Below are 49,509 nucleotides of genomic sequence, written 5' to 3' on the forward strand. Positions count from 1 at the left end.
GACCACCAGGACGGCGGAATCGGCCAGGATCACCGCCGTCCCGGCCGAACCCGTGAAGCCGGTGAGCCAGGCCAAGCGCTCCGCGTCGGCGGGCACGTATTCCGACTGGTGCTCGTCGGCCCGCGGTACGACGAAACCGTCGATACCTGTCTCGCGCAGGGCGGCCCGCAGGGCCTCGATCCGCTCGGGCCCCTTGCGATGGCTCGGATCATCGAAGGTCTGGAAACGGTGGCGCGGGCGGGACGGGGGCAGTTCGATCATGCGGGAAGCGTAGAGCGCCCCCCGCCGCCCTGGCAACCGACGTGGCGCTCAGCGGGGGCCGGGGCGGGACTCGGGGTGCCCGTGCAAGGTGTCGGACGGCGACCGTTATGCAGCGCGCGGTTCAGCAATCGACCCAGGGCATACCTTATTCAACATGAAAAAATCGCGAACAATCTTATCAAGCCCCCGGTTTTGGCCTATCAGAGCGCAATGGCACGCCGCGTTTACTACCGGATCAGCGACAGACCGGATGGCTGCTTCGATGCTGTCGTCACGATCGAACCCGATACCGTGGTCCGGCGCGAGGGGTTTGCCTCGCTGGCGGAGGCGGAGGATTGGATCGAGGGTCTGCGCGTGCTGATGGCTGCGCTCGGCGCGCCGGTCGCACAGGCGGATGCCGCCGCCGCGCCGGCGGATGTCGAGACCGGCCCGGACAGATCGTATTGGCTGCGTGATCTGCGCGCGGCGCGATCGTAACCCCGGGCGCTTTGCGGATCAGCCGTTCGAGAGCGGCGGATTGGGGGCGTGGTCGGCCGGCACACCGTCATAACCTTCCAACCACGCGATGCGGGAGGCGGAGTTCGCCGGGTACGGACAGGCATCCTTCGGCCGACCGTGGGCGCGAGCTCGGGCTCCTTCGCGGATCGGGTCTTGCGGCGTATCGTGGAGCGACGTCGGGCTCATGCCGGACCAACGCGCCCGCCTCCGCGCGGTTCAGCGCACGGGTCGTCGCAGCGGTGCTCTCAAGGGTCGTTCGGCCGCGCCGCCGCGCATGAGCACGAGGGCGACCCAACCCTCGATCAGACCCCGGCGCACCAGGGCGAAGCCCTGATGGCGGTAGGCGGAGAGCACGCCGGGCACATCACGCTCGATCAGGCCGGACAGGACCAGCACGCCGCCGGGCGCGACCACCCGAGTCAGGGAAGGCGCGAGGAGCCGCAGCGGCCGCGCCAGGATGTTGGCGAAGACCAGATCGAAATGGCGTGACCGGGCCGCGAGCCGGTGCCGCACCCCGGGGCCGTGATAGAGCTTGAGATAGGGAGCGAGGCCGTTCGCCCGGGCGTTTTCCCGGGCCGTGTATACCGCCTCCGCGTCGAGGTCGCCCGCCACGACGGGTTGCCGCAGCGCCTTGGCGGCCGCGAAGGCCAGGATCCCGGTACCCGTTCCGACATCGAGGACATGGGCCGGGCGGCGCCGCTTCAGCACCTGGACCAACGCCCGCAGGCAGCCCAATGTCGTGCCGTGGTGACCGGTCCCGAAGGCGAGCGCCGCCTCGATCTCGATCGGTAGGTCGTTGGGGCGTACCGCGTCCCGGTCGTGCGAGCCGTGCACGAGGAAGCGTCCGGCGCGAACGGGCTTCAGCCCCTCGAGCGAGGCGCGCACCCAGTCCTTCTGGTCGATCGTGTGGAACTCGGCCGCATCGGCCGCGTCGCCAATCACCGGCCGGATCAGGGCGCGGACGTAGTCCTCGTCCGGCGCATCCGCGAAATAGGCTTCGAGCCGCCACGTGCGCCCATCCTCATCCTCGAAGGCCGCCACGGCGGTCTCGGTGGGATCGAACATCTCGCCCAGCAAATCGGTCATGGCCCGTGCCGAGCGCTCGTCGGTCAGCAGGCGCAGGACGTGGGACGGGCGGTGGGGCGGCAGACCTTCCAGCATGGGGTCCGGCTGTAGCGCCGGCGCGCCCGACATCACAGGGGGCAGCAGGTTGCCGGCGCGAAAAAATCGGCGCCGCGCGGGGGAACCACCGCCGCGCGCCGACGGTGCCGTCGCGTTTGTTGCCCGGGAGACACAAGCGGCAATACTAATGTCGCGACCAACCTAAATTGGTTTCCCGGATCGATAGACATGCTTAGACAGTCTCGGCTTCCCAAGCTGAACCCTCAACTCGGGCGCGCCATCCACTTGTGGGTCGGCGCGCCAGTTTTGGCAGGCGTGCATCATCGATGGCTACACCCCTCATCATCAGCGCCGCCCTCGCCTGTGCCACGGCCGGTGCGGCGTGGCTGTGGGGGCTTCTGGTTGCAACCGGCATGACTCAATTGCCGGAGGCGGGATCGACGGACCGGCGCGACCTCCGCACGTGGTGACCCACCGTTCGCGAATCGCAGATGCGGCCGCCCGGCAATGCGGCATCGTGCACGCGCGTTAACCACAGGCATCGGCAACACGGCGGGAACCCGCTCCGGAGAGCGACGTTTTTGGCCGGCCTTCGACGTGAATCGTGTTTCAGCAGGGTGCGTACCGCGTGACCAAGTCCAGACGTGCCGGCCCCCGCGGGCCCGTAGTCGTCCCTGTGGTCGTCAACGAGACGGCGCCGTCGGCACGACCGCGTGAGCGCCTCTTCGGCGGCCCGACGCCGGATGGGCCGCTGCCGGGTCACCTCCTTGTCCTCCTCAGTCGCCTGCATCGCGCAGAGAACACGCCGAAGGAGCCACGCGACATCGCCCATAGCTGACGGCAGAGGCCGCAGCGCGCGGTCGAATCCCGGAGGCCGGCGCGCCGGATCTTGGCCGGCCACGCGCCGGCCTCTATGCTCCCCGTCATACCCGACCGGATATAACGGTCCGCAACAAAGGGGATCCTCAGCCATGCGCCTGACCCGACGCATCCTCGGCGTGCTCGCGCTCGGTGTGCTGGCGCTCTGTCCAGCCTCGCCCCCGGCACGGGCGGGGGAGGCCGTCGTGATATTCGCCGCGGCCAGCCTCAAGAACGCGCTGGATGACGCGACGGCGGCCTGGATGAAGGAGACCGGCAAGACCACTCGGATCTCCTATGCGGGCTCGAACACCCTCGCCAAGCAGATCGAGGCGGGCGCACCAACCGACCTGTTCCTCTCGGCGGACCAGAGCTGGATGGACTACGTCGAGCGGGCCGGCTTGGTGAAACCGGGCTCGCGGATCGACCTGTTGCGCAACGCCCTGGTCCTGATCGCACCGGGGCCGAAGACCTCCGGCTCCGATCCGCAAATCGCCCTGGCACCCGATTTTGGAACGACGCTGACCAAGCTCCTCGGCGGCGGCAAGCTCGCCATGGCGACGATCGATGCCGTTCCCGCCGGCAAGTACGGGAAAGCGGCGCTCGAGAAGCTCGGGGCCTGGGAGACCGTGAAGGGGCAGGTCGCCCAGGCCGACAATGTGCGCGCAGCCCTGCTGCTCGTCGCCCGCGGCGAGGCGCCCCTCGGCATCGTCTACGCCACCGACGCGGCCGCGGATCCCAGCGTCCACGTGCTGGCGACCTTCCCGGCCGACAGCCATCCGCCGATCGTCTATCCGGCCGCGATCGTCAAAGACTCGCGCAATTCCGATGCGGCTGCTTTGCTGAGCTACCTGCGCGGTTCGGCGGCGCGGAGCGCCTTCGAGCAGCAGGGCTTCGGGGTGATCGACGCCTCAGCCGCCGGTCGATAGCGGCGCGGCCGCCCTCGTGCTCGACCTGACCCCAGCGGAGTGGACCGCCGTCGCCCTCAGCCTCAGGGTAGCCCTGGTGGCGACTCTGGCCAGCCTCGGTCCGGGCCTCGCGATCGCGTGGATCCTGGCGCGGCGGCGCTTCCCCGGGCGGGCGCTCCTCGATGGGCTGGTCCATCTGCCGCTGATCCTGCCCCCGGTGGTGACCGGCTACCTCCTGCTCCTGGCCTTCGGCCGGCGGGGCCCGCTCGGGAGCCTCCTGTCCGAGGCCGGGATCGTCCTGGCGTTCCGCTGGACCGGGGCGGCGCTCGCCTGCGCGGTGATGGGCTTTCCCCTGATGGTGCGAGCGATGCGGCTGTCGATCGAGGCGGTGGACCTCCGTCTGGAGCAGGCCGCCGGGACGTTGGGCGCGAGTCCGCTGGCGGTGTTCCTCACCGTGACGTTGCCGTTGAGCCTGCCAGGCTGCATCGCGGGGGCCGTCCTGGCCTTCGCCAAGGCGATGGGCGAGTTCGGCGCCACCATCACCTTCGTGTCGAACATCCCGGGCGAGACGCAGACGCTGCCCTCGGCGATCTACACGCTCACCCAGGTTCCGGGCGGGGAGGGCCCCGCCCTGCGCCTCACCCTCGTGTCGATCGCCATCTCGGTGACGGCACTGCTCGCCTCCGAGTTCCTGGCCCACCGCGTCGGCCGGCGGCTGGGCGCGGGCTGAATGCGTGCTCCGGTCACGCCCCGCGTCCCGTCGACGATGTGGCGGGTCTCACGCGGCCGGCGATCCACCGGCATAGGCGTAGGGGCCGCCCGCAGCCAGTGCCCGCCGATAGGCCGGGCGCGCGTGGATGCGCTCCAACCACGCGCGCACCTGCGGACCCGCCCCGGTGCCGCGGGCGGCGAAGGCCTCGAGCGGGAAGCTCATCATGATGTCGGCGGCGGTGAAATCCGCGCCGCAGAAATAGGGGCGTTCGGCGAGTTCCGTCTCCCAGTATGCCGCGTGCCGGCGCAGGTCCGGATCGACGAAGCCGCGCAGCACCGTGTCGGCGATTCGGCGGATCAGGGGACGCAGGAGCCATGGGCTGCCCGGAGCCAGGCGGGAGAAGATCAGCTTGATCAGGAGCGGCGGCATCGCCGAGCCCTCCGCGTAATGCATCCAATAGATGTAGCGCATGTGCGCCTGCGTGGCCGAGGGCGGCACCAGCGCGCCGCCGGCCTTGGCGGTGAGGTAGGCGATGATCGCCCCGGTCTCCGCCACCACGATCCCGTCGTCGGTGATCACCGGCGACTTGCCGAGCGGATGGACGGCGACCAGTTCCGGGGGCGCCCGCATCGTCCGGGGATCGCGTGCGTAGCGCTTCACCGTGTAGGCCAGCCCGAGCTCCTCCAGCAGCCAGAGCACGCGCTGCGACCGGCTGTTCTCGAGATGGTGGACCGTGATCATCGCGGCTGCGTCCCTGCCGGCGCCGGACCGCGCCGCGCCACTTGGTATCCGAGGCCCCCCGCGTGAGCATCCAGGTCGACGTCTCCCTGCGCCGCGGCGCATTCACCCTCGACGCGGCCTTCGAGGCCGGAGCGGGGCTCACCGCCCTGTTCGGACGCTCGGGCTCGGGCAAGACGACGCTGATCGACCTGATCGCCGGGCTCGCCCGGCCGGACCGGGGCCGGATCGTGGTCGGCGACGTCGCGCTGGTCGATACTGCCGCCCGCCTCTTTCAGCCGCCCCACAGGCGGCGCGTCGGCGTGGTGTTCCAGGATGCGCGGTTGTTCCCGCATCTCAGCGTGCGGACCAACCTCGCCTATGGCCGCGTCTTCGCCCGGTACCGGGCCGATCCAGCCCAGTTCGATGCGGTGATCGGCATGCTCGGCATCGGCCACCTGCTCGATCGCCGCCCCGCCGGCCTGTCGGGGGGCGAGCGCCAGCGGGTCGCCATCGGCCGGGCACTGCTCGCGCGCCCGCGCCTGCTGCTGATGGACGAGCCCCTGGCGGCGCTGGACGAGGCCCGCAAGGCCGAGATCCTCCCCTATATCGAGCGCCTGCGTGACGAGGCCGGCCTGCCGATCGTCTATGTCAGCCACGCGGTCTCGGAGGTGGCGCGGCTCGCCACCTCCGTGGTGGTGCTCGAGGCCGGACGCGTGGCCGCCGCCGGCCCCGCCGAGGCGATCCTGCGCCGGGCCGATCTCGCCGCGGTCCACGACGCCGAGGCCGGGGCGCTGCTCGACATGGTGGTGGAGGCGGTCGATCCGGAAAGCGGCCTGATGCATCTGACCGGCGCTGCCGGCCGGCTGCTGGTGCCGGGGCAGGGGCGTCCGGTTGGCGCGCGCCTGCGGGTGCGGATCCCAGCCCGCGACGTATTGGTGGCGACCACACGGCCCCAGGGCCTCAGCGCGCGCAACGTCCTGCCCGGCCGGATCTGCGGACTCGCGCCGTCGGGCACCGAGGTGGGCGTGGAGATGACGTGCAACGGCGTGCATCTCGTCGCGCGGGTGACCCGGGCGGCGGCTGCCGACCTCGGCCTCGCGCCCGGTCAACCGGTCTTTGCCATCGTGAAGAGCGTCGCTTTCGATCCGGCGGGGATCGGCCTCCTGCGAAACTCTGTCGCGATTTGAAACGGCCGAAAACGCCGCTTAACCAAATCCATATTATGAATACACAACCCTTGGTTAGGAATCAGACGCCACGCTAGATTGAGAGGATAAGAAAGCACAACCTTCAGAGGCAAATCGATGGGCATCCGACGCCTGCTCCATCACCCCTTCTTCGGCGGACCGGCCTGTCGCAGCGGCAGTTCCGCGGTGGAGTTCGCCCTGGTGACGCCGGTGCTGCTGCTGTTCTTCGCCGGGATCGCGATGTTCGGGATCTGCCTCGGCGCGGCCCACAACCTGCGCCAGATCGCGGCGGAGGCGGCCCGCGCCTCGGTGGCGGGCGTGACCGATACGGAACGCGCAACCCTGGTGCAGAACACCGTGAACCGCAGCCTGAGCACGGGTGCGATGTTCCGGCCGGGCAGCGTCGCCGTGCAAGTCGGGCCCGATCCGAACGACACCACCATCTACACGGTCACGCTCACCGCCGACACAGCGTCGCTCGGCGTCAACGTGTTCGCGCGCCTGCTCCCGATGCTGCCCACCGTGGTCCGCAGCACGGTCAGCGTCCGCAAGGGGGGCCTGTGATCCGCCGGATCGCGGACCGGCGGCATCGCTTCGGCGCGGCGCAGGGCGGCAACGTGGCGATCCTGGTGGCGCTCGGCAGCACGCTCCTGTTGGGGGCGGCCGCCGTCGGGATCGATCTCGGCCTCGTGGTCCAGGCGCGGCGCAAGGCGCAGGGAGCGGCCGACATCGCCGCCATGATGGCGGCAATCGACCCGACCCAGGCCGACACGATGGCGCGCCGCTCGCTCGGCGATAACGGCTACGGCAGCGCCACCGCCACGGTGGATGTCGGCACCTACGATGCGAGCCAACCAGGGGTTGCACCCTCCAGCCGGTTCCGTCCAGGGGCCAGCCCGGCGAACGCCGCCCGCGTCGGCCTGTCGACCTCGGTCCCGGTCACGTTCGGGCGGGCGCTCGGGCTCGCCGGCGCGGTTCCGCTCCGGGTGACCGGAACGGCTGCTAGCGCGCGGTTCGCAGCTTTCAGCGTGGGGTCGGGCACCCTGCAGGTCAACAACGCGATCGCCAACGCCCTACTCGGCAGCCTGCTCGGCGCGCAGCTGTCGCTGAGCGTGGGCGACTACAATGCCCTTCTGGGCGCCCGGGTCGACGGCCTGCGGGTCCTTGACGCCCTCGCGCCGAGTCTGAACCTCCAGGCTGCGAGCTACACGAGCATCGTCCAGGCCAGCGCCAGCGTCGGGCAGGTTCTGATGGCGCTCCGGGTGGCCGCGCAGGGCAACGCCGCCGCCGTCAATGCCCTGTCGGGCATCTTGAACGCGCTGCCGAATGCCGGAAACACGGTCCCGATCGGACAGATCGCTCCCCTCGGCGATGCCGCCGCGCTGGCCCCTCCGCGGGGCTTCGGTGGCCCGACCGTCGGCCTGATGAGCATCCTGGGGGCAACCGCTTCGCTGGCGAACGGCCAGAACCAAGTCTCGGTCGATCTGGGGGCCTCCATCCCGGGCCTCCTGTCGACGCGCCTGACCCTGGCGATCGGCGAGCGCCGCCGCAGTTCGGGCTGGGTCCGCCCGGGCGGGCCGAACGCCACCGTCCAGACGGCGCAGACGCGGCTGCTGATCGAGGCCACCGCCTCGGCCCCCCTGGGACTGGGAACGCTCTCGCTCTCCATCTACGCCGAGGTCGCGCCCGCTCAAGCGACGCTGCGGGCGCTGGGCTGCGCCGGCGGCGCGCGCCAAGCCACCATCGACGCCCAGACCGGCCTCGCGACGCTCGCGGTGGCAGCGGTCCCACGGGGCGCCGTCATCGGCGGCGGCACCGGTCCGGACCTGTCGCAACCCGCCGCCCTGATCGCGCTCCCCCTCGTCAACGTATCGGGGCGCGCCCTGACCACGATCGGATCGACGACGCAGACCCTCGTCTTCAACGAGGCCGACATCGCCAACCATACGGTGCGGACGGTGTCGTCGACCGGTCTGACCCAATCCCTGACCGGCAGCCTGCTTGGCAACCTGTCCCTGGCCATCAACGGCATCGGCGTGAGCCCGCTGCTCCAGACCTCGCTCGGCGCGACCTTCGCCGCCATAGCGCCAGGCCTCGACCTCGTGCTGGACACCACGTTACGGACGATCGGGCTGCGCCTCGGCTACGCGGATGTCGACGTGGACGGCGTGCTCTGCAGCCAGGCCGTGCTGGTGCAGTAAGGCCGCCGGGCGCCCGCGAGACCCCGCAGGCGAGCCGCGCCTACCCGATCTGCGTCAGGAGCGTGAACGCGCCGAAGATCAGCACGGCGCCGACCGCTGCGGCCAGCAGGATGAGCGCGGCGCGCGATTCCCGTATTTCCGGCGACATGGGCCTGTCCGATCCGATAGCCTCGTGGCTCGCGCTTCCGCGAGAGGCCGAGACTCGCACCGAAGCCGCCGCCTGTCGACTTCCATCGGGGCCGCGCACCCGACAGCTTGGCGGATCTGACGCCGCATTTGACCGAACCCGGCGCGCGTTCCGGACGATCCGCGTGCAGGATGCGTCCGGATCATCACGGAGCGACCGATGCGGACCGATATCGCCTTTGTCTCGGAGGGCCGGACCCTGCGCGGCTGGCTCTACCGCCCCGATGCAACCGCCGGCCCGGTCCCCACGATCGTGATGGCGCACGGCTTCTCGGCGGTGAAAGAGCAGTATCTCGACCGCTATGCCGAGGTCTTCCAGGCCGCGGGCTTCGGCGTGCTGGTCTACGACCACGCCAATCTCGGGGCGAGCGACGGCCTGCCCCGGCAGGAGGTGGATCCGGTACTCCAGAAGCGGGGATACCGGGACGCGATCAGCTTCGCGCAGACCGTCTCGTGGATCGACCCGGACCGGATCGGCATCTGGGGCACCAGCTACAGCGGCGGCCATGTGATCGAGGTGGCGGCCATCGACCGGCGGGTCCGGTGCGTCGTCGCGCAGGTCCCGTTCATAAGCGGCTCGGCCTCGGCGCAGCGTCGGACCCGAACGGATCTCGTGCCGGCCCAGCTGCGCCGCTTCGAGGCGGATCGCGCCGCCCGGTTTCGCGGCGAGGACCACGTCCTGCTGCCGGCGGTCTCCGCCGATCCGCAGCAGGCCTGCGCCATGCCGGGGGCTGACGGCTACGCGTTCTTCACCGGGACGGAAGCTTTCGCGCCCGCATGGCGCAACGCCGTGACCCTGCGCAGCGCCGAGCTGTCCCGGGAGAACGAGCCCGGCATCCACATCGCCCGGATCAGTCCGACCCCGCTCCTGATGATCGTCGCCGAGCACGACGCACTGACCGCCACCGATCTGTGCCTGGAGGCGTATCAGCGGGCGCTGCCGCCCAAGCACCTCGTGATGGTGCCGGGCGGCCATTTCGACCCCTATGTCCGGCACTTCGACCGGACCAGCACGGCGGCGCGCGACTGGTTCGCGGGCCATCTCAGCGATGCAGCTCGCACCTGACCGGCACCCCGACATCGTTTGCGCGCGCCGGGACTACCCGGATGGCTTCGTCGTCGGTCCGCACTGTCATGCGCAGGCGCAGCTGATCTACGCCACGGCCGGCGTGATGGAGATCCGCGCGGCGGGAAGCCTATGGCTGGTTCCGCCGCAGCGCGCGCTCTGGGTGGATGTCGGGGTGGCCCACGCGCTCCGCGCCCGCGGGACGGTCTCGCTGCGGACCCTCTACCTCGCCCGCGCTGCCGTGCCGCCCGGCCTGCCGGAGGATCCCGCGAGCCTCGTGGTCTCCCCGCTGCTGCGCGCATTGATCCTGCGCGCCATCGAATCCGCCGGCGCATCCGATCCCGGCGGGCGGCACGGCCGGCTGCTCGGCGTGCTGATCGACGAGATCGCGACCCTGCCGCGCTGCCCGCTTCAGCTCGCGCTTCCAACCGAGCCGCGGCTGCGCCGGGCTTGCGAAGCCATCCTGGCGGACCCCGGCGGACGGCTTGACATGGCGGCGCTCGCCGTCCTGGCCGGCACCTCCGAACGGACGCTCGCCCGCTTGGCCGAGCGGGACTTGGGTCTGCCCTTCTCGCTCTGGCGGCAGCAGGCCCGGATCCTGGCAGCCCTGCCCATCCTGGCCGGCGGCGGCTCGGTCACCGACGCGGCCCTGAGCCTGGGCTATGCCAGCCCGAGCGCCTTCGCGGGCATGTTCCGTAGGCTCGTCGGCGCGCCCCCTTCGGCCTTCCGGGCGGACCGCTCGCCGGACTGACCGGCCGCACAAACCATTTGACAGGCGCAGGGCAGGGCTCCAAGTTTGTACCGATCGGTACAAACTTGGAGCCCTGCATCGTGTCGGACCGTCCGCCCCTTCCCCCCTTCACCGCCGAGACCGCCGCCAAGAAGGCCCGCATGGCCGAGGATGCCTGGAACGGGCGCGACCCCGAGCGCGTCTCGCTCGCCTACACGCCGGACAGCGTCTGGCGGAACCGCAGCGAATTCCTGACGGGCCGCGAAGCCATCGTGGCGTTCCTCCAGCGCAAATGGGCCCAGGAGCTCGAGTACCGGCTGATCAAGGAGGTCTGGACCTTCGGCGGCGACCGGATCGCGGTGCGCTTCGCCTACGAGTGGCACGATGCTGAGGGGCGGTGGTTCCGCTCCTACGGCAACGAGAACTGGGAATTCGATGCCCATGGCCTGATGCGCCGCCGGATCGCCAGCATCAACGATCTGGCGATCCCCGAAGCCGACCGGAAGTTTCACTGGCCGCTCGGTCGGCGCCCTGATGATCACCCGGGCCTCACCGATCTCGGTCTCTGAGGGCGGTGACCGGCCGGGCCGAAGCGCTGCCGGCGCTCGCGGAGGTGTTCCGCGCGCACGGCTACGAAGGCGCCAGCCTCGCGCTGATCAGCCGGGCAACCGGCTTGGGCAAAGGGAGCCTGTACAACCTCTTTCCCGGCGGGAAGGCCGAGATGGCGTCCTGTGTGCTGGAGGAGATCGACAATTGGTTTGAACACAACCTCTACGCACCGCTCCGCCAGGCGGAGCGGCCCGCAGAGGCGGTGTCGGCCATGTTCGACGCGGTCGAGGCGTATTTCCGGTCCGGGCGGCGGGTCTGCCTGGTGGGTATCGTGGCGCTCAGCTCAGAGCGCGACCGGTTCGGCGAGGCAGTGCGGAGCTACTTCGCGCGCTGGGTCGCGGCGCTCACCGAAGCCCTGCAGCGGTCGGGCCGGGACGCAGCGGCGAGCGCCGCCCTGGCGGAGGAGATCGTGATCCAAATCCAGGGAGCCATCGTCCTGGCCCGGGCGCTGGACGATCCCACCGTCTACACCCGCGCCATGACGGCACTGAAAGCCAGGACCGCCGCGGGTTGAGCGCCGCGACGGCCCCACGCCTCACGCGGCCGTGCGGCGCTCGACCATCCGGGCCAGGAACGCGCTGCCGACCGGGATGATCGAATCGTCGAAGTTGTAGCCGGCATTGTGCAACCCGGGCCCGGGATTGGCACCGAGCCAGACATAGGCGCCGGGCACCGCCATGGTCATGTCGGCGAAATCCTCGCTGCCCATCTTCGGCGTGACGTTCGTCTCGACCATGTCGGCCCCGAGCAGTTCGGTTGCGACCTCCGTGGCGGCCGCGGCCTGCTCAGGGGCGTTCTCCAGCACGGAGAACACGTCCTGCAGGTCGACCGTGACCTCAGCGCCGTAGGCCGTGGCAAAACCCGCCGCCAACTCGCGCATGCGGGTGCCGGCGAGCGCCCGGATCTCCGGGTCGAAGGTCCGGATCGTGCCGGCGAGATGCGCCGTCTCCGGAATCACGTTGTAGGCCGAGCCCGCCTCAATCCGGGTGATCGACAGCACGATCGACTTCAGCGGGTCGGCGTTGCGCGAGACGATCGATTGCAGTGCCTGGGCGAGCCCGGTGGCGATGATGATCGGATCGGTGCCCCGATGCGGCTGGGCCGCGTGGATACCCTTGCCGCGGATGTGGATGTCGAAGAAGTCGGCCGCCGCCATGATCGGGCCGGGCCGCAGCTTGATCGTGCCGGCGCCGCCACCCGGCTGGTTGTGCAGGCCATAGATCTCGTCGCAGGGAAATTTCTCGAACAGTCCGTCCTTCAGCATGGCCCGGGCGCCGCCGCGGCCCTCTTCGGCCGGCTGGAACACGAAGACCGCCGTACCGTCGAAATTGCGCGTCTCCGCGAGGTAGCGGGCCGCGCCGAGCAGCATCGTGGTGTGGCCGTCATGCCCGCAGGCGTGCATCTTACCGGCATAGGTCGAGCGGTAGGGGAGGTTGGTCTCCTCCTCGATCGGCAGGGCGTCCATGTCGGCGCGCAGGCCGATCCGCTTCCCGTTGTCGGTGCGGCCCTTGAGCAGACCCACCACGCCGGTGCCGCCGATCCCGCGATGCACCTCGCAGCCGAGCTTCTCCAGCATGTCGGCGACGATGCCGGATGTGCGGACCTCCTCGAAGCCGAGCTCCGGATGGGCATGGAGGTCGCGACGGAGCGCGGTCAGCTCGTCGGCATAGGCCTTGATGTGGTCGATCGGACTCATGGTTCGGAACTCTCGGACGGGGATGTCATGGAGGGCGCTACGCCGTCGCAGGCGTCGCCCGCGTCCTTACGCCGAAATGGCGTCAGGGTGTCGAGGACGTCCACCGCCTCGGCGACGTGGGCGCGCTCCCGCTGCAAGTAATCGGCCACCGCGCGGCGGAGCGCCGGATCGGCGATGTCGTGGGCCGAGTGCATCAGCACCGGCCGGTAGCCGCGGGCGAGCTTGTGCTCCCCCTGCGCGCCGGCCTCGACCCGCTTCAGGCCGCGCGCAATCGCGAAATCGATCGCCTGATAGTAGCAGACTTCGAAATGAAGGAACGGGTGGTCCTCGATGCAACCCCAGTTGCGGCCGTAGAGGGCCGTGTCTCCGATCAGGTTGATGGCGCCTGCGATGTAATCCCCCGCGCGCTTGGCCATCACCAGCAATACGCGGTCGGCCATACGCTCGGACAGCAGCGAGAAGAACTTTCGGTTGAGATAGGGACGGCCCCACTTCCGGGAGCCGGTGTCCATGTAGAAGCCGTAGAACGCGTCCCAATGGGCCTCGGTGATATCCGCACCGGTCAGATGCTCGACGGTGATGCCGGGTTCGAGCGCGTCGCGGCGCTCCTTGCGGATGTTTTTCCGCTTGCGCGAGGCGAGGGCGGCGAGGAAGTCGTCGAATGTGGCGTAGCCGTCGTTCTCCCAGTGGAACTGCTGGTCGGTGCGCTGCAGGAAGCCCGCGGCGCCAGCCCGCTCCCACTCGGCCTCGCGCATGAAGGTCACGTGGATCGAGGAGGCCTTGGTCTCAGCCCGCAGCGCCCGCAGGCCCGCGACGAGCCCGGCCGTGGCCTCATCCGGATCGGCGCCGGGGGCGATCAGGAAGCGCGGTCCGGTGACCGGCGTGAACGGGATGCTGACCTGAAGCTTCGGATAATAGGAGCCGCCGGCCCGCTCATAGGCGTCGGCCCAGCCGTGGTCGAAGACGTATTCGCCCTGGCTGTGGGATTTCAGATAGCAGGGCACCACGCCGAGCCGCGCGCCGTCGCGCTCGACGGAGACATGCAGCGGCAGCCAGCCGGTCCGGCGCGAGACGCAGCCGGAATCCTCCAGAGCCGACAGGAAGGCGTGGGAGACGAAGGGGTTGTGGGTCTCGTCACCCGCCGCCAGGGTTTCGGGGGAGAAGGCGCAGGCATCCCATTCCGCCGCGCCGATTTCCTTGAGTCCGGGAAGCGCCCGCACGGTGAGGGTGGGGGTTTCCGGCGTCGGCCCGGGTGCTTGCTTCATGCCGTGAGTCTAATCCCTGCCGGGATGGGGGCAAGCGGGCGGATGCGCGCGGCCGGGCGGGCGGCGTTGTCACTTCGCCATCGTCGTCACACCATGCGGCCGCCGAATCCCGGGAACGAACCGCATCGCCATGACCCGGCACGCGCCGGCTCTCGATAGCAGCAGGCCCCCCACCGACATCCGCCGGACGATTTCATCGACGACGTCCTGTGCGAGATGAGCAATCTCGACCCGCAGGATACGAACAGGCCGGGCACGATCCTCATCGCGCCGGCGCTTGGCGCGTACGGGCCGCGGGTGAACTAATATCCCGGCCGAGCTGGACGGCTTGCCCGGTTTGGCCGTCTCCGTTGAAACCAATCCCAAGATGCGGGACATTCCATCCAGACGCCCGCCACCCGGGCAGCCGCGCCGCTGGGGATCGCCTGGATGCGCCTGAACTGTGCCGCGTTGCTCGACTTCTGGACCCACGGCGCATCTTGGAACCGCCGGGAGGCCGCGACCTTCCTCGACGGGCAGCACAAGCTTCCTCGGCGACGCCCCAACGATGAGTAGGATTACTCCTCGAACCGGCCGACGCAGGTGACGTCCCCTTCCTCGCAGGTGAGATAGCCGGTCAGTATTTTGGTCCGAGCGGCCGTCACACGGGCGAGGCAATCGGCGTGGACCTGCGGCTGAATCGAACCGCCCTCGACACCCATGGCCTCGAGGGCACAGCTGGCGTCCCGGAACGGCAGCCACGCCTTCTGGGCGGCGCGCAGGCTGTCCTTCGCCTTCGGGCCGATCCGCTTCATCAGCTTGCCGTAGGCCGCGTTCATCGCCGCATCCGCGCGCTCGTAGGCGGCCCCGGCGCAGGCGTTGAGATCCATCTGGGTCGTTGCGGCGCAGGGATCGGCCGAGCGAGCCGGCGCCGCCGCACAGATGAGGACGGCAAGGCCGGCGGCGGCTCGCCTCACGGCACGAAGCCCTCGAACACCATCTGGTCCGCGTATGCCCCGGCGCGGGTACGCTGCTCCTCGGTTCGCACCGTCCAGGCCATGACCGGGATTCGCCCGAGCAGCCGACACAGATAGGTCGGCGCGCAGGGCAGGTCGTCCACCCGCCACGACAGGAAGTCAGGCCGGGTCTCGGCGAAGTGCAGGATATTGGAGAGGGCCAGCCGCATGCTCGGCGGCAGCGCCGCGTAGGCTGGGTCGTCCTGGGTCGTCTCCGCTACGATCCCGCGCGGGATCGTCGGGCAGAGGTCGCGCAGGGCCTTGACCACCTGCGGATCGAAGGATTTCAGCGCCACCGGCCCAGCATAGCCCACGGCCACTTCGGCGGCGCGGGTCGCAAGGCGCAGGTCGCCGTCATACCGGGACTTCACCTCGATCACGACTGGCACCGCCCCGGCCACCGCCGCCAGGAAGGCCGGCAGGGTCGGGATTGTCTCAGCAGTCCCACCGATCCTGAGCGTCCCGAGATCGGCGGCCGATCGCTGCGTCACCGCCTCGCTCGCCTCGGTGAGCCGGCCGAGGGCGGCGTCGTGGAACACCATCGCCTCGCCGTCCTGGCTGAGCTGCACGTCGCACTCGATGGCGTAGCCGCCGGCGACCGCCGCCAGGGCCGCGGCCAGCGTGTTCTCCGGACGGCCCGCCGCCCGGTCGTGCAGCCCGCGATGGGCGATCGGCCGCGCGGTCAGCCAGTCCGGCGCCGCCATCGTCAGCGGACCTCGAACATCGCTTCGACCTCGACGGCGGCGTCGAGGGGCAGCTCCGCCACACCGACCGTCGAGCGGGCGTGCCGGCCCCGGTCGCCCAAAAGCTCGACCATCAGGTCGGAGGCGCCGTTCATCACCCCGGCCACCGCCGAGAAGCCCGGCGCCGCGTTGATGAAGCCGCCGAGCCGGACGCACTGGACCACGGCGCGGTCGAGATCCCCCACCGCGGCCTCGAGCTGTGCGAGGATGTTCAGGGCGCAGAGCCGGGCGGCCGCCTTGCCGGCCTCTGCCGAAACGGTGCCGCCGACCTTGCCCTTGTGCTCGGCCGCGATGGCGCCGTCGGCGCCGAAGCAGACCTGGCCGGAGATCACCACGAGGTTGCCGGTGCGCACGAACGGCACATAATTGGCCACCGGCGCCGCCGCCTTCGGCAGGGTGAGTCCGAGCGCCTGCAGGCGTTCCTTGATCGTGCTCATCGGAGGCTCCCTCGCTGATCGAAACCGCCGGGAGCTGGAGCATGGCCGCCCCCCGGCACGCAAGGGGCGCAACCCTTGCAACGGGTAGAAATCCGGTGTTCCAAAGCATCGCGCAGAGCTGCCGCGCGGCTGCGGCGAACATTGAATCGTTGACAGGGGCACGCACTTTCATAGTAATCGCGCGCGTGCCGCCCCTGACTGAGGCGGCACTTTCATTTGGAGCCGGCTAACGCTTGCTCCGGGATCGATTGAAGAACGGAGATGGGACCCGTGACGTCAGCCCTTCTGCCGACCTATGTCCGCGCGCCGCTCGCCTTCGAGCGCGGCGAAGGCGCTTGGCTCGTGACGGAGGGCGGGGAGCGATACCTCGATTTCGGCGCCGGCATCGCGGTGAACGCGCTGGGCCACGCCCATCCCCACCTCGTCGGCGCGCTGACCGAGCAGGCAAATCGCATCTGGCACACCTCGAACCTGTTCGAGATCCCCGGTGGCGAGCGGCTGGGCCAGCGCTTCGCCGACGCGACCTTCGCCGACGTGGTGTTCTTCTGCAACTCGGGGGCCGAGGCCAACGAGGCGGCGATCAAGATCGCCCGCAAGTATCACGCGGCCGACGGCCATCCGGAGCGCTTCCGGATCGTCACCTTCGCGGGTGCCTTCCACGGGCGGACGCTGGCGACGCTGGCGGCCGGCGGGCAGCAGAAGTACCTGGAGGGCTTCGGGCCCAAGGCGGAAGGATTCGATCAGGTCCCGGCCGGCGACTGGGCCGCGCTGGACGCCGTGATCGGGCCGGAGACGGCGGCGCTGATGATCGAGCCGATCCAGGGCGAGGGCGGCGTGCGGGTGATTCCCCACGCGGATCTCCGCCGCCTGCGCGAGATCTGCGATGCCAACGGCCTCCTCCTGATCATGGACGAGGTCCAGACCGGCATCGGCCGCACCGGCAAGCTGTTCGCGCATGAATGGTCGGGGATCACCCCGGACATCATGAGCGCCGCCAAGGGCATCGGCGGCGGTTTCCCGATGGGCGCCTGCCTCGCCACCCGCGAGGCCGCCCGGGGCATGACCGCCGGCACGCACGGCACCACCTTTGGCGGCAATCCGCTCGCCATGGCGGTGGGCAACGCCGTGCTGGACGTGGTGCTGGGCGAGGGCTTCCTCGAGCGCGTCGCCCGCTCCGGCCTGCTCCTGAAGCAGAAGCTCGCGGCGCTGCGCGACCGTCATCCCCACGTCTTCGAGGAGATCCGCGGCGAGGGGCTGATGCTCGGCCTCAAGCTCGGCGTGCCGAACACCGACTTCGCGGCCGCCGCGCGCGACGCGCATCTGCTGGTCATCCCGGCGGGCGACAACATCGTCCGTCTGCTGCCGCCGCTGACCATCAGCGAGGCCGAGATCGACGAGGCGGTCCGGCGGCTCGACACGGCCGCATCCGGATTCGAGGCCGTGCGCGGCGCAGCCGAGTAGCGCGCTTCCCGAGCGACTGCCGAACACCGCCCGCCGCACCGCGGCGGGCGGCCCGAAGCGTTTCCGGACACGGTCGATTCCGCCGTGCCTGACGGAAAGGCCCTATCAGGAGGTAGAGTACGGTTCATGATCAGGTGATCGTTGAGCAGACTCTAGTTATTGTGACGTGATGAAAGCCCAGATGAATGGCCGGGCGAAGACCCCGGCCCCGCACCTGAACGGTGCCGGCCCCCGTCATTTCCTCGATCTCAAGGATTTCACCGGGGCGGAGCTGCGCCGGGTCCTGGATGCCAGCGCCGCCATCAAGGCGGCGCGGCGCAAGGGCGAGCGGGCCACCGACCGGCCGCTGACGGGCAAGACCCTGGCGATGGTGTTCGACCGGCCCTCGACCCGCACCCGCGTCTCCTTCGACGTGGCCATGCGCGAACTCGGCGGCGAGACACTGATGCTCACCGGCTCGGAGATGCAGCTCGGCCGAGGCGAAACCATCGGCGATACCGCGCAGGTGCTGTCCCGCTTCGTCGACGCGATCATGATCCGCATCCTCGATCACGGGCAGATGCTGGAACTCGCCGAGTACGCCACCGTGCCGGTGATCAATGCGCTCACCAAGGTCTCGCACCCGTGCCAGATCATGGCGGACGTGCTGACCTTCGAGGAGCATCGCGGGCCGATCAAGGGTCGGACCGTGGCGTGGTCGGGGGATGCCAACAACGTGTTGGAGAGCTGGGTCCACGCGGCCGCGCGGTTCGACTTCACCCTCAACGTGGCGAGCCCGCCCGAGCTGGCGCCGCCGCCCGCGCTGATCGCCTGGGCCACGCAGGAGGGCGCCAAGCTCAACGTCACCACGGATGCCTTCGCGGCCGTCGAGGGTGCCGATGCGGTGGTGACGGATTGCTGGGTCTCGATGGGCGACGACGACGAGGCCCACCGGCACAACCTGCTGAGCCCGTATCAGGTCAACGCCAAGCTGATGGCGGCGGCCAACCCGGACGCGATCTTCATGCACTGCCTGCCGGCCCATCGCGGCGAGGAGGTGACCGCCGAGGTGATGGACGGCCCGCGCTCGGTGGTGTTCGACGAGGCCGAGAACCGCCTGCACGCGCAGAAGGGCATCCTGGCCTGGTGCCTGCGCGCGGCTGGGCTCTGAGGCCGGGCTCGCGCCCGCGGCTTCGGCACACCATATAGGGGACGCGGGCGGCCTGCGCGGCCCGTATCCCCATCACGGCTGCCGACAGGCGGCATCCCGGCAACGGATGTGGCGCGACGCGCCCGTCCTCCCACGGGGCGCGGACGGGGTGAGGGATCGCTCCGCTCGGGCTCGCCCCTCACGCCCCTCGGCGCAACAGGCGTATCGATCGGAGAGGGCATGAGTTCAGGAACCCCATCGCACTCGGACACCCCGCAGGCCGGCAACGGCAACGTGGGCGGCGACGACGCCGTGCTGCCCTTCGCCGTGGAGGCGCTGGACGTGCGCGGGCGCGTCGTCCGGCTCGGCCCCGCCGTGGACACGATCCTGCGCCGGCACGGTTATCCGGACCCGGTCGCACGGCTGCTCGGCGAGGCGGCGGCCCTCACGGTGCTGCTCGGCTCCTCGCTGAAGTTCGAGGGCCGGTTTCAGCTTCAGACCAAGACCGATGGCCCGGTGGCGATGATCGTGGTTGATTTCGAGGCGCCGGATCGCCTGCGCGCCACCGCGCGGTTCGAGGCCGAGCGCGTCACGGCCCTCGGCTCCGGCCCGCTCAAGGATGCCGACCTGATCGGCACCGGGCACCTCGCCATGACGATCGACCAGGGCACGACGGCCAGCCGCTACCAGGGCGTCGTCGCCCTCGAAGGCCAGAGCCTGGAGCAGGCCGCACATCAGTATTTCCGCCAGTCCGAGCAGATTCCGACGGAGGTCCGTCTCGCCGTGGCCGAAGCCGTCGAGGAGGGGGCCGGGCATTGGCGGGCCGGCGGCCTCTTGGTGCAGTTCCTGCCGCAGTCGATCGACCGGGCCCGGCTCGCCGACCTGCCGCCCGGCGACATCCCGCAGGGGCACACGCATCTCTCGGGCGAGGCCCCGGAGGACGATGCCTGGGTCGAGGCGCGCTCGCTCGTCGCCACCATCGAGGATCACGAGCTCGTCGACCCCAATGTGTCGAGCGAGCGCCTGCTTTACCGGCTGTTCCACGAGCGCGGCGTGCGCGTCTTCGATCGCCAGCCCGTGCAGGAGACCTGCCGCTGCTCGCAGGAGCGCGTAATGGGCATGATCCGCTCGTTCTCGCCACAGGAGCGGCGCGACATGGTGGCGGATGACGGGCGCATCGTCATCACCTGCGAGTTCTGCTCCCGACGCTACGACCTCGACCCGCAGATGGTCGAGGCTGAGATCGCGGATCAGCCCAAGCAGTAGAAACCGACGTCCCGGCCGGGCGAGCAGGCTTTCATCGCGGCCTTACGGCCAAGCTGCGCTCGCGAAACGCAGGAATATCGGTATTCGTTGCGCGAATTTTTCAGGTTCCTGACCAGAACCGTTTCCGGACCTTCGACGTTGCGTGGCAGAATCAACATTGGAGGAACGCCATGCGGAGATTGTCGATCGGTTTGGCCGCGCTGCTGATGAGCACCTCGGCCTACGCGCAGCAAGGCGGCGCCGAACGCGGGCCCGGGATGGGCAGCCGCGGGGGACAGGGCGAAGCAGGGTCGAGCCTGAAGTCCGGCGCCGAGGGTGGCCGGATGGGCGGAGCCGCGCGTGGTGGTGACCGCGGCGCCATGCAGGGTGGCCAGCAGGGCAGTCAGGCGGGCACCGAGCGGGGCCGCGGCGAGGGCCGGATGGCGCAGGATCGCGACCAGGGCAGCCGCGGCGACCGGGCCGGCGCCGAGCGAGGCGATCGCGACAACGGCCGCACCGCCGACCGCAACGGCCGCGGGGACCGCGACGGCGCCCGTGCCGAGCGCGGCGACCGCCGGGGCGATCATGTCGATGTCCGCGGCCGTACCGATGTCAGCAGCCGGACCGACGTGCGGACCGATCGGATCGAGGGCGGCTTCCGCCGCGAGGGCCGTTTCGTCGTCATCGGCGGGCGCCGGGTCGTGTACGGTTCCCCCGAGTACCGCCGTCTGATCGTCACCGAGAATCGCGGTCCGCGCGCGCGCTATGTGGTCATCCGCGGTCAGCGCGTCCTGTACGGCTCGCCCGAGTATCGCCGACTCGTCAGCGTCCACGAGACCGGTCCCCGCGCGCGCTATGTGGTCATCCGCGGCCAGCGCGTCCTGTACGGCTCGCCCGAGTACCGTCGCCTCGTGACGGTGCAGGAGGATCGCTTCGTGACGATCCGCGGCCAGCGCGTCCGTTACGGCTCCGCGGAGTACCGTCGTCTCGGCGGCGGCGGTACCGTCAGCGCGAGCTTCCGCTCGGAGCAGCGCGCCGGCGCCCGGTTCGACAAAAGCGGCGCGCGGGACCGGGACGGGATCCGCAACGCGTCGCGCACCGAGGACCGCGATAACGGCCGCAACGCCGGCCGGACGGAGCGCGGCCATGACCGCGGAATGGACCGCAACGCCGAGCGCAACGGCCGGAACGACGGCATGCGCAACAGCGATCTGCGCGGCAACCAGCAGGACGGCATCCGCAACGCCTCCGACCGCGGCAACCAGCAGGGGGGCATGAAGTCCGGCGCTGAAGGCGGTCGAACCGGTGGCGAGCGTGGCGGCCTGCAGGGCAACGCCAATGGCGGCAGCAGCATAAGCGGCGGCCGGACCGGCGGCGGTCAGCCGGGTGCCGGGCGCAACTGAACGGGTCCGATCTTTCGGGGGGAGGGGCTTTCGAGCCCCTCCCTCAGACCTTCAGAACGGGCTCCGCGATGTCGCCGCCGCCGCGGGCCTTGAGATAATCCGGCTGGAACAGGCACATCCGCACCGCGTCGCGGTAGCGGCCATTCACGAAGAACTCGTCCTTCAGCACCCCCTCCGGGCGGAAACCGCAGCGCTCGTAAATACGCACGGCCCGGGCATTGTCCCGATCGACGTGCAGGTAGAGCTTGTGGATGTTCAGCACGCTGAACGCGTAATCCATGGCGATCCGGGTCGCCTGCCACGCGTAGCCTCGGCCCTGAAAGCCCGGGTGGATCGCGATCTGGAATTCGCAGCGCCGGTGCAGATGGTTGATCTCGACGAGCTCGATCAGCCCGGCCGGCTCGCCGCTCGGATCGGCCACGATGAAGCGGCGCTCGCCCTGGTTGTGGATGTTGCGCTCGTAGAGCTGCTGCAGCTCGGCGAAGGACTCGTAGGCCTCCTCGAACCAGTAGCGCATGATGCTGTCGTTGTTGTTGAGCTGGTGGACGAAGCGCAGATCCTCCCGCTCCAGCGGCCGCAGCTTGATGGTGATGTCGGTGAGCGCCTTCATGACGCGGAGGCCTCGATCAGATCACGCAGGAACCGTTCGCCCTGGGCGAGCGCGTCCAGGGTGATGAATTCGTCGGGCTGGTGCGCCTGCGCGATGTCGCCCGGCCCGCAGACCACGGTCGGCAGGCCCGCCGCCTGGAACCGGCCGGCCTCGGTGGCGTAGGGCACCGCCACGGTGCGGTTGCGCCCGGCGAGCCGTAGGCACAGCCGCTCCGCGGCCGAGCCCGGATCGGGCGCGAGGCCCGGGATGTCGACCTCCTCCAGCGTCTCGATCCGCCCGAACTCGCCGTAGCGGTTGAGCCGCTCCCGGGTCACCCGCGCCACCTCCTCGGAGAACAGCCGCGGGATCTCGGCCGGGTCGAAATCGGGCAGGCCGCGGTATTCCCAGTGGAAACGGCATTCCTTCGCGATGATGTTCCGGGCGGTGCCGCCCTGGATGGTTCCGACATGGACCGTGGTGGCGGCCGGATCGAACCGGCCGGTGGCATCGCCGCGCTCGATCATCAGATCGGCGATCCGGTTCAAGCCCGCCACCAACTCGCAGGCGGCCGCCACGGCGTTCGCCCCGAGGGCCGGCCGGGCCGAATGGGCCTCGCGGCCATGAACGGTGGTGAGGCAGGTCACGATGCTCTTGTGCGCGTCCGCCACCTCCATGCCGGTCGGCTCGCCGACGATCACGGCGCCCGGTCGCGGCAGGTCGGCGCCGAAGCGTGCGATCCCGTCCATCGAGCCGAGGCAAGTCGTCTCCTCGTCGTAGGAGAGCAGGATGTGGATTGGCCGCTTCAGGTCAGCCGCCAGCATGTCGGGCACCAGGGCGAGCGCGAGGGCATCGAAGCCCTTCATGTCGACCGCGCCCCGTCCATAGGCCCGCCCATCGGCGACGCGCAGGGTGAACGGGTCGGTGCTCCAGGCCTGTCCCGCCACCGGCACCACGTCGGTGTGGCCGGAGAGTACCACGCCGCCCTCGGTCATCGGGCCGATCGTGGCGAGCACGGCGGCCTTGTCGCCGGCCGCGTTCGGCAGCCGCAGGTACGGGACGCCCCATCCGTCGAGATAGGCGCAGACCGAGTCGATCAGGGCGAGATTGGACTTGTCGCTCTCCGTGTCGAAGGACACGAGGCGGGCCAGCATGTCGAGCGGGCTCAGCCGCTCGCCGGTCGCAGGCATGGGTTCCTCCGGGGCGAGGCCCCAGGCCGGGACCTCAGTGCAGGCTGCGGCGGACGTGCGGGCTGTCGAGGGAGAAGGCGGGGATCTCCGCCTCGAAGCTCTCACCGGCCACCGTCGCCATGGTGTAGCTGCCGGCCATCAACCCGTCGGGCGTGTTGAGCGGGCAACCGCTGGTGTAGCAGAAGGACTCGCCGGGCTCCAGCACCGGCTGCTTGCCGACCACGCCGGTGCCGCGCACCTCCTGGCAGGCCCCGTGCCCGTCGATGATGCGCCAGTGGCGGGAGCGGAGCTGTACCTGCTCGCTGCCGTTATTCACGATCTCGACGGTATAAGCGAAGAAATAGCGGCTCTCGTTCGGCGAAGATTCCTCCTCGACGAAGCGAGACTGGACGGTCACACTAATTCCCCGCGTTTCAGCCTTGTACATCGCCCTATTTGGCCCTTCTGTCGGACGATACGATTCGCTGAAGCAGAACGAAACGCGCTTCCTGCGCGGTGGTAGTTGCCTATAGAATCCCCGTCAATTGCGGCGGACTACCTCGCGCGGTCCCAGGCGCAGCGCCATGCCGATTCGGGCACGGGTCGGGGAGGGGGCTTCCCAGGGGCAGCTGGCCGAACGGCTTAAGGCGGCGTTAGCCGGTCCCGGAGGAAAACGGAGCCGGACGCGGACCGGTCGGGGCGCGCGAGAGAGGTACGGGCGCGATGACAGCGGGCGCAGCCACGGGGAGCGCCGGTTCCGACACCGGGAGCCGCAGCGGCATCCTGCCGGCCCAGGCCATCGCGGCTTTGGCGCAGGCGGGCAAGATCCACACGGAAAGCCCGTTCGCGGTCGACCAGATCCAGCCGGCCAGCATCGACCTGCGCCTCGGCGCCACCGCCTACCGGGTCCGCACGAGCTTCCTGCCGGGGGCGGGGCGCACGGTTCAGGCCTGCGTCGATCGGCTGGCGCTGCACAAGATCGACCTCCGCCCCGGCGCGGTCCTGGAGACGGGCTGCGTCTATATCGCCGAGTTGCAGGAACGTCTGGCGCTGCCCGCCAACCTCGCCGCGGCGGCCAATCCGAAAAGCTCCACCGGACGCATCGATGTGTTCACCCGGGTGATCACCGACCGGGGCGAGGCGTTCGACCAGGTCGAGCCCGGCTATGACGGGCCGCTCTACGCGGAGATCTCCCCCCGCACGTTTCCGGTGCTGGTCCGTACGGGCTCGCGCCTGTCCCAGATCCGCTTCCGCCGCGGGGCGCCGCGGCTGAACGAGGCCGAACTCGGGCTGCTCCACGCGCGCTCGGCCCTGGTCGATGCGGGCAACCCGTCGTTTCAGGGGGGCGTGGCAGTCTCCGTCGACCTCGCCGGCTTCGACGGGCTGATCGGCTACCGGGCGAAGCGCCATACCGGCCTCGTGGATGTCGATGCCCCCGGGCGCCACAAGGCTTCGGAGTTCTGGGAGCCGCTGGCGGCCGACGGATCGGGCAGCCTGATCCTCGATCCCGGCCAGTTCTACATCCTGGCCTCGAAGGAGGCCGTGCAGGTTCCGCCGGACCACGCCGCCGAGATGGTGCCGTTCGATCCCCTGGTCGGCGAATTCCGGGTTCATTACGCCGGCTTCTTCGATCCGGGCTTCGGCTATGCGGGAGCGGGCGGTGCAGGCGCCCGCGCCGTGCTGGAGGTGCGCTCGCGCGACGTACCGTTCCTGCTCGAGGACGGCCAGATCGTCGGTCGCCTCGTCTACGAGCGCATGCTCGACGTGCCGGAGACACTCTACGGCGCGGGCGCCGGCTCGAACTATCAGGCGCAGGGGCTCAAGCTCTCGAAGCACTTCGTCCTGTAGCGCCCGAAGGAAGCATCGATCGCATGGACGCGGTGGACCGGAAGATCCTCGACCTCCTCCAGCAGGACGCGACGCTGCCCGTGGCCGAACTCGCCGAGCGGGTCGGCGTCAGTGCGGCGCCGTGCTGGCGGCGCGTGAAGAAGCTCGAAGCCTCCGGGGTGATCCGGGGCCGGGTCGCCCTGGTGGACCGCCGCAAGGTCAACGTGCCGACGACGGTGTTCGTGGCCGTGAAGGCCCCGCGCCACGCCGCCGACTGGTCGGACGCATTCCGACGGCTCGTCGCCGACTTTCCGGAGATCGTCGAGGCGTGGCGCCTCACCGGCGAGATCGACTACCTGCTGCGCATCGTCGTGCCCGATATCGAGGCCTATGATGCCGTGTATCAGCGGCTCATTGCCAAGCTCGAGTTCTCGAACCTGTCCTCCTCCATTGCCATGGAGGAGATGAAGTACACGACCGCCGTCCCGACCCTTTACGTGGCCTGAGCGTGAAGGGGCGGCTCAGCCCGCCGCGATCGCGTAGGTCCGGTGGATCGAGGACTCCTGCGCCCGGTGATCGTAGCCGTAGACGTGGATCGAGACCGCCGCCTCCGACCCGTCATTGGCGATCCGGTGCAGGTTCGGACCCGACGGCATCATGCAGGCCACGAAGCCGGGCTGGCGCAGCACGTCCAGGGTCGCAACCGCGTGCGTCTCGCTGATCGGGCGATACCACGTCTCGCGCAAGGTGCCGCGCAGCAGCCCGAAACAGCACGAGCAGTGGTGATCGTGAACCGGCGTCACCGCACCGGGGGCCCACACCATGGCCCAGACGCTGATCGCCTCGGTGCCGAACAGCAGGTTCCGGCTCAGGCCCTCGCCCTGGCCGACGAGGCGCGCCGGGTCGAGCAGGTCCGGCCGGGACAGGATGCGCGACAGCGTCGCGCGCGCGGCGGCGAGGTAGGCCTCCGGGGCGCGGTGGGCCGAGAGGGCGAGATCCGCCATCATCGCCTCGACCTCGGCGGATGCGACCGAATGGGCCATCGCGGATCTCCTGCGCTACGATTTCCGAACACCCCGGTATCGTATCGCGCGCCGGCCTCGATGCGGTTGCGTTGTTCACTCTCATTGCGGACGAGGGCGCACGCGCATTGCGCGACCGACCCATTTCACGAAACGTGATTGCGACCCCATCGATTGTGTTTGATGGATCATTCCCGGTTTCCAAAGGGCTCGCCCTTTGGTGGGTTGTCAGGGCAAAGCCCTGACAGAGTCCCGGGCTCTGCCCTGGGCCCGCGAGAGGGCTCGGCCCTCGAACCCCCGACTCGCAGCGTCAGCCCGCCGCCGCTGCGTCGAGCAACCACGTGATCTCACCCGCGCTTGTGACGCGGCCCGCCGGCAGATCCTCACCGGCGGCGAGGCGGGCCAGGGGCGCGCGCTTGCCCGCGCCGGTCACGAGGAACAGGACGTGCCGCGAGGAGGCGAGGGCCGGAAATGTCAGCGTGATGCGCGGCACGAAGGGCGTCAGCCCCGCCTCGGGCACCGGCGCAACGAGCCGTTCCGTCTGCTCCACCGCCGGCTTGCCGGGGAAGAGCGAGGCGGTGTGCCCGTCTTCGCCGAGGCCGAGCAGCACGAGATCGAACAGGGGGCGGGCTGGATCGAGCTGGTCGGCCCCGTAGAAGTCCAGCAGCGTGCGTTCGTAGGCGCGGGCGCCGGTTTCCGCGCCGTCGTCCGAGGGGATGAAGTGCAGATGCGTCGGCGGGATCGGCGTGCCGTGGCCGAAGGCCTCGCGGACCATGCGAACGTTGCTGCGTTCGTCGTCCCAGGGGACCACCCGGTCATCGCCGAAGAACCAGTGGACCCGCTCCCACGGCACCCGCGTCGCGTAGTCCGGCCCGGCGAGGAGGCCGTACAGAACCTTCGGCGTCGAACCGCCGGACAAGCAGATTGCGATCCGCTCCGCGTGGTTCTCGGCGCAGGCTACGATCAGCCGCTCGGCCGCCTCGCGGGCGACGGCCTGTGGATCCGTCAGGATATGGGTACCGGCGGGAAGGCTCATGACGCGACCCTACTTCTTCAGCTCCTGATGGCCGCCGAACCCCTTGCGCATGGCCGAGAGCAGCTTGTCGGCGTAGCTCTCGTGCTCGCGGGAGCGGAAACGGCGATAGAGGGCGGCGGAAAGCACTGTCGCCGGCACGCCCTCCTCGATGGCGGCGTTGATGGTCCAGCGGCCCTCACCGGAATCATCGACGTGACCGGAGAAATCGGAGAGCTGCTCGTCGCCGGCCAGGGCCTGAGCCGTGAGGTCGAGGAGCCAGGAGGACACGACGCTGCCGCGCCGCCAGACCTCGGCAATGTCGCCCAGGTCGAGGTCGAAGCGGCGCTCCTCCGGCAGGCCCTCGGAATTGGCGTGGCGGAGGATGTCGAACCCCTCCGCGTAGGCCTGCATCAGGCCGTACTCAATGCCGTTATGGACCATCTTCACGAAGTGTCCGGCGCCGGTCGGCCCGGCATGGATGTAGCCCAGCTCGGCGCGGGCATCGCGGCCCTCGCGATTGGGCGTCCGCGGGATGTCGCCGATGCCGGGGGCGAGCGTCTTGAAGATCGGGTCGAGCCGGTCGACGGTTTCTGTGTCGCCGCCGATCATCATGCAGTAGCCGCGCTCCAGGCCCCAGACGCCGCCCGACGTGCCGACATCGACGTAGTGCAGGCCCTTCTCCTTCAGCACGCCGCCGCGGCGGACATCGTCGCCGTAGAAGGAGTTGCCGCCGTCGATGATGCAGTCGCCGGCCTGCATCACACCCGCGAGGCTCTGGACCGCCTGCTCGGTGATGGGGCCCGCCGGCAGCATCACCCAGGCCGCGCGTGGCGCTTCGAGCTTGGCGACCAGATCCTCCAGGCTAGACGCGCCGGTGGCGCCGGCCTCGACCAGCGCCGCCACGGCGTCCGGGTTCTGGTCGAACACCACGGCTGTGTGCCCATCGCGCAAGAGGCGCCGGACGATGTTGCCGCCCATCCGGCCGAGGCCGATCATGCCGAGTTGCATTGCTGCTCTTCCTTCGATCGACCCCACCGGGTGAGGTTCAGAGGCTTACGGCGTCACTGACGTTCCCAGTCCATCGCGACCTTGCCCCGGACGCCTGGAACGCACGTGGAAGGTGATCCGGGACGCAAGAGAACACGTCCCGCGAAGCGGCTCAAAAGCGGAGACGTATTCCGATACGGACGCTGCGCGTCTCCTTGGGCTCGATCCCGGGTCGCATTCCGCTACCGCTCCATGCGCCCGGGAAAGGGCCGGTGATCCTTGATCGCCGGCCCCGCATCGTGTCACGCCACCGCGGCCTCGAGCGCCGCCGCGATCCGCTTCAGTCCAGCCTCAAGGTCGCCCTTGATGTGGACCCGCAGCGCCCGCCGGCCGCGCTCGGCCAAGACCGCAAAATCGCCTCGGGCCTGCGCGGCCACCACGGTGCTGAAACCGAGCTTCCGGCCGGGGATCGGCAAATCCTCCGACGGGTCCGCGGTGATTTGCAGGAAGACGCCGGTATCCGGACCGCCCTTGTAGGCCTGGCCGGTGGAGTGCAGGAAGCGCGGCCCGAATTCCAGGCAGGTCGCGACCTTGCGGGCATCGCGCACCGCGATCCGGGCCTCCTGCAGGAGGCCGGCCGTCCGGGCGTCGCGCGGCACGTAGGCGAGGAGGGCGAGATAATCCCCGTCCTTCACCCGGGCGACCTGCGCCTTCAGCGCGGCATCCAGCCCCTCCGCCGCCTGTTTAAGCCCCTCGGCGTTCTTCGGATCGGCGTAGAGGGCGATTGTGTCGTCCGAGAAAAGCGGCGTCTCGGAGGGGAGGGCGCCGCTGGCCTCGGCCTCCGCGAACAGCTTCTTGGTCTCGACCTTGCTGGCCTCGACGTCGGGCTGATCGAACGGGTTGATGCCGAGCACCGCGCCCGCCACCGCGGTCGCCATCTCCAGGCGGTAGAATTCCTGCGGCAATTGCTCGACGGAATCGAGGGTGATGCGGGCGATCGGGTGCCCGTCGCGCTCCAAAGCGCGCAGGGCCTCGTCCTGCTCGATGGCGGCGCCACCGTCGAGGCGCAGGTAGAGGAAGAACCGGTCGTGGCCGTAGACCGCCGGGACACCGACGGGCTCCCCGTCCACCGGCACGAGGCCCTTGCCCTGCTTGCCGGTCGATTCCGCGATCAGTTGCTCGGCCCAGGCGCCGAAGCTCTCGATCGCAGGAGAAGCGATGACCGTCACCTTGTCACGCCCGGTGAGCGCCGCCGCACCCATAGCGGTCCCGAGCAGCACAGCCGGGTTCACCGCCGGCGGCACGACCGGTCCGCAGGAGCGGACCATGATGCGCGCCCGCTCCAAGAGATCCTTCACGTCGAGGCCCATGGCGGCCGCCGGCACGAGGCCGAAGGCCGAGAGCACCGAGTAGCGCCCGCCGATCTGCTTCACCCCGTAGAAGATTTTTTTGAAGTTATCGGCCTTGGCGGCGCGTTCCATGTCGGAGCCGGGGTCGGTGACCGCCACGAAATGCTCGCCGGCCTTCTCGCCCAGCACGTCCTTGGCGCGGCCGAGGAAGTAGTCGCGGAAGACGTTGGGTTCCAGGGTCGAGCCGGACTTGGACGCGACGATGAACAGCGTCTTAGCCAGATCGATGCTTGCCTCCAGGGCGCGCACCTGATCGGGGTGAGTCGAGTCGAGGATCTGCAGCTTCGGGAAACCCTCGCGCTGACCGTAGGTCAGGCTCAGCACCTCCGGGCCGAGGCTCGACCCACCCATGCCAAGCACCACCGCGTCGGTGAAGCCTTCCGCCTTCACCCAATCCGCGAAGGCGGCGTAGTCGGCGGTCTTCTCAAGCTCTTCCTCGACGATGTGCAGCCAGCCGAGCCAATTCGCCTCGTCGTGGCCCGACCACACGGACGCATCGCCCGCCCAGAGCCGGCGGATCGCGCCGCTCGCGCGCCAGGACTCGACGGTCTTCTTCGCCTCGTTCGCCAGCGTCTCGTCGAGCGCGAGGCTCTGGCCGTCGAGGCGATGACCGAGCAGCGCCGCGCGCTTGCCCGCCACCGCGCCGAGCAGGTTGTCGGCCGCGTCGATGAAGAGCTGCACGCCCTCGCGCACCAGCTCCTCGGCAATCTGTTCGATGTCGATGCCGGTTCGGGCGAGGCGGGCCATCACGGCCTCGGCGCCCGGCACGTCCTCCTCGATCGTCGCGCGCACGACACCGTGGTCGCGGAACGCGTCCATGGTGGCGGGCGGCATCGTGTTGACGGTGTTCGGGCCGATCAGCTCCTCGACGTAGAGCACGTCGGAATAGGCCTTGTTCTTCACGCCCGTGGAGGCCCAGAGCAGCCGCTGCGCCTTGGCGCCCTTCTCGGCGAGCGCCGTCCACTTCGATTCAGCGAAGATCGTCTTGTAGCGCTGGTAGGCGAGCTTGGCGTTGGCGATCGCCACCTTGCCCTTGAGCTGCTCCAGGGCGATCTTCTCGTCAGGGTCGTTGGCCTGCGCGATCTTCTCGTCCAGAAGCTTGTCGACCAGCACGTCGATGCGGCTGATGAAGAAGCTCGCCACGCTGGCGATCCGTGAGACGTCGTGGCCGGCCTTCGCCCGCGCGTCGAGCCCGTCGATGAACGCGCGGGCCACCGCCTCGTAGGCCTCCTGCGAGAACAGCAGGGTGACGTTGATCGAGATGCCCTCGCTGGTGAGCTGGCGGATCGCCGGTATGCCCTCCGGAGTCGCCGGCACCTTCACCATCAGGTTGTCGCGGGAGACCGCCTTGTGCAGGCGCCGGGCCTCGGCCAGCGTTTCCTCAGTGTCGAGGGCGAGGTAGGGCGAGACCTCCAGGCTCACGTAGCCATCAGCGCCGTCGCTCGCCTCGTAGACCGGGCGCAGCACATCGGCGGCCGCCTGGATGTCGGCGATGGCGAGGCCCTCGTAGAGGTCGATGACGCGGCTGTCACCGGTCTCCTGCACCGCCTTGATGCTCGCATCGTACTCGTCCGAGTGGCCGATCGCCTTCTCGAAGATCGAGGGGTTGGAGGTGACACCGCGCAGGCCGTCCCGCTCCACGAGTTGCTTCAGCTCACCCTTCTCGATGAAGCCCCGGGCCACGAAGTCGAGCCAGACCGCCTGATCCTGTTCGTCGTGCAGGGCCTTGAGCGCGTTCATGTCGGTTCCTCGTTTGGCGTGCCGCTCTTTGCCGGGCGCCCTCCCTCACCCCTTTGCGGGGGAGGGTGGCCCTCGCGTCGGCGAGGGTCGGGAGAGGGGAACCCGGCTTCAGGAGGGGGCGGTGCAAGACGTGAGGGCCAACGCCTCGTCCTGCACCGTTGCTCCCCGCTCCCGACCCCCTTCAGGGGCCCCATCCCCCGCAGAGGGGGGGAGGGGGCCGTCGCGTATCAGCCTTTACTTCTTGTGCTTGGCCACCTGAGCCTTGGCAGCCTCCAGCACCTTCTCGGGGGTAAAGCCGAACTTGGTCTGGAGATCCTTGATCGGCGCCGAAGCGCCAAACGTGTGCATGCCGATGATCGCCCCCTCGGAGCCGGCATAGCGGTCCCAACCGATGACGCTTCCCTGCTCGACCGCCACCCGCGCCTTCACGGCGGGCGGCAGCACCGAGTCGCGGTAGGCCTGATCCTGCCGCTCGAACAGGTCCCAGGACGGCATCGAGACCACGCGGGCCTTCACGCCCTCGGCCTTCAGCGCCTCGTAGGCACCGACGCAGAGCTGCACCTCGGAGCCGGCGCCGACCAGGATGACCTCCGGCGTGCCCTCGCAATCAGCAAGCACATAGGCGCCCTTGGCGGTTCCCGACGCCGCGCCGAACTTGGTGCGGTCGAGGGTCGGCAGCGGCTGGCGGGACAGGGCGAGCACCGCCGGCTGGTTCTTCGACGAAAAGATCACCCGGTAGGACTCGGCGACCTCGTTGGCGTCGGCCGGGCGGAGGGTGATGAGGCCGGGAATGCAGCGCAGCGACAGGAGCTGCTCCACCGGCTGGTGGGTCGGCCCGTCCTCGCCCACGCCGATCGAATCGTGGGTGAAGATGTGGAAGACCGGCAGCTCCATGAGTGCGGCCAGTCGGATCGGCGGGCGCATGTAGTCGGCGAAGACCAGGAAGGTCGCGCCGTAGGCCCGCAGCCCGGACAGGCCGAGCCCGTTCACGATCGAGCCCATGGCGTGCTCGCGGACGCCGAAATGCAGGTTGCGGCCGCCCGGCGAGAACGGGCCGAACGAGCCCGCGCCCTCGAAGGTCAGGTTCGACTTGTTGGACGGCGCCAGATCCGCCGAGCCGCCGAGCAGGAACGGCACGTGCTGGGCGATGGCGTTCAGCACCTTGCCGGAGGATTCGCGGGTGGCGAGACCCTTGGCATCGGGCTCGAAGACCGGGATGTCCTTGTCCCAGCCCTCCGGCAGGCGGCCCTCCAGGAAGGCGTTCAGATCCTCGGCGTGGTCGGCATCGGCCTCCTTCGCCTTGCCTAGCAGGCCCTGCCAGGCATCGTGGAGGGCTGCGCCACGCTTGCCGATCCCGTCGCGGAAGTTTTCCTGGACGCCATCGGGCACGAGGAACTGGGCGTCCTCCGGCCAGCCATAGGCGCGCTTGGCACCCTTCACCTCGTCCGGGCCCAGCGCGTCGGAGTGCGCCTTGGCGGTGCCCTGCTTGTTCGGCGCGCCGTAGCCGATCACCGACTTGACGATGATCAGGGTCGGCCGGTCGTTGGTGGCCAGGAACGTCTCGATCGAGCCGGCCAGCGCAGGAACGTCGTTGGCGTCGGCCACCCGCAGCACCTGCCAGCCATAGGCCAGGAACCGGGTCGCCACCTCCTCGCCGAAGGCCAGCTCCGTGTGGCCCTCGATGGTGATGGTGTTGTCGTCGTAGATCCAGCAGAGGTTGCCGAGCCGCAGGTGGCCGGCGAGCGAGGCGGCCTCGGAGGCCACGCCCTCCATCAGGTCGCCGTCCGAGCAGATCGCGTAGACGTTGTAGTCGAACAGCGGCAGGTTCGGCCGGTTGAGGTGCTGGCTGAGGTAGCGGCTGCCCATCGCCATGCCGACGGAATTGGCGACACCCTGGCCGAGGGGGCCGGTGGTGGTCTCGACGCCGGTGGTGAAGTGGTATTCCGGGTGGCCGGGGGTGCGGCTGTCGAGCTGGCGGAACTTCTTGATGTCTTCCAGCGTCACGGCCGGTGCGTTGCCGCCGTCGCTCTCGGCGACACCCGCCAGATGCAGCAGCGCGTAGAGCAGCATCGAGGCATGCCCGCAGGACAGCACGAACCGGTCGCGGTTCGGCCAGTGCGGATGCGCGGGGTCGTAGCGCAGGTAGCGGTTCCACAGGGTGTAGGCGACGGGCGCGAGGCCCATCGGCGCCCCGGCATGGCCGGAATTCGCCTTCTGCACGGCGTCGATCGCGAGCGTGCGGATCGTGTTGATGCTGAGCGTGTCGATCTCAGCGAGGGCCGCCTTGGCGGGAGTGTCAGCACCGCTCATGATTTTGCGTCTTCCAGTTCGCCTTGCGCGTGCCGCTTGTCGGCTTCGCGCTGCCGCAGGACGGCGGGGGGAGCTCCGTTGCCCTTACCACCCTGCCGATCCGCCGGCCCTTCGCCGCGCGTATAGCTGAGGAGCGTGTTGACGAGTGCCACGTGGGTGAAGGCCTGCGGGAAGTTACCCACAAGGCGCTTGGCTTGCACGTCGTATTCCTCGCTGACGAGGCCGAGATCGGTGCAGATGCCGATCAGGCGCTCGATGATGGCCCGCGCCTCGTCCCGCCGGCCGAGGCCGATCAGATTGTCCGCGTACCAGAAGGTGCAGGGAAGGAACGCCCCCTCGCTGCCCTTGAGGCCGTCGGTGGTCTGCCCCTCGGTCTCGTAGCGGAGGATGAAGCCGTCCCGCATCAGGCCCTTGCCGATCGCCTCGACGGTGCCGACCACGCGCGGATCGTCCTGCGGCAGGAAGCCGGTATGGGCCATGAGCAGCAGGCTCGCGTCCAGGGCCTTCGAGCCGTAGGACTGGACGAAGCTGTTGAGTTCGGGATCGAATCCCTTCTCGCAGACCTCGGCATGGATCCGGTCGCGGACCGCCCGCCAGCGGCGCGCATGCTCCTCCGTGGCGCCGGATTCGTGCATCACGTGCATGCGCAGGGCCCGGTCGAACGCCACCCAGGCCATCACCTTCGAGTGGGTGAAGTGGCGCGGTCCGCCGCGAACCTCCCAGATCCCCTCGTCGGGCCGGTGCCACGCCCCTTCCAGATGGGACAGGATGGCGAGCCCGACCCGGAGCCCGTCCTTGCTCACCGGCAGGCCGCGGGCATGGGCCTGATAGAGGGCGTCGAACAATTCGCCGTAGACGTCGAGCTGGAATTGGCCCGCGGCGGCATTGCCGATCCGCACGGGCTTCGAGTTCTCGTAGCCGGGCAGCCAGTCGAGCTCGATTTCGGGCAGCAGACGCTCGCCGCCGATCCCGTAAAGGATATGCGCCTGCTCGGGATTGCCAGCCACCGCCCGCAGCAGCCAGCCGAGCCAGTTGCGCGCCTCATCGATATAGCCCGCATCCATCAGGGCGATGAGCGTCAGCGTCGAGTCGCGCAGCCAGCAGAAACGGTAATCCCAGTTGCGCTCACCCCCGAGGCCCTCGGGCAAGGAGGCGGTGGGCGCCGCCACGATGCCGCCGGTGGGTTCGTAGATCAGCGCCTTCAGGGTCAGCAGGGAGCGCTGAAGGATCCGGTCCCAGGCCGTGCCGCCGGCGCAGCGGCTCGCCCAGTCGCGCCAGCCCTGATCGGCGATCTCGAGGGCCTTGCGCGGCTCGATCGCCACCGGATCGTCCTCGTGGGAGGGACCGTAGCTCAGGACGAACCGGTGCTTGTCCCCGGCCTGGACGGTGAACTCCGCGACCGTCGTCTGCGCGTGCGAGCCCTTGAGGTGCACGTCGGTGCGCAGCACGACCTTGTGGGGGCCCGAGACGGCGCGCAGGTCGCCCAGTTCCGAGCGCGAGACCCAAGGCACCGCCGAGCCGTAATCGAACCGGACCGCCATCTCCATCCGCATGGCGACGCGGCCATGGATGCCCTCCACGAGCCGCACGAGGTGCGATCCGTCTCCGACCGGCATGAAGTCTGTAACCAGAACCTCACCCTGCCGGGTGATGTGACGCGTCTCCAGCACCAGGCTGCCGGGCCGGTAGGACCAGCGCGTCTCGACGTGCTCGGCCTCCGGAAAGATCTTCCAGAACCCGTGCGCCTCGGTGCCGAGCAGGCTGGTGAACAGGGCGGCCGCGTCGAAGCGCGGCCAGCACAGCCAATCGACGCTGCCCTGCCGGCTGATCAGCGCGGCGCTGCGGCAATCGCCGACGAGCGCGTAATCCTCAATGCGTGCAGCCATCCGGCCCCGGCTCCGGTCAGCGGCCGGAAGCCTCAGGCCGTCCGCTGCGATGCACCTAGGACGGGAGTTGGGGAGGTCCAGGGGCTGGGTCCGCTCCGGTCAGGCCGGAATCCGGCTCGATCGATCAGCGGAGGCAGTCGGCCACCGCCAGGGAAACGGAGCCCTGAACCGCTGCCGCGCGGCTGCGCACGAAGTCGGCCGCATCACCGACCACCCGGGTGGCGGGCGACAGGGTCTCGGTCACGGTTTCCGTCACCGTCTCGGCGACGGCATCCGCGAAGGGCAGGGCGGAACCTGGGATCACCGTGCGCCCTGCCGGCTCCGTGGCGTCCGCATGGGCGGCGGCGAACGGATCGAGGCCGCGTGGCGCGGTCTCCGGGCATCGCCGCCCCGGGCAGGCGCGTCGATTCGCGACGGTCAGGCGCGGAGCAGGCCGACTCGACGCCGCGACGCGGGCGGCGGGTCCGGCAGCGTTCGGCCCCGGATCCGTGAGGGGGAAAGCTTCCGCGAAGATCAAGGCGGCGGGCAGACGTCCCGGTGAGGCCGCCACGGCGGCCGGGTGCGCGAACGCCGTCGGTGTCTCGGCCAGCGATTCCGTGGTGAGCGGATCGGCCTGTGCGCGTACCGCATGCGGCGTCGGGATCGGATTGGTCGACGGGCAGTAGAACGAGGCCACCCCCAGGATGGCGATCACCGCCAGGGTGGGCAGGAACGGCATCGTGACGCGGGCCGCACCGGCGTCCGTAAGAGCGGGCTGATCTGGCCGGCGCATCCGAATCACCGATCCCCCTGATGGTTCCGAGGCGGACAGGATGGAGCCCGCAATGCGGCGGAAACGGGACCGTTTCTTTTCGCAGGCGTTGCAGCCCGTCGCAAACGGCGGGGGACGAAACGGCCGGTCCCGCTTTTCCGGAACGCGCCGCGGAGGGCATATACCTTGCTTCGCTTCCACCGCCCGTTCCGGGCCGCCCCGACCCAGACGACCCGCCCCGAACCGGGCCCCGATGACCGAAACCAGCCTGACCGTCGCCGTGATCGATCCGAGCCGCGCCCGCGCGGCGATTCTGGAGGAGGGACTCCGCGCGGCGGGTGTCGGCCGCGTGGTCGTGATTCCCGACACCGCCGATCTGCTGGAACGGGTGACCGCCCTGAAGCCCGACGTGGTGGTCATCCATCTGGAGAGCCCGAGCCGGGATATCCTGGAGCAGATGTCGGGGGTTTCGCGGCAGGTGGAGCGCCCCGTGGCGATGTTCGTCGACCGCTCGGACACCACCATGATGCAGGCTGCCGTCGATGCCGGGATCTCGGCCTACGTGGTCGACGGGCTGCGCGCCGAGCGGATCAAGTCGATTCTCGATATCGCGATCCTGCGCTTCAACGCCTTCGCACGGCTGCAGCGCGAGCTGTCCGAGGCGCGGAGTGAACTCGCCGACCGCAAGCTGATCGAGCGCGCCAAGGGCATCCTGATGAACATGAAGGGGCTCACGGAGGATGAGGCGTACAAGCAGCTCCGTCGCAAGGCCATGAACGAGAAGCGCAAGATCGCCGACATCGCCCGGGCGATCGTCACCACCGCGGATCTGCTCGGATGAGGCTCCAGCTCGGCTACATTCCGCTCTGCGACGCCGCCCCTCTGATCGCGGCCCACGAACTCGGCTTCGCCCGGGCCGAGGGCCTCGATCTCGACCTCACCGCCGAGCCCTCCTGGGCGACGTTGCGCGACCGTCTGGCGCTGGGCCATCTCGATGGCGCCCATATGCTGGCGCCGCTGGCGCTGGCGAGCCGGCTCGGCCTGTCAGGGCCGCCCTCGGACCTGATCGTGCCGATGCAGCTCAGCGTCAACGGCAACGCCATCACGCTGTCGCGGAGCCTCTGGGACGCGATGGCCCCGGACAGCGAGGCGCCCGTCGTGATCGCCCGGGCCTTCGCAAGGGTCGCGGAAGAACGCCGCGCCGCCGGTCGACCCCTGACCCTGGGCACCGTCCACCCGTTCTCGTGCCACAGCTACCAAGTAAGGCTGTTCGCGGAGGCCGGCGGCCTCGATCCCGCGGCGTTGCGCATCGTCGTGGTGCCGCCCCAATACTGCGTCGAGACCCTGGCCCGGGGCCTCGTCGACGGCTTCTGTGCGGGCGCCCCGTGGAACGACGTGGCGGCGGCGGCGGGCCACGGACGCATCGCCGTGCCGGGTAGCGCCCTGACGCCGGATGCGCCCGAGAAGGTGCTGGCCGTTTCCGAGCGGCTCGACGGTGCGATCCTGCCGCTGGTCCGGGCGGTGGCGCGGGCCGGGCGCTGGTGTGCCGACCCGGAGAACCGCACGGAGTTGATCCAGCGCCTCGGTCATCGGAGCTACCTCGATCTCGATGCGGCAATCGTGGGCCGCGCGCTTCCGGTGGGATCGCCGGAGCAACCGGTTGCCGGTGCCCCGCTCGAATTCGGCGCCGCGATCCAAGAGCCGCGTCTGGCCGATGCGCGATGGCTCCTCGCGCAGATGCAGGCCGCGCGTCAGATTGCGGATCGGAAAGCCTGGGAAGAGGCAATCCCAGCTGCCTACCGGCCGGATCTCTATCGCGCGGCTGCCGCCGGTCCCTAGCCGAGAGACACCGCAACGGTTTCGTCACCAGGCGGTGTCGCAACACCGCGCTGGGTTGGAACGTCGGGCGGATCAGCCCGTTGTGGTTGCGCCATGCCCGGATGCCGAAAACTCGATACTGGCTCGTACACATCGCATCCACGGATGCGGGACGAGTTGCGCCGCCACATTTACCGCGGTGGCAGGCCCCCCCGGGCGTGCAACGACAATCGCCGCGCCGGAATCAGCCGCGGCTGGTATTGGGCCTTGATGGTCGGGGCGATGCCGACCATCGGCCTGCTGGCTGTGCTGTCAGTCCTGATCTGACCGAAGCGCCCGGCAACGCCGTTCTGACGACGGCATTCGGCCGGCCGGTGTGCCGTCCCGTCGGAATTGCCTGCTTGGTGCTTGTGTCCGGCACGCCCCCCGTGCCCTAGCTCAGGCCCCATGAGCACCGAATCCCCGATTCCCGTTCGCCATATTGCCCGGGCCATCGTCCTCGATTCGCAGGATCGGATCCTCCTGATTGCCTACGCCTCCATCCACGCCAAGGGGCCGGATGGGGAGCCCCTGCGGTTCTGGTTCATGCCCGGCGGCGGTTTGGAGACCGGCGAGGACCACGTGACCGCCTGTCGCCGGGAACTCGGCGAGGAAATCGGACGGGCCGACGTCGCGATCGGCCCCCAGGTCGGCGCCTGCGACGGGCCGTTCCATCTGTTCCGCCAGCCCCGCGACGCCCGCGAACGCTATTTTCTGGTCCGGCTGCCCGACGATCGGATCGACACCAGCCGGCTTGCCGAGACCGAAGACAACCCCGTGCTCGGCACCCGTTGGTGGCCGATCGCTGAGCTCCGCGCCAGCGGTGAGCGCGTCGAGCCCGCCGGACTGGCCGATCTCGCGGCTGACCTCGCCCGTGGGATTATGCCCGTCGAGCCCCGCGTTCTGGCTTGGCAACCACGTTGATCGCAGCCGCATCGCGGCGGATGTTTGAGTCGGAGGTTTTCGATGTTTCCTGTTTATTTGACCGAGGGTTACCGGACGTTCCTCGAGCAGCGCTTCCCGGCTGAGCGCCGCCGCTTCGCGCAACTGGCGACGTCGCAGAACCCGGAAATCCTGGTGATCAGCTGCTGTGACAGCCGGGTCTCCCCCAGCGCAATCTTCGATGCCGGACCGGGCGAGCTGTTCACGATCCGCAACGTCGCCAATCTCGTTCCGCCTTACCAGCCGGACGAGAACTATCATGGCACGTCCGCGGCCCTCGAATTCGCCGTCCAGGCCCTGGAGGTGAAGCATATCGTCGTGCTCGGCCATGCCACCTGCGGCGGCGTGAAGGCCTATGCCCAGAGGGCCGCGCCGCTTTCCGAGAGCAACTTCATCGGCAAATGGGTCTCGCTCGTGGAGCCCGCCGCGGCAAAGGCCGGCAATCCCGAGGCGCCGAACTACCTGACCCGTCTCGAATACGCCGTGGTGGCGCAGGGCCTTGAGAACCTGATGACCTTTCCGTTCGTCAAGGAGCGGGTCGATGACGGCCGGCTCGAGCTTCACGGCGCGCATTTCGGCGTCGCCAGCGGGTCCCTCGTCGTCCGTGACCCGGAAACGGGAGAGTTCAAGCCGCCGATCGACACGGCCGGCCTGCCGGTGCGTTCGGTCGCCGCCGTGACGTGTGAGTGAGGTCACGCCGGCGCGGTGATCGGGGCCGCGCCCGGCCAACGAAACGGCGGTCTTGAGCGGTCACTCACGCTCCCGCATCCCCTTGCGGGGGCAGAGGCGGGATGGGTCGCAGACGCGAACGAAAAAAGGCGGCCCGCTCGCAGGGCCGCCCGTTCCTGCGGCCCGGCCGAAGCCGGGCCTCCACGATTCGCTGTCTTACATCGCACCCGGCAGACGCTCGGCCTGCTGATAATGCATCTGCAGGGCCGGCAGAGCCTGCTGGGCGTAGTTGCGCAGGGCCGGGTTCGGGCCGCCCTGGGCATAGGCCTGGGTCATGGCGATGGACATCTGATGAGCCTGAATCTGCTGGCTGGCATACAGGCGATCGAAGCGCGGGCCGGCCGGCGCCGCCGAGAGCTGGGCCAGCATCGCCTGCTGCTCCGGGCTCGGCTGCACGATGGTGGAGCCGCCCGTGGCCATCATGTCACCGCCGCCGAGGCGTCCGCCCGTCGCAGCGCCACGCGCCGCACCGGCGCCTGCACCTTCGAGGCCGCCGACCGGGCCGCCCGAAAGGGTGCCGCCGACCACGCCCGTCGCCGCACCGACGCCCGCGCCCACGGCGCTGCCGGCTACCGCGATCGGAGCCGTGATCAAGCCGCCGAGGCCCGGATCGCCGCCGGCCATCGCGCCGGGCTGGCCGCCGGCCAGCGCGACGTTGGCGGCCCGGTGATCGCGGATCACCTCCTGGGCGTACGACCGGATCCGCGGGTTGCGCGACTTGGACAGGGCAATCTGCGAGGACTGGATCTCGAACGCGTTCGCCTGCATCGACTGCATTCGGAAATCGTTGGCGCTCTGGGCCAGGGCCGGTGTCGACAGCGCAAGGACCAGCGCGGAGGCGGCGGCATAATTCTTCAGCATCAGGAACCTCGTTTCGAGATGGATGCGCGAACCGGCATGGGACGCCGCGCGGAGATCAAACGACCTCACGCTGTGCGTTCGCGAATTGGTGCGTCAACGGAGCCATCGGCTTATAGTTCCTGCCGTTTTCGTCTCGAACCGGCACGCGGGGGCGGGTTCGGCGTCCAAGCCGACATGTCCGGGCACCGAAGGGCGCCTGTCCGGGAACCCGGGTGCCGATACCCGGGACGCGGCCATACGGGCCGTTGAGGGCCGGATGATCCTCGTCCCGATTCAGATCCTGCGTGCCGTCGCCGCCCTCATGGTGGTCTGGCACCATGCGCGGCACGAGACGGACCTGATGGTCCAGCGCGGCGCCGGCCCCCCTCTGGAGTCCGGCACCCTCCTGCCCTGGTGGGGCGGAGTCGACCTGTTCTTCGTGATCTCCGGACTCGTCATCGTCCTGGCAAGCGGGCGCCTGTTCGGCAGCGCGCGGGGCCGGACCCAGTTCCTCGCTCACCGGATCGCCCGGGTTGTACCGCTCTACTGGCTGGTAAGCCTGTTCTATCTCGGCCTCGCGCTGGCACGTCCCGATCTCCTCGGGGAGGCCGCAGCCCTCGTCCATCAGCCCGCCACCCTTCTGGCCAGCTTCCTGTTCTGGCCGGCCGCCCGGCCCGACGGCGCTGTCCAGCCGCTCTACGGGCTCGGCTGGACCCTGAACTACGAGGCGTTCTTCTACGTCCTGTTCGCCGCCGGGCTGGGCTTCGGCCGGCGTGGCGCCGTGGTTTGGCTCGTGGTCGCTTTGGCGCTCCTCGTCGCCGCCGGAAGCACCCTGCCGGACCTACCCCTGCCGGTGCGGTTCTGGGCGAACCCCATCGTGCTCGAATTCGCCGCCGGCGCCGGGCTTGCCCTGGCCTATCGGGATGGCCTCCGCCTCTCCGTACCTTTCCGCATCGTCCTCGCGGTGCTCGGCCTCGCCGGGCTGGTCCTGGCGGCCCGCCTGCTCGCCGGTCTGGGTGAAGCCGATGGCGTCCTGCGCCCGCTCCTCGTCGGCGTGCCTGCAGCGCTGCTTGTGGCCTCCGCCCTCGGGCCGGGGCGCGACACGGCGCAGGTCGGGCGCCTGCCGGTCCCGACCCGCGCCCTTGCGATGCTCGGGGATGCCTCCTACGCCCTCTACCTCGTCCACCCCTTCGCGTTGCGCTTCGTGCGCGAGACCCTGCTGCGGCTCGGCGCTACGCCGCCGCTGTATCCTTACGGCGGCATGGTGGTGATGCTCGGGGCAAGCGTCGCGGCAGCCCTCCTGGTTCACCGATCCGTCGAGGCACCGCTGACCCGTTGGCTGCGGAGGGTCCTCGATCTTGATGCCCCGCAAAACCGTGTGCGCGCCGGAGCGAGCCCGGTTCCACAGGGACGCGCGTCGGATTAGCCTCGGCCCCGAGGAGGACACAGCCATGAAGACCCTGCTCGTACCCGTCGCGATGCACGACGCCTTGCCTTCCGTGTTCGAGACGACCCGGCTCGCAGCGACGCGCTTCGGCAGCCTGATCGAGGGCGTGTCGCTCCGCCCGGCGCTGGCCGAATACGTCCCCGTCGATATGGTCGGCGGCATGACATGGCTGCGGGACGAGGAGGCCGATCGGGCCGAGGCCGAGGAGGCGGGCGGTCGATTCGTCACCTTCATGGACGCAGCCGGCATCCCGCGCCATGCCCGCGATGGGCTCTGCATACCGGAGCGGGTACCGGATGCCGGGCCGCGCTACCGGTGGCGGCAGGACGTGCCGACCGGCGATGCGTTCCTGGGCCAGTACGCCCGGCTGTTCTCGGCCACGGTGGTCGGCCGCCCGGGCACCACCGACAACGCACCGCGCATGACGACCTTCGAGACCGCCCTGTTCGAGAGCGGCCGTCCGATCGTGCTCGCGCCGCCATCAGCGCCCGCGACCCTCGGTGACGCGATCCTGATCGCTTGGAACGGCTCGACTGAAACCGCCCGGGCGGTCGCCTTCGCGATGCCGTTCCTGCGCAAGGCGCAGCGGGTGCTGGTCCTGAGCGTCGAGGGCGGGATGGTGCCGGGCCCGAGCGCGCAGGACCTCGCCCAGGCCTTGGCCTGCGAGGGGGTGGACGCCGCCTATCGCGCCCTGCCGGCGGGACGGCGCGCGCCCGGCGAGACCTTCCTGGCCGAGGCAAAGGCCTTCGGCTGCGACCTGCTGATCAAGGGTGCCTACACCCAGAGCCGCCTGCGCCAGATGATCTTTGGCGGCGTCACCAGCCACGTCCTGGCCTATGCCGACATGCCGGTACTGATGGCGCATTGAGGGGAGCACCCGGTCTGGACCGTGGGAACCTCGACCTTGACCCCGGCGTTCGGCACCCGCCGGCCCAGACCCGTAAAAGGATCTCCGTGACGAGCCTCGTGAAGCACAGCCTCCTCGCCGCCCTGCTGATGGGGGCCAGCGTCACCGCCGCGTGGGCCGAGCCAATGCTGGTCCGGTTCCGGGGAACGGTCGCCCGGGCCGAGCCTGACCGCCTCGAGATCCGCCGGCCCAGCGGCAGCACCCTGGCCCTGCAGATGGATCCGAAAACCCGCGTCTACGCGGTGAACGCGTCGGACCTCCGGGCGATCAAGCCGGAAAGCTACGTCAGCGTGCTCGGCGCCGCGGGGGCAGAACCGCGTCGCGCGACGGCGGTGACCCTGTACTCGCCCTCCGAACGCGGCTTTGAGGCCGGGACCCAGCCCTGGGATACGGCGCAGGGGGCGACGCTGACGGCCGGCTGGGTCGCCGATCTGCGCCGCGGCTCACCCCTGACGCTGGCCCTGTCCTACGAAGGCGGGCAATCCGCCTTCGAAATCCCGGCCGACACGCCCGTGACCCAACTCTCCCCCGGCGAAAAGGCGCTCCTCCAGCCAGGCGCCGCCGTCACGATCTTCGCCCGCTCGGATGTTGACGGTGCGCTGACGGCGGGGACGATCACGGTGGGCCGGCAAGGCGCCGTTCCGGGCCTCTGACGGTTCGCCGGAGAGACTGCGCTGCGTCATTGTTCCCGCGCACGGTGCGCGAAGCTGCGCTACAGCGGTCGCGATGACCGAATCTGCGTTCACCCTCGATCCGCGCCTGGCCGCCGACACCATCGAGGTCGGCGACCTCGCCCTGTGCCGGGTGCTTCTGATGGACGATGCCCGGTTCCCCTGGCTGATCCTCGTTCCACGTCGCCCGGACCTCGCCGAGATCACCGACCTGTCCGAGCCGGATTCAGCCGCCCTGTGGCAGGAGATCCGAATCGCCACCGGGGTGATGCAGGCCCTGGCTAAGCCCGACAAGGTGAATGTCGGTGCGCTCGGCAACGTCGTGACGCAGCTCCACGTCCACGTGCTCGGCCGCTTCCGCTCAGATCCGGCCTGGCCCGGCCCGGTCTGGGGATTTGGCACCCGCACACCCTATCCTTTGCACGCCCGCGCCCAGCTCCTCGAGCGTGCCGGCGCCCTGTTCTCCGCGGCCTGAGCTCCATGACCGATCCCCGCGACACCCTCGGCTTCGTCAGGAACAGCCTCGACCGTCATTCGGCCGAGCAGCCCGAGGAGGCGGTGCCGGCCTTCGATGCGCCGGATGCGCGCCTCGTCCTCCTGTGCGGCGACCGCATCGTGCTGCGCGGGAGCACCGCGCTGATCACGCCCGGGGACGCGGCCGATCTCGCCACCGGCACGCGGATCTTCCTCGGCCGCCGGGAGGGGCGGCCGGTCTTCGCCCTCGCCGCGCCCGCCGAGGCCGCGGAGCGCTTCGCGTCAGACGAGACCCGCACCCTCGATCTACGCAGCATCGCGACGGAATCCGCCGTGGAGGCGGAGGAGCTGGGCCTGCTGGCGGTCGCCAAGTCGATGCTCGACTGGCACGCGCGCCACGGCTTCTGCGCCAATTGCGGCACCGCCACCGTATCGAAGGCCGGAGGTTTCCGCCGGGAATGCCCGTCCTGCGCCGCCCATCACTTCCCCCGGGTCGACCCGGTGGTGATCATGCTGGTGCGCCGGGGGGATGCCTGCCTGCTCGGTCGAGGGCCGCATTTTCGGCCGCACATGTATTCCTGCCTCGCGGGTTTCCTGGAGCCCGGCGAGACGATCGAGGATGCGGTGCGCCGGGAGGTGTTCGAGGAGACGCAGATCCGCGTCGGCGCCGTTACCTACCGGACCTCACAGCCCTGGCCGTTCCCGTCTTCGCTGATGCTGGGCTGTGCCGCGGAGGCCCTGGACGAGGCCATCGTGACCGATCCCAACGAGCTGGAGGATGCCCGCTGGTTCAGCCGTGCGGATGTCGCCGCCATGCTGGCGGGGACGCATCCGGACGGCATCCAGGCCCCACCGTCCATGGCGATCGCCAATTACCTGATGCGCGCCTTCGTGGCCGGCGAGACCTGAGGGCCGACCCGGCTCGGGTTCAAGCCCCCGAACAAAAGACGGTACCGGATCGGGTACCCGATCCGCGCTCGGTTGGCTGCACCCAACGCACGGCCGGCCTGTCGCGGTCGACGCGGCAGCCCATGCCGCGGAAGTCTGCCTCAGACGGCTACGCGGCTCTGCTCCACCGGGGCTGGAACCGCCCCCCGCACCTCCGATAATGCCTCGCCGACCATCAGCAAAGCCGGCCCGTCGAGGCCGGCCGCCTCGACACGGTCGGCGAGGTCGGCCGCCGTGCCGCGCAGGGCCTGCTGGTTCGGGCGCGTGGCATTGAACACCAGCAGCGCCGGGGTTGCGGGCGCCAATCCTTCCTCGACGGCGCGGGCCAGCAGCGCCCGCAGGGTGCGCTTGGGCATGTAGACCACGGTCGTCACGCTCGGATCGGCCAGCGCCCCCCAGTTCAGGTCGTCCGGAAGGGCGCCGCGACGGTCGTGACCGGTCACGAACTGCAGGCGGCGCGCCGCATCGCGATGGGTCAGCGAAACGCCAAGCGCCGCCGCCGCGCCCTGCGCCGCGGAGACACCCGGCACCACCGTGACCGGGATGCCGGCGCCCCGGCAGGCCTCGATCTCCTCGCCGGCCCGGCCGAAGACCAGGGGGTCGCCGGATTTCAGCCGTACCACCTGCTTGCCCGACCGGGCGAGCTGCACCATCAGCGCGTTGATGTCGTCCTGCCGGCAGGAGGGGCCGTGGCCGGTCTTGCCGACCAGCATGGTCCGGGCCTCCCGGCGGGCATAATCGAGGATCTCGGGGGCGACGAGGTCGTCGTACAGGATCACGTCGGCGTTGCGCAGCGCCCGCAGCGCCTTGAGCGTCAGCAACTCCGCGTCGCCGGGGCCGGCGCCGACCAGCGTCACCGCGCCGCCCCTCGGGGCGGCCTCGGTCACGCCGAGCAGCTCGGCGAGGTCCGCATCGGAGGGCGCCCGGTCGGGCTCCGCGAAGGCGCGGTCGGTGAAGCGTTCCCAGAAGGCGCGCCGCTCCGAAAAGCCGTGGAAGCGCGCCGTGACGCCGTCCCGCCAGTCGCGGGCGGCCGCGACCCACCGGGCGAACCCCCGGGGCAGCATCGCCTCGATCCGGGCGCGCACGGTCTGGCCGAAGACCGGGGCGGCGCCCTCCGTGGAGATGCCCACCACCAGCGGCGAGCGGTTGACGATGGCACCGAATTTCACGTCGCAGAGCTGCGGCCGGTCAACCGCGTTGACGATGGCGCCCGCTCCCCGAGCGGCGGCCACGAAGGCGACGCACTCGGCCTCGTCTTCCATTGCGCCGATGCAGAAGGCGGCGCCCCACAGGTCGTCGGGGGTCCAGGCGCGTTCGTGTAGCAGAACCTGGCCATCGACGATCTCGCCCGGGACGGCGCGCAGCTCCTCGCTCGGCTCGGGGGCGTAGACATCGACATGGGCGCCGGCCGCAGCCAGCACCTTCACCTTCCAGGGAGCGCCGCCGGAGGAGCCGGCGAGCACCACCCGCTTGCCGCGCAGGGGCACGAAGACGGGCAGCACCGCCAGAGGCTCCAGGCCGGCGGCCTTGGTCTCGCGGGGCGCGCGGGCTGCGCGCAGGGGGGTCTCGGTCACGGGTCGATCCTGAATCGTCCTGATCGCACCTATTCAATCCACGCCCTGATCCTGAGGTGCCGGAGCGCAGCGGAGGCCTCGAAGGAGCCCTCCGGAAGCCACTGCGATCCCTGGAGCCCTCCTTCGAAGCCCGCTGACGCGGGCACCTCAGGATGAGGGATATGGGTTGGATCGGCCGATCTGATCTCGCATGCGAGTGTATCAGATAATCACGCGGCGCGGGCGGTTTGACCGGCCAGCATCTTGCGGATCTCAGGGATGCAGGAGCCGCAATTCGTTCCGGCCTTGCAGGCGGCGCCCACCGCCTCCACGGAGCCGGCGCCTCCCGCGATGGTGGTGGCGATCACATCGGCGCCGACGCCGTGGCACGCGCAGACCACCGGACCCGCCGACGCCGTGGCGGCCCGCCCGGAGAGCAGCGCGAGGCGTTCGGGCGTCTCCGGCTCCTCGGCGGCGAACAGGGCCTTGGCGGCCTCCCAGTCCGGGCGCGCCCCGGCGGGGGCGTAGGCGAGGCTGGCGACGAGGCGCGTGCCGTCGTAGACGGCGCAGCGGTAGCGGTCCCGGGCGTGGTCGGCGTACTCGGCCAGCTCGCAGCCGGGCAGCGCCTCGCTCTGGATCAAGCCGCGCATCATGAGCGCCACGGCGCGGGAGCTGTCCTGCGTGGCGAACTGCACGCCCCAGCCACCGGTGATCGCCGCCCGCGCCCACCACCAGCCCTCCGGAAGGTCGACCTGCGCCCGGGACAGCAGGAACCCGCGGGCGCGGTAGGCCAGAGGCGCGATCGCGGCCGGCGTCGCCTTGAGCTCGGGCTGGCCCGAGACCGGGTCCGGCATGCCGCGCACCAGGGCGCCGACCCGGGCCTTCGACGCGAAGGCGCCGCCCCAGTGCATCGGCATGAACAGGCTGCCCGGCACCACCGTGTCGGTGACCATCACCTCCAGTTCGGCCTCGCCGTGCTCAGTCGTCAGCCGCGCGATGCCGCCATCCGCGAGCCCGTAGATCGCCGCATCGTCCGGATGCACCTCGACGAACGGAACGGCCCGGTGGGCGGAGAGGCGCTGGCTCTTCCCGGTGCGCGTCATCGTATGCCAGTGATCGCGGACCCGGCCGGTATTGAGCACGAACGGAAAATCCTCCGACACCGCGAGCGCGAGGGACGGCGGCTGCACGGCGACGAAGCGCGCGCGCTGATCGAAGGTGTAGAACCGCCCGTCGCCGAACAGGCGGGCCTTGCCCTGCGGGGCGTTCCGGGGGCCGGAGCGCTTCGGGATCGGCCACTGCACCGGCAGGTTCACGTCGTAGGCCGCGTCGCTGAGGTCCGTGAGCGCACCGAGGTCGAAATCGCGCGTACCGTTGTTCTCGTAGGCCGAGAGCCCGGCATGCTCGCGGAAGATCGCGGCGGCGGATTCAAACGCGAAGGCCCGGCCGTGGCCGAGGCGCCGGCCGACCTCCGAGAGTACCGCCCAGTCGGGACGGGCCTCGCCGGGGCTCTTGAGGAAGCGGCGCTGGCGCGAGATCCGACGCTCGGAATTGGTGACCGTGCCGTCCTTCTCGCCCCAGGCCTGGGCGGGCAGCAGCACGGTGGTCCGGCCGAAGCCCCGCGCCGTGTCGGAATCCGAGACTGCCTCCGAGACCACGTAGAGGTCGAGCCCCTTCAGCGCCTCCCGGATCATGTCGGCCCGCGGCATCGAGACCAGCGGGTTGGTGCCCATCACCCAGAGCGCCTTGATCTTGCCCCGGGTGACGGCCTCGAACAGGGCGACCGCCTTCATGCCCTCGCCGGTGATGATCCGCGGGGCGCCCCAGTAGCGGCGCACCCGGTCGACCTCCTCGGGGGCGAAGTGCATGTGGGCGGCCAGCATATTGGCGAGCCCGCCGACCTCGCGTCCGCCCATGGCGTTGGGCTGGCCGGTGAGCGAGAACGGCCCGGCCCCGGGCTGCCCGATCCGGCCGGTGATCAGATGGCAGTTGATGATGGCGTTGCCCTTGTCGGTCCCCTGCGCCGACTGGTTCACCCCCTGCGAAAAGGCCGTGACGACCCGCCGGGTGCCGGCGAACAGGGTGTAGAAGGCCGCGATGTCCGCCTCCGGCACGCCCGTCGTGGCGGCGACCGCGGCTACGTCCGGCGCGATCTGGCGGGCGCGGTCGAGGGCGCCGTCGAGCCCGGCGGTATGGGACTCGATGAAGGCGCGGTCGCGAAATCCATTGTCGGCGAGGTAGACCAGCAGGCCCGAGAACAGGGCGGTATCGGTGCCCGGCCGGATGCCGAGGAACAGGTCGGATTCCTGCGCGGTCTGCGTCCGGCGCGGGTCGATGACGGCGAACTTGGTGCCGCGGCGCTCCTTGGCGTCGGCCATGCGGCGGAACAGGACGGGATGGCACCACGCGGTGTTGGAGCCGACCAGCACGATCAGATCGGCTTCGTCGAGGTCCTCGTAGCAGCCCGGCACCGTGTCGGAACCGAAGGCCCGGCGGTGGGCCGCAACGGCGCTCGACATGCACAGCCGCGAGTTGGTGTCCACGTGCGGCGTGCCGATGAAGCCCTTCGCGAGCTTGTTGGCGACGTAGTAATCCTCGGTGAGGAGCTGACCGGAGAGGTAGAAGGCGATCGCGTCCGGGCCGTGCTCCTCGGCCACCGCGCGCAGCTTTTCGGTGACCGTGTCGAGGGCCGCATCCCAGGAGACCCGGGCGCCGTCGATCTGCGGGTGGAGCAGGCGGTTCTCCAGCGACAGGGTCTCGCCCAGCGCTGAGCCCTTCGAGCAGAGGCGGCCATAATTGGCCGGATGCTCGGCGTCGCCCGCGATGGTGGCGCCCCCCTGCCCATCCGGGGTCGCGAGCACCCCGCACCCGACCCCGCAATAGGGGCAGGTGGTCCGCACCGTCTGCGCCGCCACTGGCTGGGTCATGGCTTCTTCCTCGAAGGGTCGTCCTCGGCGGGAGCAAGCTCCGCGCCGTATCTCCCTCCCCCCTCTGCGGGGGAGGGTGG

The 49,509-nt window shown here is 70.0% G+C and carries 50 protein-coding genes (1 of these 50 running past the window's edge); 27 read left to right on the top strand and 23 right to left on the bottom strand.

The window, feature by feature from the left end; genetic code table 11:
• Positions 1 to 261, bottom strand: the 5' portion of a protein-coding gene (locus MKK88_RS02925) for an aminopeptidase P family protein (RefSeq protein ID WP_243997093.1). The gene continues 1,578 nt to the left of window position 1, outside the view; the window shows 261 of its 1,839 coding nt (coding positions 1-261); its start codon is at positions 259 to 261; its stop codon lies beyond the left edge, outside the window.
• 210 nt (positions 262 to 471) lie between these two features.
• Between MKK88_RS02925 and MKK88_RS02930 the strand changes: the two genes are divergently transcribed.
• On the top strand, positions 472 to 738 hold the full coding sequence (locus tag MKK88_RS02930) for a hypothetical protein (protein WP_243997094.1): 267 nt from the start codon (positions 472 to 474) through the stop codon (positions 736 to 738).
• Between the two features lie 18 nt (positions 739 to 756).
• Here MKK88_RS02930 and MKK88_RS02935 read toward each other — a convergent pair whose 3' ends face one another.
• Positions 757 to 945 carry an Rmf/CrpP family protein gene (locus MKK88_RS02935; RefSeq protein ID WP_243997095.1) on the bottom strand — a complete coding sequence of 63 codons (189 nt, stop codon included), beginning with the start codon at positions 943 to 945 and terminating at the stop codon, positions 757 to 759.
• A 30-nt stretch (positions 946 to 975) separates the two neighbouring features.
• The gene (locus tag MKK88_RS02940) at positions 976 to 1,920 is read right to left on the bottom strand and encodes a 50S ribosomal protein L11 methyltransferase (protein ID WP_243997096.1); all 945 of its coding nucleotides are present in this window, start codon (positions 1,918 to 1,920) and stop codon (positions 976 to 978) included.
• A gap of 287 nt (positions 1,921 to 2,207) precedes the next feature.
• Between MKK88_RS02940 and MKK88_RS02945 the strand changes: the two genes are divergently transcribed.
• From MKK88_RS02945 to modB, 3 genes are all read left to right on the top strand, one after another.
• A complete protein-coding gene (locus MKK88_RS02945; RefSeq protein ID WP_243997097.1) occupies positions 2,208 to 2,351 on the top strand; it encodes a hypothetical protein in 144 nt (47 codons plus the stop codon).
• A gap of 501 nt (positions 2,352 to 2,852) precedes the next feature.
• Positions 2,853 to 3,668 (top strand): molybdate ABC transporter substrate-binding protein, encoded by an 816-nt coding sequence (gene modA / locus MKK88_RS02950; RefSeq protein ID WP_243997098.1) that lies wholly within the window; start codon positions 2,853 to 2,855, stop codon positions 3,666 to 3,668.
• A 16-nt stretch (positions 3,669 to 3,684) separates the two neighbouring features.
• Entirely contained in the window at positions 3,685 to 4,377 is a 693-nt protein-coding gene (gene modB, locus MKK88_RS02955; protein WP_243997099.1) for a molybdate ABC transporter permease subunit, read from the top strand.
• Positions 4,378 to 4,425: 48 nt separating this feature from the next.
• Here the strand turns inward: modB and MKK88_RS02960 are convergent, their stop codons facing one another.
• Positions 4,426 to 5,100: a glutathione S-transferase gene (locus tag MKK88_RS02960; RefSeq protein WP_243997100.1), complete on the bottom strand. Its 675-nt coding sequence runs from the start codon at positions 5,098 to 5,100 to the stop codon at positions 4,426 to 4,428.
• Between the two features lie 62 nt (positions 5,101 to 5,162).
• Between MKK88_RS02960 and modC the strand changes: the two genes are divergently transcribed.
• The 7 genes from modC (at position 5,163) to MKK88_RS02995 (ending at position 11,572) form a co-directional block, all read left to right on the top strand.
• Positions 5,163 to 6,266, top strand: coding sequence for a molybdenum ABC transporter ATP-binding protein (modC, locus tag MKK88_RS02965; RefSeq protein ID WP_243997101.1), 1,104 nt, complete (start codon positions 5,163 to 5,165; stop codon positions 6,264 to 6,266).
• Between the two features lie 117 nt (positions 6,267 to 6,383).
• The gene (locus MKK88_RS02970; RefSeq protein ID WP_243997102.1) at positions 6,384 to 6,830 is read left to right on the top strand and encodes a TadE family protein; all 447 of its coding nucleotides are present in this window, start codon (positions 6,384 to 6,386) and stop codon (positions 6,828 to 6,830) included.
• Positions 6,827 to 8,467 (top strand): TadG family pilus assembly protein, encoded by a 1,641-nt coding sequence (locus MKK88_RS02975; protein WP_243997103.1) that lies wholly within the window; start codon positions 6,827 to 6,829, stop codon positions 8,465 to 8,467. The genes MKK88_RS02970 and MKK88_RS02975 overlap by 4 nt, the downstream gene beginning before the upstream one ends.
• A gap of 346 nt (positions 8,468 to 8,813) precedes the next feature.
• The gene (locus MKK88_RS02980; RefSeq protein ID WP_243997104.1) at positions 8,814 to 9,719 is read left to right on the top strand and encodes an alpha/beta hydrolase; all 906 of its coding nucleotides are present in this window, start codon (positions 8,814 to 8,816) and stop codon (positions 9,717 to 9,719) included.
• A complete protein-coding gene (locus MKK88_RS02985; protein WP_243997105.1) occupies positions 9,703 to 10,470 on the top strand; it encodes an AraC family transcriptional regulator in 768 nt (255 codons plus the stop codon). Before MKK88_RS02980 ends, MKK88_RS02985 begins: the two co-directional genes overlap by 17 nt.
• A 77-nt stretch (positions 10,471 to 10,547) precedes the next feature.
• A complete protein-coding gene (locus tag MKK88_RS02990; RefSeq protein WP_243997142.1) occupies positions 10,548 to 11,018 on the top strand; it encodes a DUF1348 family protein in 471 nt (156 codons plus the stop codon).
• Positions 11,019 to 11,023: 5 nt separating this feature from the next.
• The gene (locus MKK88_RS02995) at positions 11,024 to 11,572 is read left to right on the top strand and encodes a TetR/AcrR family transcriptional regulator (RefSeq protein ID WP_243997106.1); all 549 of its coding nucleotides are present in this window, start codon (positions 11,024 to 11,026) and stop codon (positions 11,570 to 11,572) included.
• 21 nt (positions 11,573 to 11,593) lie between these two features.
• On the opposite strand, the gene MKK88_RS03000 is transcribed toward MKK88_RS02995, so the two are convergent.
• The 3 genes from MKK88_RS03000 to MKK88_RS03010 form a co-directional block, all read right to left on the bottom strand.
• The gene (locus MKK88_RS03000) at positions 11,594 to 12,754 is read right to left on the bottom strand and encodes a M20 aminoacylase family protein (RefSeq protein WP_243997107.1); all 1,161 of its coding nucleotides are present in this window, start codon (positions 12,752 to 12,754) and stop codon (positions 11,594 to 11,596) included.
• Positions 12,751 to 14,019: a GNAT family N-acetyltransferase gene (locus MKK88_RS03005; RefSeq protein ID WP_243997108.1), complete on the bottom strand. Its 1,269-nt coding sequence runs from the start codon at positions 14,017 to 14,019 to the stop codon at positions 12,751 to 12,753. Before MKK88_RS03005 ends, MKK88_RS03000 begins: the two co-directional genes overlap by 4 nt.
• A gap of 69 nt (positions 14,020 to 14,088) precedes the next feature.
• Complete coding sequence (locus MKK88_RS03010) at positions 14,089 to 14,397, bottom strand: hypothetical protein (protein WP_243997109.1); 309 nt, start codon at positions 14,395 to 14,397, stop codon at positions 14,089 to 14,091.
• 51 nt (positions 14,398 to 14,448) lie between these two features.
• On the opposite strand from MKK88_RS03010, the gene MKK88_RS33715 reads away from it, so the two are divergent.
• Positions 14,449 to 14,574: a hypothetical protein gene (locus MKK88_RS33715; RefSeq protein ID WP_279602039.1), complete on the top strand. Its 126-nt coding sequence runs from the start codon at positions 14,449 to 14,451 to the stop codon at positions 14,572 to 14,574.
• A gap of 2 nt (positions 14,575 to 14,576) precedes the next feature.
• Here the strand turns inward: MKK88_RS33715 and MKK88_RS03015 are convergent, their stop codons facing one another.
• From MKK88_RS03015 to MKK88_RS03025, 3 genes are read right to left on the bottom strand one after another with little or no spacing between them, the layout of a single operon-like run.
• A complete protein-coding gene (locus tag MKK88_RS03015) occupies positions 14,577 to 14,975 on the bottom strand; it encodes a lysozyme inhibitor LprI family protein (protein WP_243997110.1) in 399 nt (132 codons plus the stop codon).
• Entirely contained in the window at positions 14,972 to 15,718 is a 747-nt protein-coding gene (locus MKK88_RS03020) for a glycerophosphodiester phosphodiesterase family protein (protein ID WP_243997111.1), read from the bottom strand. Before MKK88_RS03020 ends, MKK88_RS03015 begins: the two co-directional genes overlap by 4 nt.
• 2 nt (positions 15,719 to 15,720) lie before the next feature.
• Positions 15,721 to 16,194 (bottom strand): RidA family protein, encoded by a 474-nt coding sequence (locus MKK88_RS03025; protein ID WP_243997112.1) that lies wholly within the window; start codon positions 16,192 to 16,194, stop codon positions 15,721 to 15,723.
• A gap of 270 nt (positions 16,195 to 16,464) precedes the next feature.
• Here MKK88_RS03025 and MKK88_RS03030 point away from each other — a divergent pair, with 270 nt between their 5' ends.
• The 4 genes from MKK88_RS03030 to MKK88_RS03045 all read left to right on the top strand — a co-directional run bounded on the left by MKK88_RS03030 (position 16,465) and on the right by MKK88_RS03045 (position 21,432).
• Positions 16,465 to 17,655, top strand: a complete 1,191-nt coding sequence (locus MKK88_RS03030) for an aspartate aminotransferase family protein (RefSeq protein WP_243997113.1) — start codon at positions 16,465 to 16,467, stop codon at positions 17,653 to 17,655.
• A 169-nt stretch (positions 17,656 to 17,824) separates the two neighbouring features.
• Positions 17,825 to 18,805 (top strand): ornithine carbamoyltransferase, encoded by a 981-nt coding sequence (gene argF, locus MKK88_RS03035; RefSeq protein ID WP_243997114.1) that lies wholly within the window; start codon positions 17,825 to 17,827, stop codon positions 18,803 to 18,805.
• Between the two features lie 219 nt (positions 18,806 to 19,024).
• Positions 19,025 to 20,050, top strand: a complete 1,026-nt coding sequence (locus MKK88_RS03040) for an Hsp33 family molecular chaperone (protein ID WP_243997115.1) — start codon at positions 19,025 to 19,027, stop codon at positions 20,048 to 20,050.
• A 170-nt stretch (positions 20,051 to 20,220) separates the two neighbouring features.
• On the top strand, positions 20,221 to 21,432 hold the full coding sequence (locus tag MKK88_RS03045; protein WP_243997116.1) for a hypothetical protein: 1,212 nt from the start codon (positions 20,221 to 20,223) through the stop codon (positions 21,430 to 21,432).
• A gap of 43 nt (positions 21,433 to 21,475) precedes the next feature.
• Here the strand turns inward: MKK88_RS03045 and speG are convergent, their stop codons facing one another.
• Genes speG through apaG form a run of 3 tightly spaced genes read right to left on the bottom strand, consistent with a single transcriptional unit; the run spans position 21,476 to position 23,635 of the window.
• Positions 21,476 to 22,024: a spermidine N1-acetyltransferase gene (speG, locus tag MKK88_RS03050; protein ID WP_313902291.1), complete on the bottom strand. Its 549-nt coding sequence runs from the start codon at positions 22,022 to 22,024 to the stop codon at positions 21,476 to 21,478.
• Between the two features lie 14 nt (positions 22,025 to 22,038).
• The gene (gene argE / locus MKK88_RS03055) at positions 22,039 to 23,208 is read right to left on the bottom strand and encodes an acetylornithine deacetylase (protein WP_243997118.1); all 1,170 of its coding nucleotides are present in this window, start codon (positions 23,206 to 23,208) and stop codon (positions 22,039 to 22,041) included.
• A 34-nt stretch (positions 23,209 to 23,242) separates the two neighbouring features.
• Positions 23,243 to 23,635 carry a Co2+/Mg2+ efflux protein ApaG gene (gene apaG, locus MKK88_RS03060; protein WP_043355208.1) on the bottom strand — a complete coding sequence of 131 codons (393 nt, stop codon included), beginning with the start codon at positions 23,633 to 23,635 and terminating at the stop codon, positions 23,243 to 23,245.
• A gap of 275 nt (positions 23,636 to 23,910) precedes the next feature.
• Between apaG and MKK88_RS03065 the strand changes: the two genes are divergently transcribed.
• On the top strand, positions 23,911 to 25,035 hold the full coding sequence (locus tag MKK88_RS03065) for a 2'-deoxycytidine 5'-triphosphate deaminase (RefSeq protein WP_243997119.1): 1,125 nt from the start codon (positions 23,911 to 23,913) through the stop codon (positions 25,033 to 25,035).
• Positions 25,036 to 25,058: 23 nt separating this feature from the next.
• The gene (locus tag MKK88_RS03070) at positions 25,059 to 25,520 is read left to right on the top strand and encodes an Lrp/AsnC family transcriptional regulator (RefSeq protein ID WP_243997120.1); all 462 of its coding nucleotides are present in this window, start codon (positions 25,059 to 25,061) and stop codon (positions 25,518 to 25,520) included.
• Positions 25,521 to 25,535: 15 nt separating this feature from the next.
• On the opposite strand, the gene MKK88_RS03075 is transcribed toward MKK88_RS03070, so the two are convergent.
• From MKK88_RS03075 to MKK88_RS03105, 7 genes are all read right to left on the bottom strand, one after another.
• On the bottom strand, positions 25,536 to 26,057 hold the full coding sequence (locus tag MKK88_RS03075) for a cysteine dioxygenase family protein (protein ID WP_243997121.1): 522 nt from the start codon (positions 26,055 to 26,057) through the stop codon (positions 25,536 to 25,538).
• 289 nt (positions 26,058 to 26,346) lie between these two features.
• Complete coding sequence (gene pgl / locus MKK88_RS03080) at positions 26,347 to 27,072, bottom strand: 6-phosphogluconolactonase (protein WP_243997122.1); 726 nt, start codon at positions 27,070 to 27,072, stop codon at positions 26,347 to 26,349.
• A 9-nt stretch (positions 27,073 to 27,081) separates the two neighbouring features.
• Positions 27,082 to 28,059 (bottom strand): phosphogluconate dehydrogenase (NAD(+)-dependent, decarboxylating), encoded by a 978-nt coding sequence (gene gnd / locus MKK88_RS03085; protein ID WP_243997123.1) that lies wholly within the window; start codon positions 28,057 to 28,059, stop codon positions 27,082 to 27,084.
• A gap of 281 nt (positions 28,060 to 28,340) precedes the next feature.
• The gene (locus MKK88_RS03090) at positions 28,341 to 31,187 is read right to left on the bottom strand and encodes a bifunctional transaldolase/phosoglucose isomerase (RefSeq protein WP_243997124.1); all 2,847 of its coding nucleotides are present in this window, start codon (positions 31,185 to 31,187) and stop codon (positions 28,341 to 28,343) included.
• 234 nt (positions 31,188 to 31,421) lie between these two features.
• The gene (gene tkt, locus MKK88_RS03095) at positions 31,422 to 33,497 is read right to left on the bottom strand and encodes a transketolase (protein ID WP_243997125.1); all 2,076 of its coding nucleotides are present in this window, start codon (positions 33,495 to 33,497) and stop codon (positions 31,422 to 31,424) included.
• Positions 33,494 to 35,383, bottom strand: coding sequence for a glycoside hydrolase family 15 protein (locus tag MKK88_RS03100; RefSeq protein WP_243997126.1), 1,890 nt, complete (start codon positions 35,381 to 35,383; stop codon positions 33,494 to 33,496). Before MKK88_RS03100 ends, tkt begins: the two co-directional genes overlap by 4 nt.
• 124 nt (positions 35,384 to 35,507) lie before the next feature.
• The gene (locus MKK88_RS03105; RefSeq protein WP_243997127.1) at positions 35,508 to 36,155 is read right to left on the bottom strand and encodes a hypothetical protein; all 648 of its coding nucleotides are present in this window, start codon (positions 36,153 to 36,155) and stop codon (positions 35,508 to 35,510) included.
• Between the two features lie 232 nt (positions 36,156 to 36,387).
• Between MKK88_RS03105 and MKK88_RS03110 the strand changes: the two genes are divergently transcribed.
• From MKK88_RS03110 to MKK88_RS03125, 4 genes are all read left to right on the top strand, one after another.
• Positions 36,388 to 36,975, top strand: a complete 588-nt coding sequence (locus MKK88_RS03110; RefSeq protein ID WP_243997128.1) for an ANTAR domain-containing response regulator — start codon at positions 36,388 to 36,390, stop codon at positions 36,973 to 36,975.
• Positions 36,972 to 37,973 (top strand): CmpA/NrtA family ABC transporter substrate-binding protein, encoded by a 1,002-nt coding sequence (locus tag MKK88_RS03115; RefSeq protein ID WP_243997129.1) that lies wholly within the window; start codon positions 36,972 to 36,974, stop codon positions 37,971 to 37,973. Before MKK88_RS03110 ends, MKK88_RS03115 begins: the two co-directional genes overlap by 4 nt.
• 426 nt (positions 37,974 to 38,399) lie before the next feature.
• Positions 38,400 to 38,915 carry an NUDIX hydrolase gene (locus MKK88_RS03120; protein ID WP_243997130.1) on the top strand — a complete coding sequence of 172 codons (516 nt, stop codon included), beginning with the start codon at positions 38,400 to 38,402 and terminating at the stop codon, positions 38,913 to 38,915.
• Positions 38,916 to 38,957: 42 nt separating this feature from the next.
• On the top strand, positions 38,958 to 39,623 hold the full coding sequence (locus MKK88_RS03125; protein ID WP_243997131.1) for a carbonic anhydrase: 666 nt from the start codon (positions 38,958 to 38,960) through the stop codon (positions 39,621 to 39,623).
• A gap of 195 nt (positions 39,624 to 39,818) precedes the next feature.
• On the opposite strand, the gene MKK88_RS03130 is transcribed toward MKK88_RS03125, so the two are convergent.
• Positions 39,819 to 40,523: a DUF4142 domain-containing protein gene (locus MKK88_RS03130; RefSeq protein ID WP_243997132.1), complete on the bottom strand. Its 705-nt coding sequence runs from the start codon at positions 40,521 to 40,523 to the stop codon at positions 39,819 to 39,821.
• Between the two features lie 256 nt (positions 40,524 to 40,779).
• Here MKK88_RS03130 and MKK88_RS03135 point away from each other — a divergent pair, with 256 nt between their 5' ends.
• The 5 genes from MKK88_RS03135 (at position 40,780) to nudC (ending at position 44,910) form a co-directional block, all read left to right on the top strand.
• Complete coding sequence (locus MKK88_RS03135; protein WP_243997133.1) at positions 40,780 to 41,928, top strand: acyltransferase family protein; 1,149 nt, start codon at positions 40,780 to 40,782, stop codon at positions 41,926 to 41,928.
• 25 nt (positions 41,929 to 41,953) lie between these two features.
• The gene (locus tag MKK88_RS03140) at positions 41,954 to 42,817 is read left to right on the top strand and encodes a universal stress protein (RefSeq protein ID WP_243997134.1); all 864 of its coding nucleotides are present in this window, start codon (positions 41,954 to 41,956) and stop codon (positions 42,815 to 42,817) included.
• Positions 42,818 to 42,903: 86 nt separating this feature from the next.
• Entirely contained in the window at positions 42,904 to 43,509 is a 606-nt protein-coding gene (locus MKK88_RS03145; RefSeq protein WP_243997135.1) for a hypothetical protein, read from the top strand.
• A gap of 73 nt (positions 43,510 to 43,582) precedes the next feature.
• Complete coding sequence (locus tag MKK88_RS03150; protein WP_243997136.1) at positions 43,583 to 44,002, top strand: HIT domain-containing protein; 420 nt, start codon at positions 43,583 to 43,585, stop codon at positions 44,000 to 44,002.
• Positions 44,003 to 44,007: 5 nt separating this feature from the next.
• Positions 44,008 to 44,910, top strand: coding sequence for an NAD(+) diphosphatase (gene nudC / locus MKK88_RS03155; RefSeq protein WP_243997137.1), 903 nt, complete (start codon positions 44,008 to 44,010; stop codon positions 44,908 to 44,910).
• Positions 44,911 to 45,050: 140 nt separating this feature from the next.
• Here the strand turns inward: nudC and cysG are convergent, their stop codons facing one another.
• Both cysG and MKK88_RS03165 read right to left on the bottom strand, forming a co-directional pair.
• Positions 45,051 to 46,523 (bottom strand): siroheme synthase CysG, encoded by a 1,473-nt coding sequence (gene cysG, locus MKK88_RS03160; RefSeq protein WP_243997138.1) that lies wholly within the window; start codon positions 46,521 to 46,523, stop codon positions 45,051 to 45,053.
• Positions 46,524 to 46,732: 209 nt separating this feature from the next.
• Positions 46,733 to 49,429 (bottom strand): nitrate reductase, encoded by a 2,697-nt coding sequence (locus tag MKK88_RS03165; protein ID WP_243997139.1) that lies wholly within the window; start codon positions 49,427 to 49,429, stop codon positions 46,733 to 46,735.
• Positions 49,430 to 49,509 lie beyond the last annotated feature (80 nt).

Origin of the sequence: Methylobacterium sp. E-005 (assembly GCF_022829725.1) — a bacterium.
Taxonomy (GTDB): domain Bacteria; phylum Pseudomonadota; class Alphaproteobacteria; order Rhizobiales; family Beijerinckiaceae; genus Methylobacterium.

What these genes read in the sequence shown, in the direction of transcription:
- tkt (WP_243997125.1), bottom strand. Translation starts at nt 33,497, where the DNA reads ATGAGCGGTGCTGACACTCCCGCCAAGGCGGCCCTCGCTGAGATCGAC.
- MKK88_RS03040 (WP_243997115.1), top strand. Translation starts at nt 19,025, where the DNA reads ATGAGTTCAGGAACCCCATCGCACTCGGACACCCCGCAGGCCGGCAAC.
- MKK88_RS03070 (WP_243997120.1), top strand. Translation starts at nt 25,059, where the DNA reads ATGGACGCGGTGGACCGGAAGATCCTCGACCTCCTCCAGCAGGACGCG.
- argF (WP_243997114.1), top strand. Translation starts at nt 17,825, where the DNA reads ATGAAAGCCCAGATGAATGGCCGGGCGAAGACCCCGGCCCCGCACCTG.
- MKK88_RS03075 (WP_243997121.1), bottom strand. Translation starts at nt 26,057, where the DNA reads ATGGCCCATTCGGTCGCATCCGCCGAGGTCGAGGCGATGATGGCGGAT.
- MKK88_RS33715 (WP_279602039.1), top strand. Translation starts at nt 14,449, where the DNA reads ATGCGCCTGAACTGTGCCGCGTTGCTCGACTTCTGGACCCACGGCGCA.
- MKK88_RS03110 (WP_243997128.1), top strand. Translation starts at nt 36,388, where the DNA reads ATGACCGAAACCAGCCTGACCGTCGCCGTGATCGATCCGAGCCGCGCC.
- MKK88_RS03065 (WP_243997119.1), top strand. Translation starts at nt 23,911, where the DNA reads ATGACAGCGGGCGCAGCCACGGGGAGCGCCGGTTCCGACACCGGGAGC.
- MKK88_RS03130 (WP_243997132.1), bottom strand. Translation starts at nt 40,523, where the DNA reads ATGCTGAAGAATTATGCCGCCGCCTCCGCGCTGGTCCTTGCGCTGTCG.
- MKK88_RS03135 (WP_243997133.1), top strand. Translation starts at nt 40,780, where the DNA reads ATGATCCTCGTCCCGATTCAGATCCTGCGTGCCGTCGCCGCCCTCATG.
- pgl (WP_243997122.1), bottom strand. Translation starts at nt 27,072, where the DNA reads ATGAGCCTTCCCGCCGGTACCCATATCCTGACGGATCCACAGGCCGTC.
- MKK88_RS02930 (WP_243997094.1), top strand. Translation starts at nt 472, where the DNA reads ATGGCACGCCGCGTTTACTACCGGATCAGCGACAGACCGGATGGCTGC.
- MKK88_RS03045 (WP_243997116.1), top strand. Translation starts at nt 20,221, where the DNA reads ATGCGGAGATTGTCGATCGGTTTGGCCGCGCTGCTGATGAGCACCTCG.
- MKK88_RS02935 (WP_243997095.1), bottom strand. Translation starts at nt 945, where the DNA reads ATGAGCCCGACGTCGCTCCACGATACGCCGCAAGACCCGATCCGCGAA.
- MKK88_RS03090 (WP_243997124.1), bottom strand. Translation starts at nt 31,187, where the DNA reads ATGAACGCGCTCAAGGCCCTGCACGACGAACAGGATCAGGCGGTCTGG.
- MKK88_RS03025 (WP_243997112.1), bottom strand. Translation starts at nt 16,194, where the DNA reads ATGAGCACGATCAAGGAACGCCTGCAGGCGCTCGGACTCACCCTGCCG.
- gnd (WP_243997123.1), bottom strand. Translation starts at nt 28,059, where the DNA reads ATGCAACTCGGCATGATCGGCCTCGGCCGGATGGGCGGCAACATCGTC.
- MKK88_RS03005 (WP_243997108.1), bottom strand. Translation starts at nt 14,019, where the DNA reads ATGAAGCAAGCACCCGGGCCGACGCCGGAAACCCCCACCCTCACCGTG.
- apaG (WP_043355208.1), bottom strand. Translation starts at nt 23,635, where the DNA reads ATGTACAAGGCTGAAACGCGGGGAATTAGTGTGACCGTCCAGTCTCGC.
- MKK88_RS02945 (WP_243997097.1), top strand. Translation starts at nt 2,208, where the DNA reads ATGGCTACACCCCTCATCATCAGCGCCGCCCTCGCCTGTGCCACGGCC.
- argE (WP_243997118.1), bottom strand. Translation starts at nt 23,208, where the DNA reads ATGCCTGCGACCGGCGAGCGGCTGAGCCCGCTCGACATGCTGGCCCGC.
- MKK88_RS03150 (WP_243997136.1), top strand. Translation starts at nt 43,583, where the DNA reads ATGACCGAATCTGCGTTCACCCTCGATCCGCGCCTGGCCGCCGACACC.
- modA (WP_243997098.1), top strand. Translation starts at nt 2,853, where the DNA reads ATGCGCCTGACCCGACGCATCCTCGGCGTGCTCGCGCTCGGTGTGCTG.
- nudC (WP_243997137.1), top strand. Translation starts at nt 44,008, where the DNA reads ATGACCGATCCCCGCGACACCCTCGGCTTCGTCAGGAACAGCCTCGAC.
- MKK88_RS03100 (WP_243997126.1), bottom strand. Translation starts at nt 35,383, where the DNA reads ATGGCTGCACGCATTGAGGATTACGCGCTCGTCGGCGATTGCCGCAGC.
- MKK88_RS03105 (WP_243997127.1), bottom strand. Translation starts at nt 36,155, where the DNA reads ATGCGCCGGCCAGATCAGCCCGCTCTTACGGACGCCGGTGCGGCCCGC.
- MKK88_RS02960 (WP_243997100.1), bottom strand. Translation starts at nt 5,100, where the DNA reads ATGATCACGGTCCACCATCTCGAGAACAGCCGGTCGCAGCGCGTGCTC.
- MKK88_RS03000 (WP_243997107.1), bottom strand. Translation starts at nt 12,754, where the DNA reads ATGAGTCCGATCGACCACATCAAGGCCTATGCCGACGAGCTGACCGCG.
- MKK88_RS03020 (WP_243997111.1), bottom strand. Translation starts at nt 15,718, where the DNA reads ATGGCGGCGCCGGACTGGCTGACCGCGCGGCCGATCGCCCATCGCGGG.
- MKK88_RS03010 (WP_243997109.1), bottom strand. Translation starts at nt 14,397, where the DNA reads ATGTCCCGCATCTTGGGATTGGTTTCAACGGAGACGGCCAAACCGGGC.
- MKK88_RS03120 (WP_243997130.1), top strand. Translation starts at nt 38,400, where the DNA reads ATGAGCACCGAATCCCCGATTCCCGTTCGCCATATTGCCCGGGCCATC.
- MKK88_RS02985 (WP_243997105.1), top strand. Translation starts at nt 9,703, where the DNA reads ATGCAGCTCGCACCTGACCGGCACCCCGACATCGTTTGCGCGCGCCGG.
- MKK88_RS02940 (WP_243997096.1), bottom strand. Translation starts at nt 1,920, where the DNA reads ATGCTGGAAGGTCTGCCGCCCCACCGCCCGTCCCACGTCCTGCGCCTG.
- MKK88_RS02970 (WP_243997102.1), top strand. Translation starts at nt 6,384, where the DNA reads ATGGGCATCCGACGCCTGCTCCATCACCCCTTCTTCGGCGGACCGGCC.
- MKK88_RS03125 (WP_243997131.1), top strand. Translation starts at nt 38,958, where the DNA reads ATGTTTCCTGTTTATTTGACCGAGGGTTACCGGACGTTCCTCGAGCAG.
- MKK88_RS03140 (WP_243997134.1), top strand. Translation starts at nt 41,954, where the DNA reads ATGAAGACCCTGCTCGTACCCGTCGCGATGCACGACGCCTTGCCTTCC.
- MKK88_RS03165 (WP_243997139.1), bottom strand. Translation starts at nt 49,429, where the DNA reads ATGACCCAGCCAGTGGCGGCGCAGACGGTGCGGACCACCTGCCCCTAT.
- MKK88_RS03115 (WP_243997129.1), top strand. Translation starts at nt 36,972, where the DNA reads ATGAGGCTCCAGCTCGGCTACATTCCGCTCTGCGACGCCGCCCCTCTG.
- MKK88_RS02980 (WP_243997104.1), top strand. Translation starts at nt 8,814, where the DNA reads ATGCGGACCGATATCGCCTTTGTCTCGGAGGGCCGGACCCTGCGCGGC.